46 protein-coding genes and 7 pseudogenes (1 of these 53 only partly in view) are annotated in these 55,980 nt (G+C 71.8%); 29 read left to right on the top strand and 24 right to left on the bottom strand.

Annotated elements, in window-relative coordinates; translation table 11 throughout:
* On the bottom strand, positions 1–796 hold the 5' portion of the coding sequence (locus ACFZDC_RS15960) for a substrate-binding domain-containing protein (protein ID WP_391324148.1). 251 nt of this gene lie to the left of the window's left edge; only the first 796 of its 1,047 coding nucleotides appear in the window; it begins with the start codon at positions 794–796; its stop codon lies beyond the left edge, outside the window.
* Positions 797–1,087: 291 nt separating this feature from the next.
* On the opposite strand from ACFZDC_RS15960, the gene ACFZDC_RS15955 reads away from it, so the two are divergent.
* Genes ACFZDC_RS15955 through ACFZDC_RS15945 form a run of 3 tightly spaced genes read left to right on the top strand, consistent with a single transcriptional unit; the run spans position 1,088 to position 4,220 of the window.
* Positions 1,088–2,239, top strand: coding sequence for a Gfo/Idh/MocA family oxidoreductase (locus ACFZDC_RS15955; protein ID WP_391324146.1), 1,152 nt, complete (start codon positions 1,088–1,090; stop codon positions 2,237–2,239).
* Entirely contained in the window at positions 2,236–3,387 is a 1,152-nt protein-coding gene (locus ACFZDC_RS15950) for a DUF993 family protein (RefSeq protein WP_391324144.1), read from the top strand. Before ACFZDC_RS15955 ends, ACFZDC_RS15950 begins: the two co-directional genes overlap by 4 nt.
* A complete protein-coding gene (locus ACFZDC_RS15945; protein WP_391324142.1) occupies positions 3,384–4,220 on the top strand; it encodes a TIM barrel protein in 837 nt (278 codons plus the stop codon). The genes ACFZDC_RS15950 and ACFZDC_RS15945 overlap by 4 nt, the downstream gene beginning before the upstream one ends.
* Positions 4,221–4,247: 27 nt before the next feature.
* Here ACFZDC_RS15945 and ACFZDC_RS15940 read toward each other — a convergent pair whose 3' ends face one another.
* The 6 genes and pseudogenes from ACFZDC_RS15940 to ACFZDC_RS15915 form a co-directional block, all read right to left on the bottom strand.
* Positions 4,248–7,757, bottom strand: coding sequence for an SAV_2336 N-terminal domain-related protein (locus tag ACFZDC_RS15940; RefSeq protein ID WP_391324140.1), 3,510 nt, complete (start codon positions 7,755–7,757; stop codon positions 4,248–4,250).
* Positions 7,758–7,760: 3 nt separating this feature from the next.
* Positions 7,761–8,711 (bottom strand): AAA family ATPase, encoded by a 951-nt coding sequence (locus ACFZDC_RS15935; RefSeq protein WP_391324138.1) that lies wholly within the window; start codon positions 8,709–8,711, stop codon positions 7,761–7,763.
* On the bottom strand, positions 8,708–10,885 hold the full coding sequence (locus ACFZDC_RS15930) for a trypsin-like peptidase domain-containing protein (RefSeq protein WP_391324136.1): 2,178 nt from the start codon (positions 10,883–10,885) through the stop codon (positions 8,708–8,710). Before ACFZDC_RS15930 ends, ACFZDC_RS15935 begins: the two co-directional genes overlap by 4 nt.
* Positions 10,886–10,888: 3 nt before the next feature.
* Positions 10,889–11,272 carry a CU044_2847 family protein gene (locus ACFZDC_RS15925; protein WP_391324134.1) on the bottom strand — a complete coding sequence of 128 codons (384 nt, stop codon included), beginning with the start codon at positions 11,270–11,272 and terminating at the stop codon, positions 10,889–10,891.
* 235 nt (positions 11,273–11,507) lie between these two features.
* Positions 11,508–11,883, bottom strand: a pseudogene (gene rbsD, locus ACFZDC_RS15920) (D-ribose pyranase); the annotation flags it as partial.
* On the bottom strand, positions 11,880–12,782 hold the full coding sequence (locus ACFZDC_RS15915; protein ID WP_391324133.1) for a PfkB family carbohydrate kinase: 903 nt from the start codon (positions 12,780–12,782) through the stop codon (positions 11,880–11,882). The gene ACFZDC_RS15915 and the pseudogene rbsD, both read right to left, overlap by 4 nt.
* Positions 12,783–13,077: 295 nt before the next feature.
* Between ACFZDC_RS15915 and ACFZDC_RS15910 the strand changes: the two genes are divergently transcribed.
* Positions 13,078–15,333, top strand: coding sequence for an ATP-dependent RecD-like DNA helicase (locus ACFZDC_RS15910; protein ID WP_391324131.1), 2,256 nt, complete (start codon positions 13,078–13,080; stop codon positions 15,331–15,333).
* Between the two features lie 240 nt (positions 15,334–15,573).
* The gene (locus ACFZDC_RS15905; protein WP_391324129.1) at positions 15,574–16,863 is read left to right on the top strand and encodes a citrate synthase; all 1,290 of its coding nucleotides are present in this window, start codon (positions 15,574–15,576) and stop codon (positions 16,861–16,863) included.
* Positions 16,864–17,567: 704 nt separating this feature from the next.
* Here ACFZDC_RS15905 and ACFZDC_RS15900 read toward each other — a convergent pair.
* The 5 genes and pseudogenes from ACFZDC_RS15900 to ACFZDC_RS15880 all read right to left on the bottom strand — a co-directional run bounded on the left by ACFZDC_RS15900 (position 17,568) and on the right by ACFZDC_RS15880 (position 21,616).
* The gene (locus tag ACFZDC_RS15900; protein ID WP_391324127.1) at positions 17,568–19,817 is read right to left on the bottom strand and encodes a heavy metal translocating P-type ATPase; all 2,250 of its coding nucleotides are present in this window, start codon (positions 19,815–19,817) and stop codon (positions 17,568–17,570) included.
* Positions 19,818–19,959: 142 nt separating this feature from the next.
* A complete protein-coding gene (locus ACFZDC_RS15895; RefSeq protein WP_391324125.1) occupies positions 19,960–20,199 on the bottom strand; it encodes a cation transporter in 240 nt (79 codons plus the stop codon).
* Positions 20,200–20,274: 75 nt separating this feature from the next.
* Positions 20,275–20,592 (bottom strand): hypothetical protein, encoded by a 318-nt coding sequence (locus tag ACFZDC_RS15890; RefSeq protein WP_391324571.1) that lies wholly within the window; start codon positions 20,590–20,592, stop codon positions 20,275–20,277.
* 52 nt (positions 20,593–20,644) lie between these two features.
* Positions 20,645–20,764 (bottom strand): annotated as a pseudogene (locus ACFZDC_RS15885) (PrsW family intramembrane metalloprotease); the annotation flags it as partial.
* A gap of 204 nt (positions 20,765–20,968) precedes the next feature.
* Positions 20,969–21,616 (bottom strand): TetR family transcriptional regulator, encoded by a 648-nt coding sequence (locus tag ACFZDC_RS15880; RefSeq protein ID WP_391324123.1) that lies wholly within the window; start codon positions 21,614–21,616, stop codon positions 20,969–20,971.
* 162 nt (positions 21,617–21,778) lie between these two features.
* Here ACFZDC_RS15880 and ACFZDC_RS15875 point away from each other — a divergent pair, with 162 nt between their 5' ends.
* Both ACFZDC_RS15875 and ACFZDC_RS15870 read left to right on the top strand, forming a co-directional pair.
* A complete protein-coding gene (locus tag ACFZDC_RS15875) occupies positions 21,779–24,016 on the top strand; it encodes an MMPL family transporter (protein ID WP_391324121.1) in 2,238 nt (745 codons plus the stop codon).
* A 46-nt stretch (positions 24,017–24,062) separates the two neighbouring features.
* Entirely contained in the window at positions 24,063–25,106 is a 1,044-nt protein-coding gene (locus tag ACFZDC_RS15870) for a zinc-binding dehydrogenase (protein WP_391324120.1), read from the top strand.
* Here ACFZDC_RS15870 and ACFZDC_RS15865 read toward each other — a convergent pair.
* The 4 genes and pseudogenes from ACFZDC_RS15865 to ACFZDC_RS15850 all read right to left on the bottom strand — a co-directional run bounded on the left by ACFZDC_RS15865 (position 25,087) and on the right by ACFZDC_RS15850 (position 27,903).
* Positions 25,087–25,649 (bottom strand): annotated as a pseudogene (locus ACFZDC_RS15865) (GNAT family N-acetyltransferase). The gene ACFZDC_RS15870 and the pseudogene ACFZDC_RS15865 sit on opposite strands and share 20 nt — an antisense overlap.
* A gap of 76 nt (positions 25,650–25,725) precedes the next feature.
* Entirely contained in the window at positions 25,726–25,926 is a 201-nt protein-coding gene (locus ACFZDC_RS15860; protein WP_391324118.1) for a MerR family transcriptional regulator, read from the bottom strand.
* A gap of 255 nt (positions 25,927–26,181) precedes the next feature.
* Positions 26,182–26,721 (bottom strand): hypothetical protein, encoded by a 540-nt coding sequence (locus tag ACFZDC_RS15855; protein ID WP_391324116.1) that lies wholly within the window; start codon positions 26,719–26,721, stop codon positions 26,182–26,184.
* Positions 26,722–26,988: 267 nt separating this feature from the next.
* The gene (locus tag ACFZDC_RS15850) at positions 26,989–27,903 is read right to left on the bottom strand and encodes a TIM barrel protein (RefSeq protein ID WP_391324114.1); all 915 of its coding nucleotides are present in this window, start codon (positions 27,901–27,903) and stop codon (positions 26,989–26,991) included.
* A gap of 125 nt (positions 27,904–28,028) precedes the next feature.
* Between ACFZDC_RS15850 and iolC the strand changes: the two genes are divergently transcribed.
* The 6 genes from iolC to ACFZDC_RS15820 all read left to right on the top strand — a co-directional run bounded on the left by iolC (position 28,029) and on the right by ACFZDC_RS15820 (position 36,023).
* Positions 28,029–28,979, top strand: a complete 951-nt coding sequence (gene iolC / locus ACFZDC_RS15845) for a 5-dehydro-2-deoxygluconokinase (RefSeq protein ID WP_391324112.1) — start codon at positions 28,029–28,031, stop codon at positions 28,977–28,979.
* Positions 28,980–29,050: 71 nt separating this feature from the next.
* Positions 29,051–29,923, top strand: a complete 873-nt coding sequence (locus ACFZDC_RS15840) for a deoxyribose-phosphate aldolase (protein ID WP_391324544.1) — start codon at positions 29,051–29,053, stop codon at positions 29,921–29,923.
* Positions 29,924–29,930: 7 nt separating this feature from the next.
* The gene (gene iolB, locus ACFZDC_RS15835; RefSeq protein ID WP_391324110.1) at positions 29,931–30,755 is read left to right on the top strand and encodes a 5-deoxy-glucuronate isomerase; all 825 of its coding nucleotides are present in this window, start codon (positions 29,931–29,933) and stop codon (positions 30,753–30,755) included.
* Complete coding sequence (gene iolD / locus ACFZDC_RS15830; RefSeq protein WP_391324108.1) at positions 30,752–32,638, top strand: 3D-(3,5/4)-trihydroxycyclohexane-1,2-dione acylhydrolase (decyclizing); 1,887 nt, start codon at positions 30,752–30,754, stop codon at positions 32,636–32,638. The genes iolB and iolD overlap by 4 nt, the downstream gene beginning before the upstream one ends.
* Before the next feature lie 15 nt (positions 32,639–32,653).
* Positions 32,654–34,156, top strand: coding sequence for a CoA-acylating methylmalonate-semialdehyde dehydrogenase (gene mmsA, locus ACFZDC_RS15825; RefSeq protein ID WP_391324106.1), 1,503 nt, complete (start codon positions 32,654–32,656; stop codon positions 34,154–34,156).
* A gap of 469 nt (positions 34,157–34,625) precedes the next feature.
* Positions 34,626–36,023, top strand: coding sequence for an amino acid permease (locus ACFZDC_RS15820; protein ID WP_391324104.1), 1,398 nt, complete (start codon positions 34,626–34,628; stop codon positions 36,021–36,023).
* A 19-nt stretch (positions 36,024–36,042) separates the two neighbouring features.
* On the opposite strand, the gene ACFZDC_RS15815 is transcribed toward ACFZDC_RS15820, so the two are convergent.
* A complete protein-coding gene (locus tag ACFZDC_RS15815) occupies positions 36,043–36,450 on the bottom strand; it encodes a GNAT family N-acetyltransferase (RefSeq protein WP_391324102.1) in 408 nt (135 codons plus the stop codon).
* Between the two features lie 115 nt (positions 36,451–36,565).
* Here ACFZDC_RS15815 and ACFZDC_RS15810 point away from each other — a divergent pair, with 115 nt between their 5' ends.
* The 4 genes from ACFZDC_RS15810 (at position 36,566) to ACFZDC_RS15795 (ending at position 42,167) form a co-directional block, all read left to right on the top strand.
* Positions 36,566–39,217 carry an alpha/beta fold hydrolase gene (locus ACFZDC_RS15810; RefSeq protein ID WP_391324100.1) on the top strand — a complete coding sequence of 884 codons (2,652 nt, stop codon included), beginning with the start codon at positions 36,566–36,568 and terminating at the stop codon, positions 39,215–39,217.
* Positions 39,214–40,077, top strand: coding sequence for an ABC transporter permease (locus tag ACFZDC_RS15805; protein WP_391324098.1), 864 nt, complete (start codon positions 39,214–39,216; stop codon positions 40,075–40,077). Before ACFZDC_RS15810 ends, ACFZDC_RS15805 begins: the two co-directional genes overlap by 4 nt.
* Positions 40,078–40,234: 157 nt before the next feature.
* Complete coding sequence (locus ACFZDC_RS15800; RefSeq protein ID WP_391324096.1) at positions 40,235–41,752, top strand: von Willebrand factor type A domain-containing protein; 1,518 nt, start codon at positions 40,235–40,237, stop codon at positions 41,750–41,752.
* 94 nt (positions 41,753–41,846) lie between these two features.
* Positions 41,847–42,167, top strand: a complete 321-nt coding sequence (locus tag ACFZDC_RS15795; RefSeq protein WP_391324094.1) for a hypothetical protein — start codon at positions 41,847–41,849, stop codon at positions 42,165–42,167.
* Positions 42,168–42,305: 138 nt separating this feature from the next.
* Here ACFZDC_RS15795 and ACFZDC_RS15790 read toward each other — a convergent pair whose 3' ends face one another.
* Both ACFZDC_RS15790 and ACFZDC_RS15785 read right to left on the bottom strand, forming a co-directional pair.
* Positions 42,306–42,701, bottom strand: a complete 396-nt coding sequence (locus ACFZDC_RS15790; protein ID WP_391324092.1) for a rodlin — start codon at positions 42,699–42,701, stop codon at positions 42,306–42,308.
* 237 nt (positions 42,702–42,938) lie between these two features.
* A complete protein-coding gene (locus tag ACFZDC_RS15785; protein WP_391324090.1) occupies positions 42,939–43,337 on the bottom strand; it encodes a rodlin in 399 nt (132 codons plus the stop codon).
* A gap of 651 nt (positions 43,338–43,988) precedes the next feature.
* Between ACFZDC_RS15785 and ACFZDC_RS15780 the strand changes: the two genes are divergently transcribed.
* Positions 43,989–44,216 (top strand): chaplin family protein, encoded by a 228-nt coding sequence (locus ACFZDC_RS15780; RefSeq protein ID WP_391324088.1) that lies wholly within the window; start codon positions 43,989–43,991, stop codon positions 44,214–44,216.
* Positions 44,217–44,360: 144 nt separating this feature from the next.
* Complete coding sequence (locus ACFZDC_RS15775) at positions 44,361–44,933, top strand: chaplin family protein (RefSeq protein WP_391324543.1); 573 nt, start codon at positions 44,361–44,363, stop codon at positions 44,931–44,933.
* 417 nt (positions 44,934–45,350) lie between these two features.
* Here ACFZDC_RS15775 and ACFZDC_RS15770 read toward each other — a convergent pair.
* Positions 45,351–45,712, bottom strand: a pseudogene (locus tag ACFZDC_RS15770) (glycosyltransferase family 4 protein); the annotation flags it as partial.
* A gap of 375 nt (positions 45,713–46,087) precedes the next feature.
* Between ACFZDC_RS15770 and ACFZDC_RS15765 the strand changes: the two are divergent.
* The 5 genes from ACFZDC_RS15765 (at position 46,088) to ACFZDC_RS15745 (ending at position 48,992) form a co-directional block, all read left to right on the top strand.
* Entirely contained in the window at positions 46,088–46,327 is a 240-nt protein-coding gene (locus ACFZDC_RS15765) for a chaplin family protein (RefSeq protein WP_391324086.1), read from the top strand.
* Between the two features lie 169 nt (positions 46,328–46,496).
* On the top strand, positions 46,497–47,273 hold the full coding sequence (locus ACFZDC_RS15760) for a hypothetical protein (protein WP_391324084.1): 777 nt from the start codon (positions 46,497–46,499) through the stop codon (positions 47,271–47,273).
* 178 nt (positions 47,274–47,451) lie between these two features.
* Entirely contained in the window at positions 47,452–47,742 is a 291-nt protein-coding gene (locus tag ACFZDC_RS15755; RefSeq protein ID WP_391324082.1) for a hypothetical protein, read from the top strand.
* A gap of 165 nt (positions 47,743–47,907) precedes the next feature.
* Positions 47,908–48,408 (top strand): DUF5949 family protein, encoded by a 501-nt coding sequence (locus ACFZDC_RS15750; protein ID WP_391324080.1) that lies wholly within the window; start codon positions 47,908–47,910, stop codon positions 48,406–48,408.
* A complete protein-coding gene (locus tag ACFZDC_RS15745; RefSeq protein ID WP_391324078.1) occupies positions 48,408–48,992 on the top strand; it encodes a vitamin K epoxide reductase family protein in 585 nt (194 codons plus the stop codon). The genes ACFZDC_RS15750 and ACFZDC_RS15745 overlap by 1 nt, the downstream gene beginning before the upstream one ends.
* A 412-nt stretch (positions 48,993–49,404) precedes the next feature.
* Here the strand turns inward: ACFZDC_RS15745 and ACFZDC_RS15740 are convergent.
* A pseudogene (locus ACFZDC_RS15740) lies at positions 49,405–50,364 on the bottom strand (D-2-hydroxyacid dehydrogenase family protein).
* A gap of 196 nt (positions 50,365–50,560) precedes the next feature.
* Here ACFZDC_RS15740 and ACFZDC_RS15735 point away from each other — a divergent pair.
* The 4 genes and pseudogenes from ACFZDC_RS15735 to ACFZDC_RS15720 all read left to right on the top strand — a co-directional run bounded on the left by ACFZDC_RS15735 (position 50,561) and on the right by ACFZDC_RS15720 (position 53,894).
* Entirely contained in the window at positions 50,561–52,570 is a 2,010-nt protein-coding gene (locus tag ACFZDC_RS15735) for a hypothetical protein (RefSeq protein WP_391324076.1), read from the top strand.
* Positions 52,571–52,659: 89 nt separating this feature from the next.
* Entirely contained in the window at positions 52,660–53,049 is a 390-nt protein-coding gene (locus ACFZDC_RS15730; protein WP_391324074.1) for a hypothetical protein, read from the top strand.
* Between the two features lie 160 nt (positions 53,050–53,209).
* Positions 53,210–53,299 (top strand): annotated as a pseudogene (locus ACFZDC_RS15725) (peptidase); the annotation flags it as partial.
* Positions 53,300–53,579: 280 nt separating this feature from the next.
* Positions 53,580–53,894 carry a hypothetical protein gene (locus ACFZDC_RS15720; RefSeq protein WP_391324072.1) on the top strand — a complete coding sequence of 105 codons (315 nt, stop codon included), beginning with the start codon at positions 53,580–53,582 and terminating at the stop codon, positions 53,892–53,894.
* Between the two features lie 250 nt (positions 53,895–54,144).
* Here ACFZDC_RS15720 and ACFZDC_RS15715 read toward each other — a convergent pair whose 3' ends face one another.
* Positions 54,145–54,288, bottom strand: a complete 144-nt coding sequence (locus ACFZDC_RS15715) for a hypothetical protein (RefSeq protein ID WP_391324071.1) — start codon at positions 54,286–54,288, stop codon at positions 54,145–54,147.
* Between the two features lie 104 nt (positions 54,289–54,392).
* Entirely contained in the window at positions 54,393–54,623 is a 231-nt protein-coding gene (locus ACFZDC_RS15710; protein ID WP_391324069.1) for a hypothetical protein, read from the bottom strand.
* A gap of 392 nt (positions 54,624–55,015) precedes the next feature.
* On the opposite strand from ACFZDC_RS15710, the gene ACFZDC_RS15705 reads away from it, so the two are divergent.
* The gene (locus tag ACFZDC_RS15705) at positions 55,016–55,474 is read left to right on the top strand and encodes a hypothetical protein (protein WP_391324067.1); all 459 of its coding nucleotides are present in this window, start codon (positions 55,016–55,018) and stop codon (positions 55,472–55,474) included.
* 89 nt (positions 55,475–55,563) lie between these two features.
* Here the strand turns inward: ACFZDC_RS15705 and ACFZDC_RS15700 are convergent.
* Positions 55,564–55,854 (bottom strand): annotated as a pseudogene (locus tag ACFZDC_RS15700) (transposase); the annotation flags it as partial.
* Positions 55,855–55,980 lie beyond the last annotated feature (126 nt).

Below are 55,980 nucleotides of genomic sequence, written 5' to 3'. Positions count from 1 at the left end.
CGGCGAGGGAGTCGTTCGCGGCCACGATCGCCGTCAGCGACGGGTCCCGGCGCAGCAGTTCCAGTGTGGCCTCGTAGCCGGACCGGCGGTCGTAGCGGCCGTACACCGTCCACTTCGGGTCCTCCTCGATGCCGGCCGCGGCCAGCGCGGCGCGGTGGCCCTCGAGGCGGTGCCGGGTGGTGGTGCGCTCCTCGGGGCCCGCGATGTAGCCGAGCCGGCGGTGGCCGAGGCCGATGAGGTGGTCCGTCAGTGCGCGAGCGCCGCCGCGGTTGTCGAAGGTCAGTGCGATGGCCTCGGTGTCCGGCGCCGGCGGCCGCCCGCACAGCACCACCCGGGTGCCCGCCTCCGCCAGCTTCCGCAGCTTCGCCGACACCGCCGCCGCGTGCGGCGCGTTCTCCACGGCCCCGCCGGTCAGCACCACGGCCGCGGCCCGTTGCCGCTGCAGCAGGGTGAGATACGTCAGCTCGCGCTCCGGCGAGCCGCCCGTGTTGCAGACGACCGCCAGACGCTCACCGCCCGCCCGGCCGCCCGGACCCCCGATCTCCGCCTGGATCGCGCTCGCCATGATCCCGAAGAAGGGGTCCGCGATGTCGTTGACGAGGATGCCGACGAGGTCGGAGGTGGCCGCGGCGAGCGCGCTGGCCGGGCCGTTGAGGACGTAGTCCAGTTCGTCGACCGCCCGCAGCACCCGCTCGCGTGTGGAGGCGGCCACCGGGTAGTTGCCGTTCAGCACGCGCGACACCGTCGCGGGGGAGACCTGTGCGCGGGCCGCCACATCCGCCAGGGTCACCGTCATCTCGTCGTCCTCCGGTCGCGCATCAGATCACGCGTTTGGTCGCGCATGGGTCCTCGTACGTCCTCGTAGACAGGCCGGGCACGGTCACGGTTCCGTGCGGCGTCGAGCAGACCTTAAGGCCAACCTCCCGAGTTGTTCGCCCCCTCGAACAACTCGAAGGGGACACGGTCTTGTACGGACCACCGTTAGGGGCTAGCTTCTCAGCGGTTAGAAAGCGCTTGCTGCACGTGCTGCCGCTGATGGCGACGCTGATGCTGATCGGGGCGCACGGCGCCCACGAGGGGGACCGACGTGACACGCAAGACGGCGCGTATCGCCATGAACGGCGTGACCGGGCGCATGGGCTACCGCCAGCACCTCGTCCGGTCGATCCTCGCCCTGCGCGAGCAGGGCGGCCTCGAGCTCGGCGACGGCACCGTGCTGTGGCCGGAGCCGATCCTGCTCGGCCGCCGCGAGCACGCCCTCAGGGAGATCGCCGGCCGGCACGGCCTGGAGCACGTCTCCACCGACGTGGACGCCGTCCTCGCCGACCCGAGCGTGGACCTCTACTTCGACTCCCAGGTCACCTCGGCCCGCGAGGAGTCGATCAAGAAGGCGATCGCGGCCGGCAAGCACGTCTACACCGAGAAGCCCACGGCCACGGGCCTGGAGGGGGCACTCGAACTCGCCCGGCTCGCGCACGACACGGGCATCAGGCACGGCGTCGTACAGGACAAGATCTTCCTCCCCGGCCTGCTCAAGCTGAAGCGCCTCACCGACGGTGGCTTCTTCGGCCGGATCCTGTCCGTCCGGGGCGAGTTCGGCTACTGGGTCTTCGAGGGCGACTGGCAGCCGGCCCAGCGCCCCTCCTGGAACTACCGCGCCGAGGACGGCGGAGGCATCGTCGTCGACATGTTCCCGCACTGGGAATACGTGCTCCACGAACTGTTCGGCCGGGTGACGTCCGTCCAGGCCCTGGCCACCACCCACATCCCGCAGCGCTGGGACGAACACGGCAAGCCCTACGACGCCACCGCCGACGACGCCGCCTACGGCATCTTCGAACTCGAGGGCGGTGCGATCGCCCAGATCAACTCCTCCTGGGCCGTCCGCGTCAACCGCGACGAACTGGTCGAGTTCCAGGTCGACGGCACCGAGGGCTCCGCCGTCGCGGGCCTGCGCACGTGCCGCGCCCAGCACCGCTCGGCCACCCCCAAGCCCGTCTGGAACCCGGACATCCCCGCCACCGAGGTCTTCCGCGACCAGTGGCAGGAGGTCCCGGACAACGCCGAGTTCGGCAACGGTTTCAAGGCCCAGTGGGAGCTGTTCCTCAAGCACGTCTACGCCGACGCGCCGTACCACTGGGACCTCCTGGCCGGCGCCCGTGGCGTCCAGCTCGCCGAGCTGGGCCTGAGGTCCTCGGCCGAGGGCCGCCGCATCGACGTACCGGAGATCGCGCCGTGACCCTCCAACTCCCGGACGCCGAGGGCGGCCTGCGGACGTACGAGCCCCGGACCGAACCGCGGGCCCTCACCCCCGGCACCCCCTTCACCTCCCGTACGGTCTTCTCGGCGGCGCACGTCGTGGCCGACCCGTTGGCGGACACGACCCCCGACTCGCCGGCCGCCGTCGACTGGGACGCCACGCTCGCCTTCCGCCGCCACCTGTGGTCCCACGGTCTCGGCGTCGCCGAGGCGATGGACACCGCTCAGCGCGGAATGGGCCTGGACTGGGCGGGTGCCGCCGAGCTGATCCGCCGGTCGGCCGCGGAGGCCCGGAGCGTGGGCGGCCGCATCGCCTGCGGTGTCGGCACCGACCAGATCACCGGCGGCACCCTGGCCGAGATCCGCGCGGCCTACGAGGAACAGCTCGCGCTCGTGGAGGACGCGGGCGCCCAGGCCGTCCTCATGGCCTCCCGGGCCCTGGCCGCCACGGCATCCGGCCCCGAGGACTACCTGGAGATCTACGGCCATCTCCTGCGCCAGGCCGCCGGGCCGGTGATCGTGCACTGGCTGGGCCCGATGTTCGACCCCGCGCTGAAGGGCTACTGGGGGTCGTCCGACCTCGATGCGGCGACGGGCACGGTCCTGCAGGTGATCTCCGCCCGCCCCGACAAGGTCGACGGCATCAAGGTCTCCCTGCTGGACGCCCGGCGCGAGGTCGATCTGCGCCGCCGGCTCCCCGGCGGCGTCCGCTGCTACACCGGCGACGACTTCCACTACCCCGAGCTGATCGCGGGCGACGACCAGGGCTTCAGCCACGCCCTGCTCGGCATCTTCGACCCGCTGGCCCCGCTGGCGGCGGAGGCCGTACGGGTGCTGGACACGGGCGACACGGCGGGCTTCCGCGCCCTGCTCGACCCCACCGTCGACCTCTCCCGCCACCTCTTCCGGGCACCGACCCGCTTCTACAAGACGGGAGTCGTCTTCCTGGCCTGGCTCGCGGGTCACCAGACCCACTTCACGATGGTCGGCGGCCTGCAGTCGGCCCGCTCCCTCCCCCATTTCGCCCGCGCCTACGAACTCGCGGACCGACTGGGCCTGTTCCCGGACCCGAAGCGGGCCGAAGAGCGGATGAAGAACCTGCTGTCCGTGTACGGGGTGAACCAATGAGCGCCGATCTCGCCCGCTTCTCCATCAACCAGATGACGGTCAAGCAGCTGTCGCCGCCCGAACTGGCCGAGACGTGCGTGCGGTTGGGTGTGCCCGGGGTGGGCCTGTGGCGCGAGCCGGTCCGGTCGTACGGCGTCGAGGCGACCGCCAAGCTGGTCCGTGACGCGGGTCTGACGGTGACGACCCTGTGCCGGGGCGGCTTCTTCACGGCGATCGCCCCCGAGGCGCGTGCGGCCGCCCTGGCCGACAACCGCCGCGCGATCGAGGAGGCGGCGACGCTCGGCACGGAGGTCCTGGTCCTGGTCTCGGGAGGCCTCCCGCCCGGCTCCAAGGACCTGCGGGCGGCCCGCGAGCGCATCGCGGACGCGCTCGCGGAACTGGCGCCGTACGCCGACGGACACGGCGTGCGCCTCGCCATCGAACCCCTGCACCCCATGTACGCGTCCGACCGCTGCGTGGTCTCCACCCTCGCCCAGGCCCTCGACCTCGCCGAGCGCTTCCCCGCGCACCAGGTGGGCGTGGCCGTGGACACCTACCACATCTGGTGGGACGACCGGGCCCCCGCCCAGATCGCCCGGGCGGGCGCGGCCGGCCGCATCCACACCTTCCAGCTCGCCGACTGGACCACCCCCCTGCCCGAGGGCGTCCTCAACGGGCGCGGCCAGCTCGGCGACGGCGCGATCGACCTGCGCGAGTGGAAGGGCTACGTGGAGGCGGCGGGCTACTTCGGGCCGATCGAGGTCGAGCTGTTCAACGAGGGGCTGTGGGCGCGGGACGGGCGGGAGGTGCTGGCGGAGACGGTGGAGCGGTTCAGGACGCACGTCACCGGCTGACCCCGTTCGACGGCCGGCGGCTCCGGCTCAGCCCCGGGCGTCCGGCGCGTCCGGGTCCGTCATCACGAGCGCGGCGAGATCCAGGAAGGCGTTGGCCGTACGGGGTTTGAGCCGGGACAGGTCCACCGGCCGCCGCGCCGACAGATGGGAGTCGTAGGGGACCACGATCAGGTCCCGGTGCCGGTCGGCCAGGGTGGACCGGGCGACGGCGGCGGGGGACTCGTTGACCACGGTGAGGGTCACGCTGACCACGGCGCCGTCGGCGAGCGCCCCCCATCCCCGGCCGCGCAGATCGTCGAGGAGTTCCTGGACGGGGGCGCCCCCGTGCTCCGGCGTGCAACACACCACCAGCTGATCGGTGTGCTCGAGCACGACGTCCGCCGACTCCCTGAAGTGGCGCGAGGCCCAGTCGATCAGCACGACCGGATAGTGCCGGGCCACCAGGGCCAGGATGTGGCGGTACTCGTCGGCGTAGGCGGGGCTCGGCGTGGCCCGCAGGGCGCGGTGGGCCAGCACCTCCAGGCCCGAGTACAGCCGGCCGGTGTGGCGGCGGACCTCCTCGTACGGGGCGTCCGGAGGGAGCCGGGTCAGCCGGCGGGGGGTCGAGGAGGCCCCGGGCGGCAGGTGGCTGTGCAGGTCGCCGATGTGGGGCGCCCCGTCCACGGCCAGCGCCGCCTGTTCGCGCAGCGCGACGAAGAGCGAGCCGAGGACGACGGTCGTCGTGGCCCGCCCGGAGTGGGGCTGCACACCGACCAGAGTGATACGGCGGCTGTGCCGCAGCGGGCGCCGGACCAGGGCGAGTCTGTGGGCGCGTTCGGCGCGGCCGAAGATACCGAAGGACGGCGGCCTGGGTGCCGTCGCGGGGGCGCCCGCCCGCCCCGAGGCGTCCGAGCCGGCCGGGGATCCGGCGGTGGACGGGGCTACGGCTCCGCGCGGGGAGGTGGCCCCGGCCGGGCCTCCGTCGGGCGGAAGCCCCGGCTGCACCGGTGTTCCGTCGGGCGGAGGCCCCGGCTGCACCGGACTCGGCATCAGGTCGGGGGCCTCGACGCGCTCGCGCGCCACGACGGGTGCGCCGGTTCCGCCCGCCGTCCGCCCGCCCCGCATGGCCGCCGCGATCGCCACGTACTGGGCCAGCTTGTCCGCCACCTCGCCCGCCGAGGGACGCACCCCCGGATCGGCGTCCAGGCAGCGCAGGACGAGGTCCCGCAGGGGCTGCCAGGTGTCGCCCGACCAGCGGTGCATGCCCTCCGGCAGTCCCGGCAGCGGGGCCCGGGGGCGGCTGCTGACGAGCCGCAGGAGCTCGCCGAGCTCCCTGATGTTGCCGGCCTTGGTGGGCGGGGCGCCGGCTCCCTGGAACTCGCCGTCGATCGCGCAGTCCGACAGACCGGTGAGCAGCACCGTCCGCTCCAGCACCACCACGGAGTCCGCCGACAGGTCGGCGGGCACCAGCTCGTTGAGATGGCAGATGCTCAGCGCGCTGGCCAGGTGGAATCCGAGCTGCAGACTGGTGAGCAGGTCGAAGGCGCCCATCTGGTCGGGGCCCACGTAGGCCAGCAGGTCGCTCAGCCGGGGCGGCTGGGCGTTCGAGCCGGCGGCCGACGGGAAGAGCCGTACGGCGATCCACCGGGTCCGGCCCTCCTGGCCGGTGCCCAGCAGCTCGGGAGCGTACCGGCCGTCCATCCGGCGCAGGGCTTCCGCCTCGGTGTCCAGCAAGCGGGCGGTGGACGGCGGGAGTTCGGGCCGAACGGTGCGCAGCGCGGCCTCACCGTCGACCGGGGCGTAGCCGAGGTAGACGATGGTGCGGCGCCCGGGACGGCGGCCGCGCAGCGCATAGGGGCCGAGCGTGGTCGGATCCTGCGGGGTCAGCGCGTTCCACACCGCGGGCCGTACCACCCGTGGCGGGGGTTCGGGGGCCGCCGGAGCGGGGGCGCTCACCCCGAATCGGGCCATCAGCCGCCGCTCCACGGCGGTGAAGGACGCGGAGCCGGCGGGCAGCCGGTCCACGCCCTCGGGATGGGCGAGCCAGGCCGGGAAGTCGGGTGAGCGGCCCGCGAGTTGCTCAAGGCGCCGCCCGATGCGACGGCTGGTGCGCAGGAGTTCACCGCTCGGTACGGCGTCCAGCAGCGCGGTCTTGCAGTCCTCGGTGAAGTCGAAGACGCGGTGCTTGGCGGGGAGCGGGCCGGGCACCGGCGCCGGGTAGGGATGGACCAGGCCGCCCAGGAAGACCTCCGCCAGATGGGTCGTACGGGCCTGCCAGGGCACCGCTGACTGCACCAGCCGCATCACCGGCACGGTCAGCGGGGAGACCGCGGCCAGATGGGCGGCGAGCCGGTAGGCCTCGGGGGAGGCCGCGTCCCGGAAGTACTGCAGGCTGCCCACCTGGCGGGAGGCGACCGGGGCGTGCCGGCGGGGGCGGGCCAGCAGCGGGAGTTCGACCGTGGTGCCCGGCGACGTCAGCAGCTCGGTCCAGGTGCGCAGGGACTCGGCCGTGGGCTGCAGCACCGGGACGGGCAGGCCGGTGAAGTCGATCGGCAGGACGCGGTCGCTGACCCGCCAGGACGTGTTGGCGCCGCCGGGCCGGCGGGTCGTGGCCTGCCAGCGGTCGGCCTGGATGCCGGAGCCGTCCCACAGGGCGGCCGGCAGGGTGTGCAGGATCGCCACCGGGCCGTTCGCCGCCCAGTCCAGCAGGACGTCGTGCACCGCGCCGCTGCGCCACCCCGAGCCCATGCCGTCGCTGACGACGAAGACCAGCGTCTGCCCGGAGGGGTCGACGAGCATCGACGGGGACAGCACGGAGCTGTTTGGGTCGAACGGATGCCCGCGCAGGACGGGTCCGCCCGGCGCGCGGGTGTCGATACCGCGTACGTGGATCGACCGGAAGGCGCCGACCCGCTGCAGGGTCGTCAGCAGTTCGGCCGTGAGCCGGTGCCAGAGCAGCATCGACAGACCGTCGTCCACCACCAGGGCCAGGTTCAGCCAGCGCTCCCGCCGAGGGCGCAGCACCACGTCCGGCAGCCGGGTCTCGGCGAGCTGGGCGGCCGTCGCCGCCTCGTCCACCTCGCGCAGCCGGGGGCTCGGCCGCTTCCGTTTCAGCGGGCGCAACGCCCGTCCGATGACCAGCTCGTCACGCAGTGCCTTCTCCTCCGGCACGAGCAGCGGCAGCGCCGGCCGGCCCTGGTCCGGTCGCGGGAGCGCCGTCGGCAGGTCCGGCAGGTCCGGCAGCGTCGGCGGCAGCGGGGCCGCGTGCAGCTCCGGCATGGTCAGCGGAGGGAGATCGGGTTCGGACGGCGGCGCCTCCGGCTCCTCCTCGGGTTCCGCCTCCGGCGCCGGCCGGCCCGGTGGTGGAGGCTGGGCGGGCACTGCCGTCCGGCGCAGCATCCGCGGCAGCGGCTGCTCCTGTCCGTCCCGCGGCAGCCGGCCGGCCAGCCACAGCACGTCCAGCACCTCCTGCGGATCGAGGTCGTACCCGATGCCCTTGAGCACACCCAGCAGCGCGCCCAGGCGATCGGCACCACCGTCCCGCCACGCCCCCGGCACCGCTCAGACCGTTCCCGTGAGCTGGTGCAGGACCGCGTCCAGGAGGCCGTCGGCGTCGAGGTCCACCCCGTTGGTGCGCAGGAACACGGCGTTCAGCAGCTGGTCGGTGGCCAGTTCACCGGGTGCGCGACGGCGCAGGAAGGCCTGCAGCAGGTCGTCCACCTCCGGCAGGATCTCCGGTCCCAGGTGGGCGGCGACGATGGCCCGCAGCCGTTCCTCGTCCGGCATCGGCAGGGCGAGCCGGATGCAGCGGCGCAGGAAGGCGGGCGGGAAGTCGCGCTCACCATTGCTGGTGATCACGACGACCGGGAACTCCGTGCACTCCACCCGGCCCTGACGCACCGTCACCGAGGCCCGGTGGTCGGCGGTCAGGACCTCGACATCGGCCATCTCCTCGGGCAGCCGGGCCAGTTCGGGGATCTCGAAGACCCCCTCCTCGAACACGGTCAGGAGGTCGTTGGGCAGGTCGACGTCCCCCTTGTCCATCTCGTCGACCAGCAGCGCGCGCGGAGTGTCCTGCGGGGCGAGCGCCGTGCCGAGCGGACCGAGCCGGATGAACGTGCCGATCGCGGGCTCCGCCTCGCCCCGGTCCCGGCTCAGCGTGGTCTCCCGCAGCCTGCCGATCGCGTCGTACTGGTAGAGCGCGTCCTGCACGCTGGAACGGCTGTTGACCGGCCAGCGCAGCAGCTCGCCCAGGCTCAGCTCGTGCGCCACCGCCCGGGCCAGCGACGACTTGCCCGTGCCCGCCGGGCCGGTCACCAGCAGCGGCCGGCGCAGGTGCAGCGCCGCGTTGACCACGTCCGCGTGCTCGGGAGCGACCAGGTAGGGCAGCGGCCCGGACATGCGGCCGCCGGTGCGGAAGCGCCGCCAGGGCGGCGCGGGAGGCATGGTGACCGGGCGGGCCACGCCGTCCCCGCGGAAGATCCGCCAACTGCCGTGTGCCGACGTGCTCATGCGTTCTCCCGAGGTTCAGCCAGCTGCAGCCGGGGCACCGAGCGGTCCGCGTCCGACCAGGCGAGGACGGGACGGCCGGGGTATTGCGGAGGACTGCCCAGACTCATCGCCCGGTACGCCCGCGTCCCTTCCGGCAGCGCGCGCACGGGCACCGTCGACAGCCGGGCCAGCGCATGGGAACGATCCGGCCGGCCGCGATCCCACATCACCACGGGCACCCCCATCATCAGACAGGTCTGCACGATCTCGTCACGCGAGCGAGGGGGGACGTCCACGGCGACCCGGACGGCGTCCTTGTCGGCCAGCACGGCGCCATAGACCTCACTGCGGCCCTGGGCGGGGTCGTCGAACGTCAGGAGGGCGTCCGAGTCGAGAAGTCTCCAGCGGTGGCGCCAGTCGGGATGGAAACGCTCGTGCCGGTGCAGAAGTTCCGGGCAGGTGACGACCACCGGGAACTCGGCGCCGAGCACCCCGGGCAACTCGTCCGGGTCGAACACGCAGGGCCCCGCGTCGGCGCCGGACCCGCCCCACTCGTCCACCGGCAGATCCAGATCGTCCCGGTCGACGACGAGTTCCAGCACCGGCCGGCCCCGGTCGGGCGCGGCCCGGTACAGCGACTCGAGGACCTTGAGCAGATCGCGAGCGGCATCCGCGCCCGAGCGTGGTGTCTCCGCGTCCACCGACGTCTGCCGGGGCCCGTCGCCCTCGTCGCACCACACCCGCAGCCGGTAGCGGTCCGAGCCCGCCCGCTCCACCTGGGCCGTCACCCGCGCGGGCGCGGTCCGCTCCCGCTGCGCGCGCGCCCACTCCTCGGCGTCCGTACGGCGCTCGACGAGCGAGGTGGCCGGGATGCCCAGCCGGTCCACGACCGACATCGTCCACAGCCGCAGCGAGCCCTGCAGCGCGGGCGGCGCGAGGGCGGCCACGTACTCCACGACCCGCAGCAGCCCCGGCACGCGCAGCCCGTCCGCGTCCGTCCGGCTGTCCCCCGGCAGGCACTCCAGGTGGTCCAGGACCGCCTTGACCGTCTCGCCGGGGATCGCGGCGGCCAGCGGCAGCGCCGCCCGCACCACCTCGGGCAGCCGGGCCCGGAGCGCGGCGGGCAGGGCGTCCAGCTGCCGCATCAGCTTGCGGTGCTCGCGGGGTGACAGCAGTCGCGGCACGGGGGAAAGCCGGCCGGCCGCGAGCAGATGGGGCACGGCCGTCGGCTCACGGCGGCGCAGCAGTTCCACCAGCGCGGCCAGCGCCCGCGGCTCGGTCAGCAGCAGACCCGCGAACTCCTCCGGGCTGGGCGCGGACCGGTCGTCGGGGTAGCCGTATCCGCACTGTTCCGCGACGGCCTGCGCGTACTCGATGCGCCGGACCGACATCGGCAGGTGCTGGTCCACCAGGTCCGCCATCAGGTCGTAGACCGGGTCGTCCGGGTCGGGCTCCGGTGCCTCGAACAGCTCGGCCCCGCCGGCCGCCCGCAGCTCGGCCTCGATGCGCTGCCAGGGAATGCCCCAGCTGCGCCGCGCGATGTGCTGGGAGCTGTAGGGCAACGGCCGGCCGCTGAGCGGGTCGCGGGGCGGCATGACGTGCCCGGCCACGATGCCCACCACCGCGTTGTCGCCGACCGACCACAGCGGGCCGCCGCTGTAGGAGGGGCCGATGGCCATGCCGGTGGCGTCGCCGTCGACGTATCCGACGGCCTCGTCACAGGTCTTGACGCGTACGTCGGCGAAGGAATGACTCAGACCCGTGCTGTGCCAGGCGCGCAGCGACTGGCCGACCGTCATCGGCAGCCACTGCGGCAGCGTCACGTTCCGGCTCGGTGCCGTCTCCAGCCGCAGGACGGCGAGGTCACCGAGCCACTCGTGGTCCTCGTTCCCCGGGACACCCGGTGTGCCGTCCCGGCGGCGCGGTGGCACCCAGTGGGCGATCCGGGCGTTGCAGCGGACCGTGGTGGCGGGGCCGTGCACGGCGACCGGCACGGTGCGGTCGGCAGGCCGGCGCGGGTCGAACGGCCCCCGGCCCAGTGCGTCGTTGACGACGTGGGCGCAGGTCAGCAGGTGGTCCCGGGTGAGCAGGACGCCCGCGCCCACGCTGGTCGAGCCGGAGGACTCCAGCACCGAGACCACGCAGTGCCGTGGGTCGGCCGCGGCCGACCGGTCCGCCTTGGAGAACCAGCCCATGGGTCAGTCCGTGCCGGCGGGTGCGGGCCGCCAAGTGGCCGAGACGGTCAGGTGCGCCTGCCCGTTGCCCCCGACGATGCCGAGTTTGAGATCCTGCCCGACCTGGACGCCGAAGGTCACGCTGATCTCCTGCGGAGGTCTCTCGGACCCCGAAACCGCGTCGTGGACCTCCTGCAGGAACGGTCCGAGCGGCCGCAGCGTACTGCGCAGCGTCTCGACGGCGTAGGAGGCGACGGCCCGGCCGCCCCGGGACACCGGCACGGTGGCCCCCATGCCGTCCGGGAGGCCGGTGGTCGGCTCGGCGGAGGCGGTCGAACCGTCCCTCGGGCCGAGCTCGAACCGCACCAACGTCCCGTCGGCCAACTGGAGTTCGCTGAAGTCCGACACCCTTGCCATTGTGCCGATCACCGGACCGCCGAGAAGCCGAAAGAAAAAACTCCGGATCCCGTACAACCCTCTTCCCGGTCGGCCGGTCGTACCGTGCGTCAGGACTTCCGGGGGGGACCCGGGGGGGATCTCGGGGTTCTGATACGGAGGGGAAGAGCGAGGGGGCGTGCCAGGTCGACGGACCGGACACGCCCCCTCGAAACATCGGGGACCTCGAGGCCGACTCGGGGCGCTGGAAGAACACCCCGCACCGCAACAGCACGTTCGCGTACGGCCGGGCCTCCCCGGTCCGCACCACCAGCCGTGCCCCCGCCGACAGCGCCTTCAGCCGCTCGTGCGGTACGTGCGCCAGGTCGGGGAAGTGCTCCTCCAGCGGCCGGCCGCCTCCGGATCGGCCCGACGGACCTCGTCGGCCGCCGTGGCGCCCTCCACCCCACGTTCCTCCGGCAGCCCGTCCAGGACCTCCGCGAAGGACGGGACCCCGCCGCGGAACGCCGGGTCGGCCACACGTGCGCCGTCCGCTGTCGGCATGCCCGGGTCGCAGACCGGCCGCGACCCGGCTCGGCCGGCGCACCGGACAGGTGGCGGTTGAGGATGCCCGCCTTCTTCACAGGGCCTCGACCTCCGCGACCGTCGGGTACGACTCCTGCGCGCCCCGCTTCGTCACCGCCGCCGCGCCGACCCGGGCCGCGTAGGCCGCCGCGTCGGCCAGAGCGGAACCCGACCCCAGCTTCCAGGCCAGCGCGGCCGTGAACGCGTCGCCGGCGCCGGTGGTGTCCACCGCGTCCACCTTCGGCGAGGGCACCCGGGTCACCCCCGAGTCGTCGCACACCAGTGCGCCCTCCGCCCCCAGCGTCACCACCACCGAGCGCGGGCCCTTGGCCAGCAGCAGCCGTGCCCGGTCCGCCGGCTCCTCGCTCACGCACGCCTCGCCGAGGATGACCCGGGCCTCGTGCTCATTGACGATGAGCGGGTCGCAGGCCGCCAGGATCTCCGTGGGCAGCGGGCGCGGCGGTGAGGGGTTGAGGACGAAGCGGCTGTCCGGGGACAGGTTCCGTACGACCTCCACCACCGTTTCCAGCGGGATCTCCAGCTGCGTCGACACCACCCGGGAGGCGAGGAAGAGGCTGACGGCGGCCCGGATGTCCCCCGGGGCGAGCCGGGCGTTGGCGCCGGGCGACACCACGATGCTGTTGTCACCGCAGGGGTCGACGGTGATGAGCGCGACGCCCGTCGGCGCCCCGCCCACCAGCACGCCCACCGTGTCCACCCCGGCCGCGTGCTGCGAGTCCAGCAACAGCCGGCCGTTCGCGTCGTCGCCGACCCGGGCCAGCAGCGCCGTACGGGCCCCGAGGCGGGCGGCCGCGACCGCCTGGTTGGCGCCCTTGCCGCCGGGGTGGACGGCCAGGTCGCCGCCGAGCACTGTCTCGCCGGCGGCCGGCCGCCGCTCGACGCGGATCACCAGGTCGGCGTTGGCCGAACCCACGACCAGGAGGTCGTAGTCGTACATCGGATTGACTCCCCTGAGAGATGCCCCGGGGCGGACGGCCGTCACCAGGTGTGCGACCGCCCGCCCGTTCGCCGTTGTCAGCCGCTGAAGCCTGTCACGTTGTGCCACTGGGGGGTGTCGACGTCCACGGTCAGGTCGAAACCCCCTGCCGTCCGGCACAGCCAATACGGAGTGTCCGTGGTGGCAGCCGCGATGCGGGCGTGGAACTCCCCGCAGACCCTGTGCCGTTGGGATCCGTCACGGGCACGCACAGTAACAGTGCACCGCTGTCACACCCCACCGGTACCGTCGGATCATGGCTCAACAGGCGGAGACCCCCACGGGTGAACGGCGGCTCGCCCAGCTCGAAGGTGTGCTGGAGCGGATCACGTACGCCAACGAGGAGAACGGCTACACGGTCGCCCGGGTCGACACCGGCAGAGGGGGCGGGGACCTCCTCACGGTGGTCGGCGCGCTGCTCGGCGCCCAGGTGGGGGAGTCGCTGCGCATGGAGGGCCGCTGGGGCTCGCACCCCCAGTACGGCAAGCAGTTCCTGGTGGAGAACTACACGACCGTCCTGCCGGCCACCGTCCAGGGCATCCGCCGCTACCTCGGCTCCGGCCTGGTCAAGGGCATCGGTCCGGTCTTCGCCGACCGGATCACCCAGCACTTCGGCCTGGACACCCTCAAGATCATCGAAGAGGAACCGAAGCGGCTGGTCGAGGTGCCGGGCCTCGGTCCGAAGCGGACGAAGAAGATCGCCGACGCCTGGGAGGAGCAGAAGGCGATCAAGGAGGTCATGCTCTTCCTCCAGACCGTCGAGGTGTCGACGTCCATCGCGGTGCGGATCTACAAGAAGTACGGCGACGCGTCCATCTCCGTCGTGAAGAACCAGCCGTACCGGCTGGCCGCCGACGTCTGGGGCATCGGCTTCCTCACCGCCGACAAGATCGCCCATTCGGTCGGCATCCCGCACGACAGCCCGGAGCGCGTGAAGGCGGGCCTGCAGTACGCCCTGTCCCAGTCGGCCGACCAGGGGAACTGCTTCCTGCCCGAGGAGCGGCTGATCGCCGACGCCGTCAAACTGCTCCAGGTCGACACCGGGCTGGTCATCGAGTGCCTCGCCGAGCTGGCCGGGCCGGGGGAGGAGGGCGCAGAACCCGGGGTCGTACGCGAGAAGGTGCCCGGCCCCGAAGGTGACTCCGAGCCCGTCACCGCCGTCTACCTGGTGCCCTTCCACCGCGCCGAACTCTCCCTTGCCGCCCAGTTGCTGCGCCTGCTGCGGACCCAGCAGGACCGGATGCCGGCCTTCGGGGAGGTGAACTGGGACAAGGCGCTCGGCTGGCTGAAGGGCCGCACGGGAACCGACCTCGCGCCCGAGCAGCAGGCCGCCGTGAGGCTCGCGCTGACCGAGAAGGTCGCCGTGCTCACCGGCGGACCGGGCTGCGGCAAGTCCTTCACGGTCCGCTCGATCGTGGAGCTGGCCCGCGCCAAGCAGGCCAAGGTGCTGCTCGCCGCCCCCACCGGCCGGGCCGCCAAACGCCTCGCCGAGCTGACCGGCGCCGAGGCCTCCACGGTCCACCGGCTGCTGGAGCTGAAGCCCGGCGGTGACGCGGCCTACGACCGGGACCGCCCGCTGGACGCCGACCTGGTGGTCGTGGACGAGGCCTCCATGCTGGACCTGCTGCTCGCCAACAAGCTGGTCAAGGCCGTACCGCCGGGGGCGCATCTGCTGTTCGTCGGGGACGTGGACCAGCTGCCGAGTGTCGGCGCGGGGGAGGTGCTGCGGGATCTGCTCGCCGACGGCAGCCCGATCCCGGCCGTCCGGCTCACGCGGGTCTTCCGGCAGGCCCAGCAGTCCGGTGTGGTCACCAACGCGCACCGCATCAACGCCGGGCAGCATCCGCTCACCGAGGGCATGAAGGACTTCTTCCTCTTCGTGGAGGACGACACCGAGGAGGCCGGTCGGCTCACCGTGGACGTGGCCGCCCGGCGCGTTCCGGCCAGGTTCGGGCTGGACCCGCGTCGGGACGTGCAGGTGCTCGCGCCCATGCACCGCGGGCCGGCCGGCGCCGGCACCCTCAACGGGCTGCTGCAGCAGGCCATCACGCCCGGCCGGCCCGATCTGCCGGAGAAGCGGTTCGGCGGCCGGGTCTTCCGTGTCGGCGACAAGGTCACCCAGATCCGCAACAATTACGACAAGGGGAGGAACGGCGTCTTCAATGGCACCGTGGGCGTGGTCACCTCGCTCGATCCGGTCGACCAGCGTCTGACGGTGCTGACGGACGAGGACGAGGAGGTTCCGTACGAGTTCGACGAACTGGACGAGCTGGCCCACGCGTACGCGGTCACCATCCACCGTTCGCAGGGGAGTGAATATCCCGCCGTGGTGATCCCCGTCACCACCGGCGCATGGATGATGCTCCAGCGGAACCTGCTGTACACGGCGGTGACACGGGCGAAACGGCTGGTCGTCCTCGTCGGTTCACGCAAGGCGATCGGGCAGGCGGTGCGCACGGTGTCCGCCGGACGGCGCTGCACGGCACTGGACTTCAGGCTGGGCGGCCCCTGACCGGCCCTGACCAGGGAGCGACGACCCGTATCACAAGAAATGATCGATCAAACGAGTCGCAAAGGTCACAGAGCACTTCCAGATGCCGGTCCGAGGGGGCAGGATGAGCAGGTTGGCGGCACTGAGTGCCGCCAATAGGCCCAATGGTCGACCCCGAGTGCACTCTCCTGAGCCAAATGGGGGATGGTAGAGACAGTCAGGGCACCTCGAAGATGAGGCACTACGTCGGTGAGGGAAGACGTGAGCGACAACTCTGTAGTACTGCGGTTCGGCGACGGCGAGTACACCTACCCGGTGGTCGACAGCACCGTCGGTGACAAGGGCTTCGACATCGGGAAGCTCCGCGCCCAGACCGGTCTGGTGACTCTGGACAGCGGTTACGGCAACACGGCCGCCTATAAATCCGCTGTCACCTACCTCGACGGCGAGGCGGGCATCCTCCGCTACCGCGGCTACCCCATCGAGCAGCTGGCCGAGCGCTCCACCTTCCTGGAGGTGGCGTACCTGCTGATCAACGGTGAGCTGCCGACCATCGACGAGCTGACGACGTTCAAGAACGACATCACGCGGCACACCCTGCTGCACGAGGACGTCAAGAACTTCTACAAGGGCTTCCCGCGCGACGCCCACCCGATGGCCATGCTCTCCTCGGTCGTCTCGGCGCTGTCCACCTTCTACCAGGACAGCCACAACCCGTTCGACGAGAAGCAGCGCAACCTTTCCACCATCCGCCTGCTCGCCAAGCTTCCGACGATCGCGGCCTACGCGTACAAGAAGTCGATCGGTCACCCGTTCGTCTACCCGCGCAACGACCTCGGCTACGTCGAGAACTTCCTGCGCATGACCTTCTCGGTGCCGGCGGACGAGTACGAGCTGGACCCGGTCGTGGTGGCCGCGCTCGACAAGCTGCTCATCCTGCACGCCGACCACGAGCAGAACTGTTCGACCTCCACGGTCCGTCTGGTCGGCTCCTCGCAGGCCAACATGTTCGCCTCGATCTCGGCCGGCATCAGCGCCCTGTGGGGCCCGCTGCACGGCGGTGCCAACCAGTCCGTGCTGGAGATGCTCGAGGGCATCCGCGACTCGGGCTCCGACGTCGACACCTTCATCCGCAAGGTGAAGAACAAGGAGGACGGCGTCCGCCTGATGGGCTTCGGCCACCGGGTCTACAAGAACTTCGACCCGCGCGCCAAGATCATCAAGGCCGCCGCGCACGACGTCCTCTCCGCGCTGGGCAAGGAGGACGAGCTCCTCGACATCGCCCTGAAGCTGGAGGAGCACGCGCTCTCCGACGACTACTTCGTCGAGCGCAAGCTCTACCCGAACGTCGACTTCTACACCGGCCTCATCTACCGCGCCATGGGCTTCCCGACCGAGATGTTCACGGTCCTGTTCGCCCTCGGCCGGCTGCCGGGCTGGATCGCCCAGTGGACCGAGATGATCAAGGAGCCGGGGTCCCGCATCGGTCGCCCGCGCCAGATCTACACGGGTGTCGTCCTGCGCGACTTCGTGCCGGTCGAGGAGCGCTGAGCCCTCGGCGTCCGTCGCTGAGCCGCGTTCCCCGCGGCGGCGACTGAGCCGAGGGGGCGCGTCGGTGTCGAGGATGCGAGCGCGCGGGGCCGAAGGGCTTGAGCGTGAACGCGGTCTCGACACCGGCTGAAGGTGCCCCGGAGGCGAGCCGGGCCGGAAAGAAAGCGCAAGCGGAAGGCGCCCTGAGACGCCGGTCCCCCCACGGGCCGACGACCAGGGCGCCTTCCCATGTCCCGGTGCGGATTCCCCCCACGGGATCCGGCCGGGCGCTCGGAGAGGACAGCGCCTGAATCGCTGTCTGAGCACCACGGGCACAACCCGTCGCGCTCCAGTGATGCGGTGCGATCTGCCGGGACAACGCACGCTGGGAGGGCCGCTCAAAGCTTCCCGGTGTACGTGCCCCGGCAACGCATCTCTGAGGAAGTCCCCCAAGACATCCCCAGATGCCAGTCAGCGCCCCCCAAGACGCTGGTCTGACATCGCCAACTTAGACCTTCGAACCCCTTCGATGGTTACGTTCGCATCACTGTGATCTGCGTCTCTTGCATATGTCCCTTAGGTGCGCAAGAGCCCCGATACGGCGATCGGGGCCCAAGCGTAAGGATGATGCGCGAGCCTTGTGAAGAGCTTATGTGAGGCTCGCGCCGGACTCTAGGGGGTCTCTTACTTCCCCTGCACCTACCCCCCGGTAATCTTTGACGGCTTCAGCGGAAGCCGCGCAGCCGCAGGCTGTTGGTCACCACGAACACCGAGGAGAAGGCCATCGCCGCGCCCGCGATCATCGGGTTCAGCAGGCCCGCGGCGGCCAGCGGCAGCGCGGCCACGTTGTAGCCGAAGGCCCACACCAGGTTGCCCTTGATGGTGGCCAGGGTGCGCCGGGAGAGCCGGATGGCGTCCGCGGCCACCCTGAGGTCCCCGCGCACCAGCGTGAGATCCCCGGCCTCGATCGCCGCGTCCGTGCCGGTCCCCATCGCCAGTCCAAGATCGGCGGTGGCCAGCGCGGCCGCGTCGTTGACGCCGTCGCCGACCATGGCCACGGCGCGTCCCTCGCCCCGCAGCCGTCGTACGACCTCCACCTTGTCCTCGGGGAGCACCTCGGCGATCACCTCGTCGATGCCGACGGCCCGTGCGACGGCCTCGGCGACCGTCCGGTTGTCCCCGGTGAGCAGCACCGGCGTGAGCCCGAGCGCGCGCAGCTCGCGCACGGCCTCGGCGCTGGTCTCCTTGACCGCGTCCGCGACGGCGAGGACACCGCGGGCCTGCCCGTCCCAGCCGACCGTGACGGCGGTGCGGCCCTCCCGCTCGGCCTGCCGCGCGGCCCGGGCCAGCTCCTCGGGCAGCGCCTCGAACAGCCGCCCCACGGCCACCTCGCGGCCTTCCACGCGCCCGCGCACGCCCCGCCCGGGGACGTTCTCGAAGTGCTCGACCCCGGGGAGGGTCCCGGTCCGCTCCTCGGCGCCGGCGGCGATCGCCCGGGCGACGGGGTGCTCGGAGGCGTGCTCGAGCGCGCCCGCGAGCCGCAGCACCTGCTTCGCGTCCTCGCCGTCGGCGGCGTACACCTCCTGGAGGGTCATCCGGCCGGTGGTGACGGTGCCGGTCTTGTCCAGGACGACGGTGTCGACGCGACGCGTGGACTCCAGCACCTCGGGGCCCTTGATGAGGATGCCCAGCTGGGCGCCGCGGCCGGTCCCGACCATCAGTGCTGTGGGCGTGGCGAGGCCGAGCGCGCAGGGGCAGGCGATGATCAGGACGGCGACGGCGGCCGTGAACGCGGCGACCGCGTCCCCGGTGACGCCCAGCCAGACGCCGAAGGTGGCGAGCCCGATGAGGATGACGACGGGGACGAAGACGGCGGAGATCCGGTCGGCGAGCCGCTGTACCTCGGCCTTGCCGTTCTGCGCGTCCTCCACGAGCTTCGCCATCCGGGCGAGCTGGGTGTCCGCGCCGACCCGGGTCGCCTCGACCACCAGCCGGCCGCCCGCGTTGACCGTGGCGCCGGTGACCCGGTCGCCGGGGCCGACGTCCACCGGCACCGACTCGCCGGTCAGCATGGAGGCATCCACCGCGGAGACGCCCTCGACGACCGTGCCGTCGGTGGCGATCTTCTCCCCGGGCCGTACGACGAACCGGTCGCCCACGGCCAGGGAGGCCACCGGCACGCGCACCTCGCGCCCGCCTCGCAGCACGGCCACGTCCTTGGCGCCCAGCTCCATCAGGGCCCTCAGGGCCGCGCCCGCGCGCCGCTTGGAGCGGGCCTCCAGATAGCGGCCGAGGAGGATCAGCGCGACCACCCCGGCGGCGACCTCGAGGTAGAGGGTGGAGGCGCCGTCCATCCGCGAGACGGTGAACCGGAACTCGTCGTGCATGCCGGGCCTGCCCGCGTCGCCGAAGAACAGCGCCCACAGCGACCAGCCGAAGGCGGCCAGCGTGCCGACCGAGACCAGTGTGTCCATGGTGGCGGCACCGTGCCGGGCGTTGCTCCAGGCGGCCCGGTGGAAGGGCCATCCACCCCAGGCGACGACCGGTGCGGCGAGCGTGAGCGAGAGCCACTGCCAGTTGTCGAACTGCAGCGCGGGGACCATGGCGAGCAGTACGACGGGGGCGGCGAGCAGCGCGGAGACGAGCAGGCGATGGCGGAGGGCGGCGAGTTCGGGATCCTGTTCGGCGGTCTCCTCGACCCCGGCTTCGGGCTCCGGCGGCGGGGGCTCCTCGGCGGTGTATCCGGTCTTCACCACGGTCGCGATCAGGTCGGCGACCTGGACACCCTCGGCGTAGCTGACCTTCGCCTTCTCCGTCGCGAAGTTCACCGTGGCGCTGACGCCGTCCATGCGGTTGAGCTTCTTCTCCACCCGGGCGGCGCAGGAGGCACAGGTCATCCCGCCGATGAGCAGCTCGACCTCGGACGTGCCGCCTATCGCGCTCGCCGTCTCGGTCTGTGTGGTGGTGCTGGGCATGTCCGGACTCCAGACATCGGACCGGGCCGTACGGATCCAGTATCAGCTGGTCGGCACGGCACGGCCCGGTCGGGGAAAGGTTTCGGGGCCCGCGCACGTGCGGCGGGCCCGGTCACTCGGGTGCTGTTGTGGGGCCCTGCCCTCAGGCCCTGCCGGCCAGCTCGAAGCCCGCCTCGTCCACGGCGGCGCGGACGGCCTCGTCGTCGAGCGGGGCCTCGGAGACGACGGTCACCTCACCGGTCGACGCCACGGCCTTGACGGAGCTGACGCCGGGGATCTGGGAGATCTCGCCGGAGACGGAGCCCTCGCAGTGGCCACAGCTCATGCCGGTCACCTGGTAGACGGTGGTGACGGAGCCCGAAGTGTCGGTCTGGGCGCTCATGTGGTTCTCCTCGTCGAGGCGTGTGGGGCCGGTGGGGCTCGGGGTGGAGCCCCCACACTTCCTCACGGTATACCCCTAGGGGGTATTTTCCCAAGAGGGTCCCGGCGTGCCGGTGACCGCACCCCAGGCGATCCCGGGCAACGTGACGAGTATCCGCCGCCGCCCGGGAGCGACGTGAACAGATGTTCCCCTTCGGCGCCGGGTCGTGGGCTGTACCCCTGCGGGCAACAGCTCAGGTTCCGGGCCGGTGCCCGACAGCCGGGCCACCAGCCGGATCGCGATGCCGTGCGTGGCGTCCCACAGAGCGTGCAGCATCGAGACGCCGAGGCAGGCGTCGGCGACCGGCGCGGCGAGGCGGAAGTGCCCGTTCGGGCGGCGCTGGGAGAGCAGCACGCCCCGCGATCGCCGTCCACGGACCGTGCCCGAAAGGAGCGAGCGCCCCGCGAGGGATCTCCGTCTCCAGCAGAGCTCTGAGGTCGATGTCCTCGGCGGAGACGGCCGCGTTGAAGGCGTACCCGGAGCTCTCCCGGGCCGCGATGCCGAGGCCGACGGCCGCGCCGAGCACCAGCCCGGCCCGCGTCCCGCGGATGCCAAGGCCCGCGCCGATGCGGGGGTGCGGCGCCGGAGGCTGCTGGGGCCCGGAAGGCGGCCCCGGGGCATGCCGGGCGGCGGAGAGCGGGTCACGGGGGCCCCCCGGACTCCTGCTGGACGAGCTATCCGCACTTCAGGCAGATGCGCCCCGTGTCGCAGTCCGGGCACCTCCGTGGGATCACGTACGGCCGAGCCGGCCGCCCACCAGGGGGCCGAGGTAGCGGACGAGGACGTCCTTGACCTCCTGGACGTAGGCCGCCCGCTCGGCGCCCTCGTGGGCGAGGACCAGCTCCAGACCGGCCTTGTAGATGCCGAGGCAGACGTGGGCCGTGCGGGTGACGTCGGTCGGGGAGGTCTCGGGCAGCAGCGAGGCGAGCAGGGCCTCGATACGGGCGATCAGGGTGGCGTGCAGCTGGTCGTGCGCCTCGGTGATCCCGCCCGGGATGTCGGGGCCGTGCATCAGTGCGAAGAACACCGGGTGCTCGGTGTTGAAGGCGATGAACCGGTCGACCGCCGCGCCGATGGCCTCCTGCAGTGGCGTGGCGGGGTCGACGGGGGCCAGCGCCTCGCCGTAGGTCTCCCGCATCTCGTGCATGAGCCGGTCGCCCAGTTCGATCGCGATCGCTTCCTTGTTCGGGAAGAACTGGTAGAGCGTGCCCGGTGAGACGCCCGCCTCCCGGGCGATGGCGTTGGTGCTGGCGGCCGTGTAACCGGTGGTGCAGAAGACCTGGGCGGCGGCGGCGAGGAGCTGCGCGATACGGCGTTCACCGCGTGCCTGGCGGCGGCGCGGCTGCGCGTTGTCCGAGGTCTCCGAGGTGTCGGACACGCGATCTCCCCAGCCCTTCGAAGGCGATTGACAAACACGAGCGGTCGCTCGCATTCTTGGGGAACGCGAGCGATCTCTCGTGTTTGCCAGTTTAGTGGGCAATGACCGACCCATGCTGCCTGCCTGCACAGACATGGGTCACGGTGAAGGGGACACCGCACGATGACCGAAGCCAACAAGGCACCGCGCACCGGGGACGGACCACCCCGCCCCGGCGGCTGGACCCCCACCGTCATCGCCCGCCCGCGCCTGTCGCTGCTGGTGGCCCTCGTGCTCACCGCGCTCGCCGTGCTGGCCGGCAGCGGGGTCGCGGACCATCTGGGCAGCGGCGGCTGGGAGGACCCGGCCGCCGAGTCGACCTACGCGACCAAGGCGTTGGAGCGCGCCTTCCCCGACTCCCAGCCCAACCTGCTGCTCCTGGTGGACTCCGGCCGCGCCTCGGTCGACGACCCGGCGGTCGCCGCCGCGGCCCGCGCCCTGGCCGAGCGGCTGACCACGGAGAAGGGCGTGACCGGTGTCGGCTCCTACTGGCAGGCCGATCCCTCGGCGGCTCCCGCCCTGCGCGCCAGGGACGGCCACGAAGCACTGATCGCCGCCCGCATCACCGGCGACGAGAACGCGATGGCCCAGACCCTGGACCGCATAGCGCCCCACTACCGGGGCGCGCACGGCCCGGTCCGGGTGAAGGTCGGCGGCATCGTCGCGGTACGGCACGAGATGCAGACGGTCATCAAGGAGGACCTCACCCGTGCCGAGATGATCGCCCTGCCGATCACGCTGGTCCTGCTGGTGATGGTCTTCGGCAGCGCCGTCGCCGCCCTGCTGCCGCTGGGCATCGGCGTCGTCGCGATCCTCGGCACGAACGCGGTGCTGCGCGGCCTGACGTCCTTCACCGACGTCTCGGTCTTCGCGTTGAACCTCACCACCGCCCTCGGTCTCGGCCTCGCCATCGACTACGCCCTCTTCATCGTCCGTCGCTACCGCGAGGAACTGTCCACCGGAGCCGACCCGTCGACCGCCATCGGTACGACACTGCGCACGGCCGGCCGCACGGTGCTGTTCTCCGCCCTCACCGTCGCGGTCTCCCTGGCCGCCATGATGGTCTTCCCCCAGTACTTCCTGCGGTCCTTCGCCTACGCCGGCGTCGCCGTGGTCCTGCTCGCCGCGGCGGCCGCCCTGATCCTGCTCCCGGCGGCCCTGATCCTGCTCGGCCACCGGGTCAATTCCCTCGACCTGCGCCGCCTGCTGAGAAGGGGCCGCGAACCGAGGCCCGCGGGCGCCGAGGGCACGGCCTGGGCCCGGGCCGCCACGCTGGTGATGCGTCGCGCACCGCTCTTCGCGCTCGGCACCACCGCCCTGCTGGTGATCCTCGGACTGCCTTTCATGGGCGTGAAGTTCGGCACCGCGGACGACCGCCAGCTGCCGTCGGGTGCCGAGTCGCACGTGGTGCAGCAGCACATCCGGGACGGCTTCCCGGGCAGTCCCGGTGGCGGCCTCGAGGTCCTCGCCGAGGGCAGGGCCACCAAGACGCAGTACGCCGCCTACAAGGAGCGGGTGGCCGCCCTGCACGAAGTGGCCCGGGTCGACGGCCCCCTGGTCAAGGGCGACGCGGCCTACTTCACGGTGCAGCCCAGGGGCGAGGCCGTCGACGGCGGCGCCCAGCGCCTGGTCGGTGACCTGCGCGCGCTGAAAGCCCCTTTCGGCACCAAGGTGACCGGCACGGCCGCCGTCCTGGTCGACTCCAAGCACGCGATAGGCGAACGCCTGCCCTGGGCAGGGGCCTTCATCGCGGTCGTCACCCTGCTGCTCGTCTTCCTGCTCACCGGCAGCGTGCTGATACCCCTGCAGGCGGTGGTGCTCAACGCGCTCAGCCTGACGGCGATGTTCGGCGCGGTGGTCTGGGTGTTCCAGGACGGCCACCTCTCGGACGCGCTCGGCTTCACCAGCTCCGGCTCGATAGAGACCACCCTGCCCGTCCTCATGTTCTGCGTGGCCTTCGGCCTCTCCATGGACTACGGCGTCTTCCTGCTCTCCCGCATCAAGGAGGAGTACGACCGCACCGGTGACCACAACGAGGCGGTCCGGCACGGGCTGCAGCGCACCGGCGGGCTGATCACCGCGGCCGCGGTCATCCTCGCGGTGGTGATGGTGGCCATCGGCACCTCCCGAGTGACCAACACCAAGATGCTGGGCCTCGGCATCGCGCTCGCGGTGCTGATGGACGCGATGGTCGTGCGCAGCCTCCTGGTCCCGGCGATCATGCGGCTCACGGGCCAAGCCACCTGGTGGGCCCCGGCCCCCCTGCGCCGTTTCCACCAGCGGTTCGGACTCAGCGAGGGCGAACCGGCCGCGCCCGCGGAGGCGAAGGAGTCGGCGGGGGCGGGAACCGCTGCCCGCTGACCACGAACGGTGTGAGGCCGGCGGCTTCCATGGAAGGGTGGGGCCCATGAGAGCCGTGGTGTTCGAGCAGTACGGGGAGCCTGCCGGGGTGCGGGAGGTGCCGGACCCGGAGCCCGTCGAGCACGGGGTCGTGGTCCGGGTCGAGGCGACCGGGCTGTGCCGCAGTGACTGGCACGGCTGGATGGGGCATGACCCGGACATCACCCTGCCGCATGTGCCGGGGCACGAACTCGCCGGGGTGGTCGAGGCGGTGGGCGCCCGGGTGAGCGGCTGGCGGCCCGGCGACCGGGTCACCGTGCCCTTCGTCTGCGCCTGTGGCAGCTGCCCGTCCTGCGCGGCCGGCGACCAGCAGGTGTGCGAGCGCCAGACGCAGCCGGGCTTCCACCAGTGGGGCTCCTTCGCCCAGTACGTGGCCCTCGACCATGCCGATGTGAACCTGGTCGCCATCCCGGACGAGATGGCCTACGGCACGGCCGCGGCCCTCGGCTGCCGCTTCGCCACCGCCTTCCGCGCGGTGGTGCAGCAGGGCCGGGTGGCGGCGGGGGAGTGGGTCGCGGTGCACGGCTGCGGCGGGGTCGGGCTGTCGGCCGTGATGATCGCGGCCGCCTCGGGGGCACGGGTGGTCGCCGTCGACGTAGCGCCCCAGGCCCTTGACCTGGCGCGGAAGTTCGGGGCGGCGGAGTGCGTGGACGCGACCGGGGTGTCCGACACGGCGGCGGCCGTCCGGGAGCTGACCGGCGGCGGCGCCCACCTCTCCCTCGACGCCCTCGGCTCGCCCGCCACCTGCGCGGCCTCCGTCGGCTCCCTGCGCCGCCGCGGCCGGCACGTCCAGGTGGGCCTGCTGCCCTCGCCGGACGGCACCACCCCCGTCCCGCTGGCCCGCGCCATCGCCCTGGAACTCGAACTCCTCGGCAGCCATGGCATGGCCGCCCACGCCTATCCGGGGATGCTGGAGCTGGTCAGGGCCGGAGCGCTGCGCCCCGACCTGCTGGTGACTCGGACGATCACACTCGACGCGGTCCCGCAGGCCCTCGCCGCCATGGGTACGGCGCCGGGGGCGGGGGTCACGGTCATCGAGCCGTGGCGCTGAGCGCGGCCCACTCACGGTCGAGGATCGCCATGATCACCTCGTCGGCCCACTCGCCGTCCCGCCGCTGCACCTCCCGCCGTACACCCTCGACCACGAAGCCGGCCTTCTCGTAGAGGCGCAGGGCCCGGTGGTTGTGCGCGTAGGCCGCCAACTCGATCCGGTGCACCCGAGGTCCCCGAAACCGTGGGCGACGATCAGCCGGGTCGCCTCGGTGCCGACACCGCGGCCGCGGCCCCGGGGGCCGATGAGCGTGCGGAAGGTGCAGCTGCGGGCCGCCGGGTCGTACTCGTACAAGACGACCTCGCCCAGGACCTCACCGGTCGTGGGGTCGGTGACGGCCAGGTCGAGGCGGTCGGGGGCGTCGGCCCGGGAGCCGTACCAGGACCGCAGTCGTTCCGGGGTCGGGCCGGTCGACGGCTCGAAGGTGAAACGGACGACCTCGGGGTCGGTGACGATCTCCCACATGACATCGGCGTCGGCCTCGGTGAAGGGCCGCAGGACGGTCTTGCGGCCGGTCAGGACCGGTTTGACGGAGAAGCTCATGGGACGACTGTGCCCCACGCCCAAGGTGGGGCACAGGTCCTTTTTCCGGGACGGTACAGAGCTCGTGTCCGCCGGGTCAGTCCACTCTTCGGCCCCGGTTGCCCGGTCGGGAGGCGACCCAGGCCCGGACGGTGTCGGCGTACCAGTAGGGCTTGCCGCTCTCCACATGGTCGGGCGGAGGCAGCAGGCCGTGCTTGCGGTAGGACCGTACGGTGTCCGGCTGCACCCGGATGTGCGCCGCGATCTCCTTGTAGGACCAGAGCTTTCGGTCGGTCATGAGTTGCACCTCCCCGCGCACGCCGCGGCGGCGGCCGGGGGCGGCCGTCGGGGGAGCCGGGCGCTGCGCTGGCGATCACCATGCCTGTGCCCGGTGAACGACACAGAGTGACCGTGGGACAGCGGCTGTTGACCGGACGTGACCGAGAGGCCGCGTAGGTGCGACATCTGTGACAGAAAGGAGGTGTTTGTGACGCACCCGCAGCAATGGTGGGCGCCGGCACACGGGCGGGGCGTGTTGACGGGAGCGCCGGAATCAGCCCGTCGTGGCCCTCTCGCCCACCAGTTCCTCGAGTTCCCGGCCGGACTCCGGCGCCAGGCGGTACACGCCCTGCAGGCTCACCGCACTGCGCAGCTCGCCGTCCTCCACGTACTTGACCTGCCGTTCACCGCGTCGCGACCGGTAGGTGAGCCGGCCGAGCAGGTCGGCGGGCACCGGGCGGTCGAAGGCGAGCGGGGCGCCGGGCCGGCCGACGACGAGCTCGCTCGCACAGCTGACCTCCAGCAGCGCCCAGTGGGCCAACCGCGCGCGCTCCTCGGCGCCCAGCCGCTCCTCGACCGTGCCGTCGTACTCCAGGACCCCGGTGACATGCAGGGATCCGAGCACCCACAGCCGCTTGCGGAAGACCCGTACCGGCAGGACGCGGTCGCCCGGCTGCACGCCCGCCCGCCGGTAGCTGGGCATCGACTGGTGCGGGCCGGCGAACAGCACGCCCAGCGGATCGCCCGTGCGGCCACGGGAGACGAGCGCCTTGCAGAGGTCGTTGGTCCACAGGGCGGTGTACACGTCAGGCATGGAGCGAACGGTATCGGCCCCCGCTGAACACCGTGAGGGTGCGCACCGTCCGTCCAGCCGACGACGGGCGGGCCGGCGCCTGTCGCGTCGGGGCCGGCCCGCCGGCCTCCCCGTATCACCCCGGGCGGCTTCCCGGCTCCCTCGCGGCGGCGACCAGGCGCGCACCGCCCGCGCGGAGCCGGGGGCACCGCCCGCGACCAGCGCAGCAACACCTCGTCCAGAGGGCGAACCGCTCGGTTCGGGCGGTGCGGCGCGGACGGGTGGTGGTCATGCCCCGCAGGACCTCAGGAACGCCCGGGTCCGCTGCGCGATCGGCAGCGGCTTGTCCGGCTCGCAGGGGTACATGTCCTGCTCGACGATCGCGAACAGGTCGACGTCCAGCCGCTGCGCCGCCTCAAGCACCAGCCCCAGTTCCGGCACCCCGGACGGCGGCTCGCACATCACGCCCTGGGCGACCGCCGGGCCGAACGGTGTGCCCTTCGCGCGCACGTCGGCCAGGATCTCCGGGTCCACCTGCTTCAGGTGCAGATAGCCGATCCGCTCGCCGTAGGTCTCGATCAGCTTGACGCTGTCCCCGCCGCAGTACGCGTAGTGCCCGGTGTCCAGGCACAGCGACACCAGATCGGAGTCCGTGCCGTCGAGGAAGCGGGTGACGTTCTCCTCGCTGTCGATGTGGGTGTCGGCGTGCGGGTGGACCACGATCGCCAGGCCGTAGCGCTCCCGCACCTCGCGGCCGAGGCGCTCGGTCAAAGACGTGAGGTTCCGCCACTGCCCGGGGGTCAACGTGTCGGGCTCCAGCACCTCGCCCGTCTTGTCGTCCCGCCAGAAGGACGGGATGACCACCAGGTGGCGGGCGCCCATCGCCTGCGTCAGCGCGGCGATGTCGCAGACGTGCGCCCAGGTCCTGTCCCACACGGCGGCGCCGTGGTGCAGACCCGTGAAGACGGTGCCGGCCGACACCCGCAGACCGCGCCGGGCGGTCTCCTCGGCGAGTACCTCCGGGTCGGTGGGGAGATAGCCGTAGGGGCCCAGCTCGATCCACTCGTAGCCGGAGTCGGCGACCTCGTCGAGGAAGCGCTGCCAGGAGACCTGCCGCGGATCGTCCGGGAACCACACGCCCCAGGAGTCGGGCGCCGATCCGATCCGGATACGGGACAGTGAGGAGGGTGACAAGGACGTCATGGCCGTCAGCGTGCGGGCGCGCGGAAAGCGGTGTCAAGGCCTGGTCCGAATGTCTGGACAAAACATTGACAGGGCTCGGCGTGGAGGGCTAGAAAGCCGGGGAGAGCCGTGACGAAGGGAAGCCGATGGCGTACGACCTGATCACCATGGGGCGGATCGGAGTGGACCTCTACCCGCTGCAAACCGGCGTCCCGCTCGCCCAGGTGTCGTCCTTCGGCAAGTTCCTCGGCGGGTCGGCGACGAACGTCGCGGTGGCCGCGGCCCGGCTCGGCCGGCACACCGCCGTGATCACCCGCACCGGAGACGACCCGTTCGGCGCCTATCTGCACGAGGCCCTGCGCGGCTTCGGCGTCGACGACCGCTGGGTCACTACGGTGGCCGGACTGCCCACGCCGGTCACCTTCTGCGAGGTCTTCCCGCCGGACGACTTCCCGCTGTACTTCTACCGGCAGCCCAAGGCGCCGGACCTGGAGATCGACGGCCACGAGCTGGACCTGGACGCCATCCGGGACACCCGGGTCTTCTGGGTCACCGGCACCGGCCTGAGTGAGGAGCCGAGCCGTACGGCGACTCTCGCGGCCCTCGCCCACCGCGCCAAGACCGGTACGACGGTCTTCGACCTCGACTGGCGGCCCATGTTCTGGCGGGACCCCGAGTCCGCCCGCCCCTTCTACGCCGAGGCCCTGCGCCACACCACCGTCGCCGTCGGCAATCTCGACGAGGTGGAGGTCGCCACCGGGGTGCGCGAACCCCATGCGGCGGCCCGCGCGCTGCTGGCCGCCGGGGTCGAGATCGCCGTGGTCAAGCAGGGACCCAAGGGTGTCCTCGCGGTCAGCGCTTTTGGAGATTCGGCCGAGGTCCCGCCCCTCCCCGTCACCGTCCTCAACGGACTGGGCGCCGGTGACGCCTTCGGCGGCTCCCTGTGCCACGGACTGCTGGAGGGCTGGGACCTGGAGACGATCATGCGGCACGCCAATGCGGCCGGCGCCATCGTCGCCTCCCGCCTGGAGTGCTCCTCCGCGATGCCCACCCCGGACGAGGTGGCCGCCGCGCTCGAGGCCGGAGCGGTGCTGTGAGGGCCGGCCGCGTGACGGGCACCCGCACCGAGGGCGGGGACGGGGCCCGGCAGCCCCGCGTGGAGGTCTCGATGCTGGTCCACACCCGCACCCACCACCCCGAGGCGATCGCCGAGGCCGCCGCCCGCCGGACCCGCCGCCCGCTGCTGAACACGAGCGGCCGTCTGATGATCGTCGCCGCCGACCACCCGGCACGCGGCGCGCTCGGCGTCGGTGACCGCAGGCTCGCCATGGCCAACCGCACCGACCTGCTGGAACGCCTGTGCCTCGCGCTGTCCCGCCCCGGCGTCGACGGCGTCCTCGCCACCGCCGACATCCTCGACGACCTGCTGCTGCTCGGCGCCCTCGACAACAAGGTCGTCATGGGCTCCATGAACCGCGGCGGCCTGCAGGGCGCCAGCTTCGAGCTGGACGACCGCTTCACCGGCCACCGCCCCGAGGACATCCAGCGCCTCGGCTTCGACGCCGGCAAGCTGCTGCTGCGCATCGACTACGACGACCCGGGCTCCCTGACCACCCTGGAGTCCACCGCCCGCGCCATCGACGACATGGCCGCCCGCCGGCTGCCCGTCTTCGTCGAGCCGTTCATCAGCCGCCGCACCCCGGAAGGGAAGCTGAAGAACGACCTGTCCGCCGACGCGGTCACCAGGTCCATCGCCATCGCCTCCGGCCTGGGCGGCTCCTCCGCCTACACCTGGCTGAAGGTGCCGGTGACCGAGAACCCCGACGACATGGCCCGGGTCATGGAGACCTCCACCCTGCCGGCCGTGCTGCTCGGCGGTGACATCGGCGACTCACCCGAGGAGCAGGTCGCCGCGTACGAGAAGTGGCGCGGCGCGCTCCAACTGCCCACCGTGCGCGGCCTGGTGGTCGGCCGCTCGCTGCTGTACCCGGCGGACGGCGATGTGGCCGCCGCCGTGGACACCGCCGTAGGACTGCTGTGAGGGCCGCATGACCAGCACCGACCTGCACCTGCCCCGGGGCGCCACCGCGAACGCCCAGTACACCGTCGACATCGACCCCAAGCGGGCCGGCTGGACGCACAGCAGCCTGCGCGTCGTGGAGCTGACACCGGGCGGCACGCATACGTTCACCACCGGGGACAGTGAGTGGATCGTGCTTCCGCTACAAGGCGGATGTACCGTACAAATCGAGGGCAACGAGTTCCAACTCCTGGGCCGGGACAGCGTGTTCGCGGACGTCTCCGACTTCGCGTACGCCCCCCGGGACGCCCGGGTCCAGATCGCCTCCGGCGCGGGAGGCCGCTTCGCCCTGGCAGGAGCGAAGTGCGAGCGACGACTCCCCGCCCGCTACGGCCCCGCGCCGGAGGTCCCCGTCGAGGAGCGCGGCAGCGGCAGCTGCGCCCGCCACGTGCGCAACTTCGCCTCCGCTGACGCCTTCCACTGCGACAAGCTGATCGCCGTCGAGGTGATCACCCCTGGCGGCAACTGGTCCTCGTACCCGCCGCACAAGCACGACGAGCACCGGCCGGGCGAGGAGTCCGAGCTGGAGGAGATCTACTACTTCGAGATCGACGGCCCGAACGGTCTCGGCTATCAGCGCGTATTCCCCTCGCGTGAGGGCGGATCCGACGTCCTCGCCGAGGTCCGCTCCGGCGACGCCGTCCTCGTCCCCGACGGCTGGCACGGCCCGTCGATCGCCCAGCCGGGCCACGCCATGTACTACCTGAACGTCATGGCAGGGCCCGGCGGGACCCGGGAGTGGCGGATCTGCTTCCACCCGGACCACGTAGAGAGCACAAGGGGGTACCGATGACGACCTCGACGACGAGGCTCACGGTCGCGCAGGCACTCGTACGCTTCCTCGCCGCCCAGTACACGGAACGCGACGGGCGGCGGCAGCGGCTGATCGGCGCCACCTGGGGCATCTTCGGGCACGGCAACGTGGCCGGCCTCGGCCAGGCACTGATCGAGTACGCCGACGTCATGCCGTATCACCAGGGCCGCAACGAGCAGTCCATGGTGCACGCGGCGGTCGGCTACGCCCGCCAGTCGAACCGGCTGTCCACCCACGCCGTGACCACCTCCATCGGCCCGGGCGCGACCAACCTGGTCACCGGCGCCGCCCTCGCGACCATCAACCACCTCCCGGTCCTGCTGCTGCCCGGCGACGTCTTCGCCACCCGCCCCGCCGACCCGGTCCTGCAGCAGCTGGAGCTGCCCTACGCGGGCGATGTGTCGGTCAACGACACCCTGCGCCCGGTGTCGAGGTACTTCGACCGGATCACCCGGCCCGAGGCCCTGATCCCCAGTGCCCTGCAGGCGATGCGGGTCCTCACCGACCCGGTGGAGACCGGCGCGGTCACCCTCGCGCTGCCGCAGGACGTGCAGGCCGAGGCGTACGACTGGCCGGAGGAGTTCTTCGCCGAGCGCGTGTGGACCGTACGGCGTCCCGGTGCGGACCCGACCGAGCTGGCGGAGGCGGTCCGGGCGATCCGTTCCGCCCGCAGGCCACTGGTCATCGCGGGGGGCGGAGTCCACCACAGCCGCGCCGAGGAGACCCTCGCCGAGTTCGCGGAGTCCACCCGCATACCGGTCGCCTCCACCCAGGCCGGCAAGGGCTCCCTGCGCCACGACCACCCCCAGGACGTCGGCGGTGTCGGCCACACCGGCACCGCCACCGCCGACGAGCTGGCCCGCACCGCGGACCTGGTGATCGGCGTGGGCACCCGGTACACGGACTTCACGACCGCCTCCGGAACCCTCTTCGAGAACCCGGACGTCCGCTTCCTGAACCTCAACATCGCACCCTTCGACGGTCACAAGCTGGCCGGACTGCCGCTGATCGCCGACGCCCGCAGCGGTCTGGGCGAGCTGACCGAGGCGCTGGGGATGCACGGACACCGGGCCGCCGACTCCTACGTCACCGAGTACACCGAGGACAAGGAGCGCTGGGAGCAGCGTGTGGACGCCTGCTTCGAGGCGGACGAGCCGGACATCAGGCCGACCCAGCCGCAGGTCATCGGCGCCCTCGACGCCCTGGTGGACGAGTCCGACATCATCATCAGCGCGGCCGGCTCGCTCCCCGGCGACCTGCACAAGCTGTGGCGGGCGCGGTCCTGCGACCAGTACCACCTGGAGTACGGCTACTCCTGCATGGGCTACGAGATCCCCGCCGCGATCGGCGTGAAGCTCGCCGCTCCCGAGCGGAACGTGTGGGCGCTGGTCGGCGACGGGACGTACCTGATGATGCCGACGGAGATCGTGACCGCCGTACAGGAAGGCATCGCGATCAAGATCCTGCTGGTGCAGAACCACGGATACGCCTCCATCGGCGGTCTCTCGGAGTCCGTGGGCGGCGAGCGGTTCGGCACGGCCTACCGCTTCACCTCGGACGACGGCACCTTCACCGGCGCCCCGCTGCCCGTCGACCTCGCCGCCAACGCGGCCAGCCTGGGCATGCGGGTGCTGCGCGCGAAGACCGTACGCGACCTGCGCGCGGCGCTCGCCGAGGCGCGGGCCGCCGACACTCCCACATGTGTCTACGTGGAGACCAAAACGGCCGACACTGTGTCGGGCGCGCCTCCGGCGCAGGCCTGGTGGGATGTTCCTGTGGCCGAGACCGCGACCCGATCGTCCGCGGTCAAGGCCCGAGAGCTGTACGAACGGCACGTCTCGACCCGACGCCGCCATCTGTAAAAGGAGTTTCTGGGCATGACGAAGATCGTCAACCACTGGATCGGCGGCAAGACCGTCGAAGGCGCGTCGGGTACGTACGGGCCGGTCACGGACCCGGCGACCGGCGAGGTCACCACGAAGGTCGCGTTCGCGTCGGTCGAGGAGGTGGACGCGGCCGTCGCCGCGGCCAAGGACGCCTTCGCGACCTGGGGCCAGTCCTCGCTGGCCCAGCGCACCTCGATCCTCTTCACGTTCCGTGCGCTGCTGGACGCCCACCGGGACGAGATCGCGGAGCTGATCACCGCCGAGCACGGCAAGGTGCACTCCGACGCGCTCGGCGAGGTGGCGCGCGGCCTGGAGATCGTCGACCTGGCCTGCGGCATCAGCGTCCAGCTGAAGGGCGAGCTGTCCACGCAGGTCGCCAACCGGGTCGACGTGGCCTCGATCCGCCAGCCGCTCGGCGTCGTCGCCGGCATCACGCCGTTCAACTTCCCGGCGATGGTCCCGATGTGGATGTTCCCGATCGCCATCGCGACCGGCAACACCTTCGTGCTCAAGCCGTCCGAGAAGGACCCGTCGGCCTCCGTCAGGATCGCCGAGCTGCTGGCCGAGGCCGGTCTGCCCGACGGTGTCTTCAACGTCGTGCACGGCGACAAGGTGGCCGTCGACCGCCTCCTGGAGCACCCGGACGTCAAGGCCGTCTCCTTCGTCGGCTCCACCCCGATCGCCCGCTACATCCACACCACGGCCTCCGCCCACGGCAAGCGCGTCCAGGCCCTCGGCGGCGCCAAGAACCACATGCTGGTGCTGCCGGACGCCGACCTGGACGCGGCGGCGGACGCGGCGGTCTCGGCGGCGTACGGCTCGGCGGGCGAGCGCTGCATGGCCATCTCCGCGGTCGTCGCGGTCGGCGCCATCGGTGACGAACTGGTCGACAAGATCCGTGAGCGGGCCGAGAAGATCAAGATCGGCCCCGGCAACGACCCGGCCTCCGAGATGGGCCCGCTCATCACGAAGGTCCACCGCGACAAGGTGGCCTCCTACGTCGAGGGCGCCGCCGCCGAGGGCGCCGAGGTCGTCCTGGACGGCACCGGCTACACGGTCGACGGCTTCGAGGACGGCCACTGGATCGGCATCTCACTGCTGGACAAGGTGCCGACCAGCGCGAAGGCGTACCGGGACGAGATCTTCGGTCCGGTGCTGTGCGTGCTGCGCGTGGACACCTACGAGGAGGGCGTGGCCCTCATCAACGCCTCGCCGTTCGGTAACGGCACCGCGATCTTCACCCGGGACGGCGGCGCGGCCCGCCGCTTCCAGCTGGAGATCGAGGCCGGCATGGTCGGCGTGAACGTCCCGATCCCGGTCCCGGTGGGCTACCACAGCTTCGGCGGCTGGAAGGACTCGCTCTTCGGTGACCACCACATCTACGGCAACGACGGCACGCACTTCTACACCCGCGGCAAGGTCGTCACCACCCGCTGGCCCGACCCGGCCGACGCGCCGGCCGGCGTGGACCTCGGCTTCCCGCGCAACCACTGAGACACGTTCGGTGCCCCGTCCTCCCCGTCGGAGAGGGCGGGGCACCGGTGTGTTCGGCCCCGCTGCCTCCTGAATTCACTTCGGCCCGACGGACCTGCACGCGACTGGTCTGCCTGTCCGGATTCCGGACGACCTGACATTTTTTTGACGCGTCGGCTGCGGTTCTCGTTACGGTGGGATGAAACGGGTGGCGAAGGGATGTCGGGCGGATGACCTTTAAAAACAAGGTCACAAGTGACTGGGGCTTGATGGATGCACCTATAGGGCGTCATGGCCTGCGAAAGTGATGCCGCGTAACTCTTGGTAGAAGTGCGGATTCCGAAGGTAAACGGCCATTGACGTGACGGTTTTCGTCGGGGTTCTCTATGCAACGCCGGGAGCGGACGAGATGAACGTACGACGAGCCGCCGGAGGCGATAGCGCTCCCGTCCCCCACCCTCAGTCGCACGAGTCGATCGGAACCCGCCGCATGACCGACACGCTCCGCCCTGTCGAGACAGCCCTCCTTGAGGACTCGAACAGCCCTCAGAAGCTCAAGCGTTCCATCGGCGTCGTCGGCGGCACCCTGCTGACGCTCTCCTGCGTCACGCCCGCCTCCACGCTCTTCGTCATCGTGCCCGACCTGTTCTCCAGCCTCGGCACCGCGACCGCCCTCTGCATCGCCATCGGGGCGCTGCTCTGTATCCCCGTGGCCTTCTGCTACTCGGAACTGGGCACCCTCATTCCCAGCGCCGGCGGCGAGTACGCCATGGTCTCCACCCTGGCCGGACGGCTCGCCGGCTGGCTGGCCTTCGTGATGTCGCTCCTCGTCGTGGTGATCGTCCCGCCGGTCATCGCGATGGGCACCGCCGACTACCTCGCCCCGATCGTCCACCTCGACCCGTCCTGGACCGGCGCAGCAGTGATGATCGCGGCCACCCTCGCCGGCCTGCTGGACCTGCGCGCCAACGCCTGGATCACCGGCATCTTCCTGGTCCTCGAGGTCGTCGCGGCCGGTGTGGTCGCCCTCCTCGGCTTCGTGCACACCCACCGCGGCGTGGGCAGCCTCACCTCCCTGCAGGTGGCCGGCGGCCACCCCCACGTGGATCCCGTCACGGCCATGATGGTCGTCTCCGGACTCGCCATCGCGCTCTTCGTCACCCAGGGCTTCTCCACCGCCGTCTACCTCTCCGAGGAACTGGAGGACCCGCGCCGCAATGTCGCCCGCACCGTCCTCGCGACGCTGGCCATCTCCAGCGTGGTCATCCTGGTGCCGGTCGCCGCGATCACCCTGGGCGCCGGTGACCTGAAGGCCCTGACCGGCGGCGACATCAGCAGCATGGTCATCGCCTGGAGCAACTCGGCCGTCGGTACCTTCGTCAGCCTGTGCGTCGCCCTCGCGATCATCAACGCGGGCATCGTCATGGTCATCCAGAACTCCCGCGTCCTGTTCGCCTCCGCCCGCGACAAGGCCTGGCCCGCGCCCGTCAACAACGCCCTGTCCAAGCTCGGCCGGTTCGGCTCCCCCTGGGTCGCCACCCTCGTCGTCGGCGTCCCCGGAGCGGTCCTCTGCTTCGTCAACCTGGACACCTTGTACGGCGTCACCGGCGTTGCCGTCACCGGCCTGTACCTGCTGGTCGCGATCGCCACGCTGCTCGGCCGGCGCGGTGCGCACGGCACCAGGAAGGCGTGGCGGATGCCGCTGTGGCCCGCGATGCCGGTGCTGCTGATCGCTGTCCTCGTCTACATCCTCGTGGAGCAGGACCCCTCGTACCTGCTGTGGACCGGCGGCATCACCGCGGTCGCCACGCTCTACTGGGCCTTCTACCTCCGCCCGCGCCGGGACACCCGCTGGCTGGTGTCCATCCCGGAGGACGCGCAGGCGTAACCCGTCGGCACCCGGAGTCTCAGAACTCCCACGTCACGACCGCGCACGTCCCGTCGCCCCTGCCGCCCGCACTCCGATAGGCGGCAAGGGCGACGTCGTTCCCGGTGTCGACCCCGACCCACATGCCGTAGCAGCCCCGCTCCCGTGCCAGCTCCGCGAGCCGCAGCACCAGCGCCCGCCCGATCCCGCGACGGCGGTACGGCTCCGCCACCGCCAGCTCGTACAGGAACATCTCGGCGCCCTTGTCGGGGTGGACGGTCTCCACACCGCTGACGAAGCCGGCGACGGTCCCGTCCGCGTAGGCCAGCAGCAGATGGTGGCCCGGGGTGGTGAGGAAACGCTCCACCCACTCGGGGCGGGCGGGGTTATCGAACAGGTGCTCGGCGGCGACGACTTCGGCGACGGTGGCCGCCCTCCTGATCCGCATGGCCCTTCGTACCACGCCCGAAGTACACCGGGGCAGACCTGTACTCCCCAAGGAGGGCCCCGGGTTCAGCCCGGGGGCTCCGTCGGATGTCAGCGGCGGCCCGTACCGTTGAGGCATGGATCTTCGAGGGCCCGCGCTGCGAGGGCTGCTGAAGGGGCCGCGCCGGCTGATGGCCGCCGCGGCCGCCGTCGTGGTGCTCGCCGGCGCCGGCACCTGGACGGCCGTCGCCTCCGACGCCGCGCCGCCGGTGCACCGCAGCGACCGCGTCATGGCCATGGCCGACGGGACGCGCATCGACACCTCGTACTTCACCGGCGGCTCCACCGGCCGCCGCCCCGCCGTCCTGCTGGGGCACGGCTTCGGCGGCAGCAAGGACGACGTACGCCGGCAGGCCGAGGACCTCGCCCGCGACGGATACGCGGTGCTGACCTGGTCGGCACGCGGCTTCGGCCACTCGAGAGGGAAGATCGGGCTGAACGACCCCAAGCACGAGGTGGCCGACGTCTCCCGGCTCATCGACTGGCTGGCGAAGCAGCCGCAGGTGCGCCTCGACAAGCCGGGCGACCCGCGCGTGGGCGTGGCCGGAGGCTCCTACGGCGGGGCGATCTCCCTGCTCGCCGCCGGCTACGACCGCCGCGTCGACGCCATCGCCCCGGCCGTCACCTACTGGAACCTCGCCGACGCCCTGTTCCCGGACGGCGTGTTCAAGAAGCTGTGGGCCGGCGTCTTCTTCAACACCGGGGGCGGCTGCGCCAGGTTCGAGCCCGCCCTGTGCCGGATGTACGACCGGGTCGCCGAGTCCGGCACCCCGGATGCCGCCGCCCGCAAGCTGCTGGAGGAGCGCTCGCCGTCCGCGGTCGCCGACCGCATCAAGGTGCCCACGCTGCTGGTGCAGGGCCAGACCGACTCCCTGTTCACCCTCGCCCAGGCCGACGCGGCCGAAAAGGCGATCCGCGCCAACGGCGCCCCGGTGGACGTCGACTGGATCGCGGGCGGGCACGACGGCGGCGACATGGAGAGCAGCCGGGTGCAGGGCCGGGTGACGGCCTGGTTCGACCGCTACCTCAAGGGCGAGAAGTCCGCCGACACCGGCCCCGCCTTCCGGATCACCCGCACCGGAGGCGTCGACTCCACCGACGGCGCCGCCCAGCTGCGCGGCGCGAGCACCGACGCCTACCCCGGCCTGCGCGACCACCGGCGCACCATCGCCCTCACCGGCGGCCGGCAGCACGTCGTCAACCCGGCCGGGGCCAGTCCCCCCGGCGTCTCCGCCCTGCCCGGACTCGGCGGCTCCGGCGGCCTCGCCCAGCTGTCCGCGCTCGGCGTCGGGGTCTCCCTCGACTTCCCCGGCCAGTACGCGAAGTTCGACTCGGCACCGCTGCCCCGCGACCTGCGGATCACCGGCTCGCCCACCGTGACCGCCCACGTCACCTCCACCAGCGAGGACGCCGTCCTGTTCGGCAAGGTCTACGACGTCGGCCCCGACGGCACCCGGCAGGTGCTGCCCTCCCAGCTCGTCGCCCCCCTCAGGGTCACCGGCGCCAAGAACGGCAAGGACGTCACGATCGCCCTCCCGGCGATCGACCACGAGGTCCAGAAGGGCCACCGGCTCCGCCTGGTCCTCGCCTCCACCGACCTCGGCTACGCCTCACCGGCCGCCCCGGCGACCTACACCGTCACCGTCCAGGGACGGCTGAGCGTGCCGACGGCCCCCGCCGTCACCACCGCCGCGGCCCCCCTGCCCGCCTGGGTGTGGTGGCTGCCCCTGGCCGGAGCCGTCGCCGCGCTCGCCCTGCTGCTCACCGGCCGCCGCCGTACGACCGCCCCCGCGCCCGCCCCGGAACTCGCCGACGTCCCGCTGCAGATAACGGACCTGAGCAAGCGGTACGCCCGGTCCGCCGACCGGTACGCGGTGCGCGAGCTGTCCTTCCGCGTGGAGAAGGGCCAGGTGCTCGGGCTGCTCGGGCCCAACGGCGCGGGCAAGACCACCACCCTGCGCATGCTGATGGGCCTGATCACACCGGACGGCGGCGAGATCCGTGTCTTCGGCCACGCCATCCGGCCCGGCGCGCCCGTGCTGTCGAGGGTCGGCGCCTTCGTGGAGGGCGCGGGCTTCCTGCCGCACCTGTCCGGCCGGGAGAACCTGGAGCTGTACTGGCGGGCCACCGGCCGGCCGGCCGGGGACGCCCACCTGGACGAGGCCCTGCAGATCGCCGGCCTCGGCGACGCCCTCGCCCGCGCGGTGCGCACCTACTCCCAGGGCATGCGCCAGCGCCTCGCCATCGCCCAGGCCATGCTCGGCCTGCCCGACCTGCTCATCCTGGACGAGCCCACCAACGGCCTCGACCCGCCCCAGATCCGCGAGATGCGCGAGGTGATGATCCGCTACGCGGCCGGCGGCCGCACGGTGATCGTCTCCAGCCATCTCCTCGCCGAGGTCGAGCAGTCCTGCACCCACCTGGTGGTGATGGACCACGGCCGGCTGGTCCAGGCCGGGCCGGTGCGGGAGATCGTGGGCTCCGGCGACACCCTGCTGGTCGGCACCGGCACGGCCGTGGCGGAGCCGATCGTGGAGAAGGTGGCCGCACTGCCCGGCGTCGACTCCGCCGTACGCACCGAGGACGGGCTGCTGGTCCGCCTCGAACCCGGCGGCACGGCCGAGCGGCTGGTCGTGGAACTGGTGCGCCTGGAGGTACCCGTTGCCTCGGTCGGCCCTCACCGCCGCCTGGAAGACGCCTTCCTCACCCTGATCGGAGGTGCCCCGTGAGTACGCTCACCGAGCCCGTCGAGGTCGCCTCCGGCTACCGCGCGGGCCGCACCCTGCCGCTGCGGGTGGAGCTGATCCGCCAGCTCAAGCGGCGCCGCACGCTGATCATGGGCGGGATCCTCGCCGTCCTGCCGTTCGTGCTGCTCATCGCCTTCGCGATCGGCGGCAGCCCGTCGGGCCGCAACGGCCAGGTCACGCTGATGGACACGGCCACCGCGTCCGGTGCCAACTTCGCCGCGGTGAACCTGTTCGTCTCGGCGGGCTTCCTGCTGGTGATCCCGGTCGCCCTGTTCTGCGGGGACACGGTCGCCTCGGAGGCCGGCTGGTCCTCCCTGCGCTATCTGCTCGCCGCGCCCGTGCCCCGGGCCCGCCTGCTGTGGTCCAAGCTCGCCGTGGGGCTCGGGCTGAGCCTCGCCGCGATGGTGCTGCTGCCCCTCGTGGCCCTCGCGGTCGGCACGGCCGCGTACGGCTGGGGCCCGCTGCAGATCCCCACCGGTGGAGCGCTGGACCCGGGCACGGCGGCGCAGCGTCTGCTGGTCGTGGTGGCGTACATCTTCGTGTCCCAACTGGTCACAGCGGGACTGGCGTTCTGGCTGTCGACCCGGACGGACGCCCCGCTCGGCGCGGTCGGCGGCGCGGTCGGCCTGACCATCGTCGGCAACGTCCTGGACGCCGTCACCGCCCTCGGCCACTGGCGCGACTTCCTGCCCGCGCACTGGCAGTTCGCCTGGGCGGACGCCGTCCAGCCGCACCCCGAGTGGTCCGGCATGATCCAGGGCACCGCGATTTCCATCACGTACGCCCTCGTGCTGTTCGCCCTGGCCTTCCGGGGTTTCGCCCACAAGGACGTGGTCTCGTAGGTCACCGGAGGATCACCCACCGGTCTCGAAGGGCCGTTGCCGTGGCCGGTTCGAGATCCATCCGCAATGCCCCGGGTCGCACGTTCCGGCCCCCTGCGCCGTCACAGTCGGCAGAGGTCGCACACGTCGACGTCAACGAGCGCAGGGGGAAAGCGAGATGGAGCGGAACCGGGCACGGCGATCACGGCGGACACGCGGCACACTGCTCGCCCTCACGGCGGCGGGCACCCTGGTGCTGACGGCCTGCGGCGCGGGCGGCGCCGAGAACCAGTCCAACGGCCCCGACAACCGCGGCCTGCCCGCACCCGCACCCGCCCACGGGGACCAGGGCTTCGAGTCGGCCCCGTCCGACGGTCATCTGTCCACCTTCGCCCTCGACGTCGACACCGCCTCCTACACCTACGCCCGCCGCACCCTCGCCGACGGCCGCACACCCGACCCGTCGACCGTCCGCCCCGAGGAGTTCGTCAACAGCTTCCGCCAGGACTACCGCAGGCCCGACGGCAACGGCTTCTCCGTCACCGTCGACGGCGCCCGCACCGCCGAACCGAACTGGTCCCTGGTCCGCGTGGGTCTCGCCACCCGGACCGCCGAACCGACCGGGCACCGCCCGCCCGCCGCACTCACCTTCGTCATCGACGTCTCCGGCTCCATGGACGAACCCGGCCGCCTCGATCTCGCCCGGCAGTCCCTGAGCACCATGACGGACCGGCTGCGCGACGACGACTCGGTGGCCGTCGTCACCTTCAGCGAACACGCCCGAACCGTCCTGCCGATGACCCGGCTCGGCGGCCACCGCGGCGAGGTCCACGACGCCATCGACGGCCTCGAGGCACTGTCCTCCACCAACCTCGGCGCGGGCGTCGAGATCGGATACGCCACCGCCGTCGAGGGCCTGCGCAAGGGCGCCACCAACCGCGTCGTCCTGGTCTCCGACGCCCTCGCCAACGACGGCGAGACCAGCCCCGACGCCATCCTGCGCCGCATCGACTCCGCCCGCCGCGAGCACGGCATCACCCTCTTCGGGGTCGGCGTCGGCAGCGACTACGGCGACGCCCTCATGGAACGCCTCGCGGACAAGGGCGACGGCCACACCGCCTACGTCTCCGACGCCGACGAGGCACGCAAGGTCTTCTGCGGACAACTCCCGCAGAACATCGAGCTGACCGCCCGTGATGCCAAGGCCCAGGTCGCCTTCGACCCGCACACCGTCGCCGCGTTCCGCCTCGTCGGCTACGACGACCGCAAGGTCGCCGACGACGACTTCCGCAACGACCGCGTGGACGGGGGCGAGGTCGGCCCCGGCCACACGGTGACCGCTCTGTACGCGGTGCGCACCCGGCCGGGTGCCGACGGCCACCTCGCCACCGCCACCGTCCGCTGGCTCGACCCCTCGACCCGCGCCCCGCAGGAGGAGTCCGGCGCCCTGGAGACCGGTGCCCTGAAGGACTCCGTCCGGGAGGCGAGCCCCCGCTTCCAGGTCACGGCCGTGGCCGCCTACTTCGCCGACGCGCTGCGCGCCGGCACCGACCATGGCCCCGCTCTCCCCGGCGCCCCGAGCCTCACCCGGCTCGCCGCCCGGGCGGCCACGCTGGCCGGCACCACCGAGGACAGGGACGTACAGGCCCTCGCCGACGCGATCCGTGAGGCGGACCGCACGGACACCGCGGACTGAGACCCCGCACGCCCCATCGACCTTTCCTTACCTCCGAGCAAATCGACTCACCGGTACGTACGTTGGCCGGCACCAGCCGCGACCGGGAGCCGCCATGGCCGTACGCAGGGATCTCAAGCGGGCACGGCAGCGCACCGACCTGGTGGTCCGTGGCTCCCTGGAGATCGTCAGGGACGCGACGGGCGCCGTGCGCGAGGTGCGCACGGCGCCCCTGGCGTCACCGCTCACCGGCGGTTCCCTGGCCGACCTCCCGTTCGCCCACGCCGCCGAGGCCCCGCACGCGGCGCTGCTGCGCCGCCGTACCGAGGGAACCTTGCGCCCGGTCACGGCAGCCGCCTTCGCCGCCGAAGTGGCTGCCACCGCCAGGAAGTTGATTGCCCCGGCCTTGAACAACCGGGCGGCCGGGGCGCCGTGATTCGCGCACGCGCTACGGCGAAGCGGCAGGCGGTGGCGGCGGCCTGCGCGGAACGGATCGAGGCGTGGTACCGCGGGCAGCACGCAGAGCGGCGGGTCACCGGAAGAACCGGTGACCCGCCGCTCGCGGAGTGCTTGTTCAGCTGTTGCCGGACAGCGCCGAGATGTCGTCCACGACGTGCGAGAGCGGCTCGTCGCCCTTGGCCTGGGTGGAGTTCTCGACACACTGCTGGTTCTGCGGGGCGGACAGCACCGGGATGTCCTGCACGCCGACGTTGGCCAGAGCCACGAGCGACTGCGCGTCGACCTTCGCGGGCAGACCCACGCAGGGCTTGTTGAGCGAACCCTGGACCAACGAGAGCTGCGGGCTCTGGTCGCCTACCGTGCTCGAGTTGCCGAAGGACTGCTGCGCTTCGTTGCCGCTCAACGAGGTGGTGCCGTGGTCGTCACCGATGGCGAGGGCCTGCGGGGCAGCGATGCCCGCCAGGCCGGCGACGGAGGCGGCGACAGCCGCGCTTGCCCACAGCTTCTTCATGTTCATTCCCTTTCGAAAGGCGGACTCCGGGGAGGAGTTGCGTGATCATCAACGGCACGCACCTGGCGCTGGTTGCGGCCCTTGCCCCGATCGGAGCAGCGCAGTCCGATCAATGCACAAACCACCCTTACGGCCCGGTGTGTCGTCCTGTGAGGGGGTCCGGAAAAGGCCGACGGGCTGCCGGGAACTCGGCAGCCCGTCGACACGGGCCCGTCAGGAGGCCCGCAGAGCGTCGGATCAGCTGTTGCCGGACAGCGCGGAGATGTCGTCCAGGATGTGCGAGAGCGGCTCGTCGCCCTTGGCCTGGGTGGAGTTCTCGACACACTGCTGGTTCTGCGGGGCGGACAGCACCGGGATGTCCTGCACGCCGACGTTGGCCAGAGCCAGGAGCGACTGCGCGTTGGCCTTCGCGGGCAGGCCGATGCAGGGCTTGTTGAACGAGCCCTGGACGAGCGCGAACTGCGGGCTCATGTTGCCGTACGTGGCCGAGTTGCCGTACGACTGCACGGCGTTGTTGCCGCTCAGCGAGGTGGTGCCGGTGTCGTCGCCGATGGCCAGGGCCGGCGACGCGGCGGCGGCGGAGACGCCGACCACGGAAGCGGCGACCGCGGCGGAGGCCAGAACCTTCTTGATCACTTGATGATTCCCTTCTGGAGAAACCCCGTCCACCGGAGCGCCCTGAATCAACTTCCCACCGTGTCAGGGGTTGCTCTCGTTCACTCCGATGGCCCACGCGGTTTTGGCGGGAGGGACTTTCGGGAGGCGCTGGGGGAAGTCCCTCGATTCCACCGCGCCGAGCGACCCGATCGGGTGACACCCAGCAGCCAATCCGTCCGTGTCCGCTTGACGCGGGGCAGGAACTTGCCTCTTGGTGAGGAGTCAGGAAGTGTCGGTCCCGCAGAAGCAGCAGTGCGCCGAGGGCTCCAGGCAGGCCAAGGACGACCAGCCGCTCCCGCACGCTCGACGACATGTCCGTCCTGGCCGGCAGCGGCTGAGGCAGCCGTTGTTCCCTGCCGACGGAACACCGTCCGGGTGGCGTGCCGCTGCATCCACCGCTGCCCGGGCGGTCTCTTCCGGTCTTTCGCCGGAGAAGCGTTTCTCCGCCTATCCGCCAACGTGTCAAATCTTTGGCGGCGTTCGAGTGAATTCAAGGACGACGCGCGTTCCGTAGTTTCTTCGGCTGTCTATCCCTCGTTTTAGAACCTGCCGGTCATGGTGCGAGCCGTTCAAGTTGTGCTCGCGCGGTTTCGGCCGTCACAGGGCATGACCGCAGAGAAGGGAAATTTCATGAAGAAGAGCGCTGCTGTCGTCGCCGGCGCGATCCTGGCGCTGGGCGGAGCCGCCCCCGCCTTCGCCGACTCCGGTGCCACCGGTACGGCGTCCGACTCCCCCGGTGTCCTCTCCGGCAACGTGATCCAGGTCCCGATCCACGTTCCGGTCAACGCCTGCGGCGACACGGTGAACGTCATCGGGCTGCTGAACCCGGCGTTCGGCAACTCCTGCGTCAACGGCTGAGCGCCGTAACGCAACGCACCAGCCCACCAGCTGGGTCCTGGCCGGCCTCGGACCGTCGATCCTTCGATACTTCGTCCCGAGGCCGGCTTTCCCACTTCTTCGAGCGGGAAGACAACGAGATTGCGCCACACCCTCAGCAAGGGCATGGTGGTCGTGACCGCCGCCGCTACGGGCATGCTGTCCTTGTGCGGCAGTCAGGCGTTCGCCGACTCGGGCACGCACGGCACCGCCCAGGGTTCACCCGGCCTGCTGTCCGGCAACACCGGCCACGTCCCGGTGGACATCCCGGTCAACGTCTGCGGCAACTCCTCGGATGTGTCCGCCGCGCTGACCCCCGTGTTCGACAACTCCTGTGCTCACGAGTCCGGTTCGAAGAGTGACGGCGGCGTAGGTAACGGCGGCTCCCACGGTGACTCCGACACCTCGGGCCACCGCTCCGGCGGCCGCCCCGGCCTTCCGGGCGGCCCGAGCGGCGACCACACGATGCCGCCCGCGTACGGGGGTGGCGGCCACAGGTCACCCCCTTCGTACGGCGGTGAGTACACGCCGTCGCCCCAGCCCCCCGGCGGAGGCGACCGCCGCCCGGGACAGCCGCCCGCCCTCGCACACACCGGTGGTGACGCCCGGGCCATGCTCGCGATCGTGGCCGTCAGTGCGGCGCTGATCGCGGGCGGGGCGGTCCTGTACCGACGAGGCCGGGCGGGCTCCGGCCGGTAGCGCACGGGTGCCGGACCCCAGTGCCCGGCACCCCGCGTCCCGCACAGGCGCCCTCCGCAGGGGCGCCGTACCGCATCCTTCAGTGCCGTATCGCCTGCGGCACCTCGCCACGCCGTCCGGCCGGTACCCGCCGGCCCCGCGCATGCACGGTGCGATCTTCACGGCGGGCACGCTGGTCCGGGGGGACGGCGACGGCCGGCACCCCCCGCAGGACGTGCTCTCAGGCCCGCAGCAGCACGTCCTGGCCCTTTTGCCGGCACGGCCGCCCGACACAGACGACGAGCGGCGCCGCCTGGTCGCCTGGGCCAGGCCCGGCAGGACGGCGGCGCGGGCGGGGCCGCCGGGTGCGGGGGAGAAGCGTTCGAGGTCGATGCCGTGGGGGATGACGGCGTACGAGCCGTGCACCCCGGCGCGTAATCCAGTCGTGCGCTCGGCGTGGCTGACGCACACCAACCGGTCGGCCCACCGCGCCGCCCACCGCTCCCAGCGCGGCGCGAGCCGATGGTGCGCCTGCCGGCGGCCTCGAACGACCAGGCATGCGGCTGGAACACGGTCGGGATGCGCCCGCGCAAGGCGGGCCGGGCAGCGCCCCGCGCCTTGGCGCTGTGCGCGTGCGCCGGTTCGAGCCGTACCCCGTCGATCAGCCGCGCGAGCCGCCGTACCTCACCGGCCGGCCGCGGCCCCGACGACCGCCCGGCCCGCCACTCGCGTACGTCGACGCACAACTCTCGCAGGCTCGAGCCCGGTTCGCCGCCGGGACGGCCGGCCGTGACGTGCACACCGGCCGTCGGCGGGGTCTGTGCGAGGTCCCTGACGACTCGGGTGACACCGGCGTCGAGGGGGTGCGTGAGGTGCAGGACCCGCGGCCAGGAGCGGGGGCCGACTGGAGCATTCGCGGATTACCTCGCTCACGCGGGGCGCTCGGGGCTGGGGGTGGGTACGCGCCTCACGCCCGCGCGTCCACGACGACGAAGAGCGCGCCGGCCCACCGCGCGTCCTGTGGGAAACGAGCCGGAAGCCCGACTGGTCAGCCCGACTGGTCACCACCACGTACATCACTCCACTGGCGGCACAACCCGGCGGAGCGCCGCGCGTTGACACAGCGCCGGGCATCCCGCCCGGATGTTTGTGTCGATCCCAAGGAGCACCTCTCCATGTCGCGTATCGCGAAGGGTCTGGTTCTGACCTCCGCCGCCGTCGCGGCCATCGCCGGCGGTGCCGGTATGGCCTCCGCCGACTCCGGCGCCTCTGGCGAGGCCGCCAACTCGCCGGGCGTGGTGTCGGGCAACGTCGTCCAGGCCCCGATCCACGTGCCGGTCAACGTCAGCGGCGACACCGTCAACGTCATCGGGCTGCTGAACCCCGCGTTCGGCAACGGCGCCGCCAACGGCTGACGTCGGGGCGCAACCCTTTGACCGGCCGGCCGCCCGCGCATCGTCAGCGGGCGGCCGGCCGGTTCATGTGTTCCCCCGGATGGTTCATGCACAGTGCGTGAGCGGTTGCGGTGCGTCACGGAGGGTTCAACGGTGGGCTCAGGCCCCTGCCCTACCGAAAGGAACCCCCATGCGTCTGCTGCCCATGCGGCGTCTGGCGTCCACCACTCTCTGCGCTGCCCTCGTGATCGGCATCGCCGGCCCGGCCGCCGTCGCCGCCGACTCGGCTCGGGAGCGCACCCGGGCGAGCTCCCACTCGCCCGTCCCCGGCGCGGACGCGCTGCTCGCCAAGGTCAATTCCCTGAGCGACACCGCCTCCGTCCTCGCCCCCGTCGTCGACCTGCTCGACCGGTCGCTCGAGAAGGGCCGGCTGAGCTCCGACGAGGCCCGGAAGCTCGGCGACGCGGCTAAGGCGGCCATCGCCAAGGCCGCCGCTGCGGCTCCGAGCACCGTTGCCACGCCCAGCACCGCGGCTACCCCGACTGCTCCGGCCACGCCGAGCACCGCCGCCACGCCCTCGACGGCGGCGAGCGCGTCGGCCTCCCCGAGCGCGTCCGCCGTCCCAAGCGCGTCCGCCGTCCCGAGCGCGTCCGCCGTCCCGAGCGCGTCCGCCGTCCCGAGCGGGTCCGCCTCCGCGTCCGCCCCGGCGTCGCTCATGACGAGCGACGTCGTCGGCAAAACGCCCCCGGCCCGCGACGCCACCGACGACCTGATCGCCGCGCTGCAGGCCTCGATCGACAACCTGCTCAAGGCCGTCACCTCCGACCCCGACGGCGTACTGTCGGCCGCCACCGGCGTCGTAAACGACCTGGTCAACCTGCTCAACTCGGCCCTCGGCGGCATCCTGTCCACCCCCGGCGTGGACCTGCCCAGCCTGCCGTCGGCCCCTGCGCTGCCCACCGGGTGACGCGCGACGCCCCCGCCTCAGCCGTCGTGCCGCATGGGCGCGACGGCTGAGCGCCGTTTGTCGGGGTCGGGGATTTCATATGTCTTCTCGGTCCGGGGTTTCCGGCCACTGCCGGAACTCGTTAGGCACGGCGTCAGAATTCCCTGAGGTGACGTGAGTTGCCGAAGAAAGGAACACGATGAAGTCCCTGAAGGCTGTCGCCGTCGTTGCCGGTTCCGTGGCTCTCGCCGGCGTCTCCGCGCCCGCGTTCGCCCACCCCACCGCCGAACTGACGCCCACCAGCCTCAACGGCGCCGTGGACACGCTCACCAAGGGCGGCCTCACCGTCAAGGACGTCATGCCGCTGCGGCACCAGTCGGACGCGCTCAACACCGAGAACAAGGACTCCGTCCTCAACACGGTCAAGGGCACCACCGCTGCCCTGAACCAGCACAACTCGCTGCTCGGCGGCCTGCCCCTGCAGGGCTGACACCCCGACTCCGGGCCCGGAACCGGGCCGGTACCGCACACCGCGGAACCGGCCCTCGGCCTGTTCGAGACCGCTTCCCTCGATCGTGTGGAGCGGCTCCGGGCACTGGTCCGGAAGGGTGAGAAGCCGTCGGGCCGCGCCGCGCCCCGCCGATAAGGTCGCGCGGTGACCTCAACCTCAAGCGAAGCCCGCCCCTTCCGCACCACCGACCTCGGCACGCTCGTCGTCCTGGCCTGGAGCGGCGAGGCCCCCGACGGGACCGACATGCCCTACCTGCTGGCCTACTCCCTCGGGGACGCGGAGGGCGGACCGGAGGCCACCGCCGCCGCGGTCGAGCACCTGCTGACGAGCAACGGTCTGCCGGTCGGCGGCCAGGTGGTCGACGGCACCAGGAAGCCCAGCCTGCCCGTCACCCTGCTCGTCGAGGCCGGCCAGGCCGTCGTCAACATGCCGAAGATGGTCGCCCAGGCCGACGCGCCGCCGGAGTGGCTCGCCGCCGTCGCCGTACGCGGCTACGCCTACCTCGTCTTCACCACCCGTGCCTGGGCCGAGGGCCGTCCGGGTCAGGCCGTCGAGCCGGCCGCGCTGGCCGCCTTCGCCGGTGCCGAGGAGACCCTGAACGCCGCCGCGCACGTCATCCTGCCGGCCCGCAGCCTGCGCGGCTGATGCCCAGAACCCTGGCCGGCGGCAGGGGGTTCGGGCTGCTGCTGGTGATCAGCGGCGCGGCCGGGCTGCTCGCCTCCTGGGTCATCACCCTCGACGAGTTCAAGCTGCTGCAGAACCCTGGCTTCGTGCCCGGGTGCAGTCTGAACCCGGTCGTGTCCTGCGGCAGCGTGATGAAGAGCGAGCAGGCCTCGGTCTTCGGGTTCCCCAACCCGATGCTGGGCCTGGTCGCCTACGGCATCGCCGTCTGCGTCGGCATGAGCCTGCTGGCCGATGCCCGCTTCCCCGGCTGGTACTGGCTGCTGTTCGAGGCCGGATGCCTGTTCGGCGTCGGGTTCGTGTCCTGGCTGCAGTTCCAGTCGCTGTACCGGATCAACGCGCTGTGCCTGTGGTGCTGTCTGGCGTGGGTCGCCACGATCCTGATGTTCTGGTACGCCACCTCGCTCGTCGTCGGAAACGGATTCCTGCCCGCGCCCGGCCGGCTGAAGAACTTCTTCGCGGAATTCACCTGGGTCCTGCCGCTCCTGCACATCGGTGTCGTCGGAATGCTCGTGCTGACGCGCTGGTGGGACTTCTGGACGAGCTGATGAGTGACGAGCCGGCAATTGCTGCAGTCGGCCGAATGGTGAACTGATGTATTTTTCCGGCTTGTTGTGCGGTGCGGACGGTCGAACCCCTCGCATCCTGAAGGGACCGTACCTGACTTGAAGTCGACCACCAGAAGAGCTCTTGCCGTCGTCGTCAGGGGCGTCGTGGCCGCCGTGGGAGCCGCCGCCCCCGCCGCGGTCCCCGTCCCGGTGCCACTGAACGGCGTCTCCAAGCCCCTCAACCGGAGGCGCCCAAACCAGGCCTCGAGGTGCCGCTACTGAAGCCGGGCACCCCCGAAAGGCCGCGCTACGTGACGGGCGGGATCCCGCCCGAGCGGGCGCTGCCCCGGGGTGCCGGTGACCGGCGCCCTGCCCGGCGCGGACCTGCGTCCGGACCTCGCCCGACGGGGCCTCAGGGCAGCAGCCGTACCGGAGCACCCGCCAGGTAGGCCTGGATGTCCTCCACCGCCTGGCCTTAGTACGTCGCGTAGTTGGCCCGCGAGACATAGCCGAGGTGGGGCGTGGCGAGGAGGCGGGGCGCGGTGCGCATCGGGTGGCCGGAGGGCAGCGGCTCGATGTCGAAGACGTCGACGCCGGCACCCGCGATCCGGCCCTCGCGCAGCGCGGCCAGCAGGGCGTCCTGATCCACGATCGCCGCGCGGGAGGTGTTGACCAGGTAGGCGGTCGGCTTCATCAGGGCGAGTTCAGCGGCGCCGACCAGCCCCCGGGTGCGCTCCGACAGGGCCAGGTGGACCGAGACGAAGTCGCTGGTGGTCAGCAGGTCCTCGAGGGAAGCGGCGAGGTCCACGCCCACCTCCTCGGCTCGCTCCTTGGTGAGGTTCCGGCTCCAGGCGCTGACCCGCATGCCGAAGGCGAGTCCGACCTGCGCCACCCGGCTGCCGATCTTCCCGAGTCCGAGCAGGCCGAGCCGGCGGCCGTGCAGGTCGGCGCCGACGGTGGACTGCCAGGGGCCGCCGGAGCGCAGCGCGTTGGTCTCCTCGACGATCCCGCGGGCCAGGCCCAGCAACAGCGCCCAGGTCAGCTCCACGGGAGGCGTCGACGAACTCGCCGTGCCGCACACGGTGACACCGTGCGCCTCGGCTGCCGCGTAGTCGATGACGCTGTTGCGCATCCCGGAGGCGATGAGCAGCCTCAGCCGCGGGAGGCGTTCGATCAGCGAGCCGGGAAAGGGGACGCGTTCGCGCAGGGTGACGACGATGTCGTAGTCGGCGAGGGCGGTGGCCAAGGCGTCCTCGTCGTCGAGGTGCTCGCGCAGTGCGACGACCTCCACCTGCTCCTCGATCACCGACCAGTCGGCCGACTCGGTGGCCACACCCTGGAAGTCGTCCAGCACCGCACAGCGAAGTCGCACGTCGTCTCTCTCCCTTCCCGACGGCGACTGTACCGGCAGGTCGGCGACCGCGAGCCGGGAGAGTACCCGCACTAAACGGAACGTGAATCCCTTCTTTCTGAATGCTGTACAACTCTTAGCCCTCTTCTTACGTCGAACTGGTGAACAGCGGCGTTTGCCCCAGCGTGCACGCCATCCCGGAAGAGGAATCCCGCCCATGACGATCCGTCGGTTGTGTGGTGCCCTGCGCGTGCGCGGGGCGACCGACCTGCTCCTCGTGCTCCTGCTCGGTGCAGGTTTCGCCGCGCTGCCCGTCTTTGCACTGCTGCCCTCCCTGTGGGGTTTCGCCGCGGCGTCGGCCGTGACGTATCTCGCCGACGAGGTGCTGCACCGCCGGGCCCCGGGCTTCGTGCGCAGGTTGGCGACACTGCAGCTCACCCGCCCGCTGCGGTTCGCGGTCCGTACCGTGATGCTGCTCGCGCTGGCCACCAGGATGGACGCGCCGGACGCGGTCCTCGTCGCCGCGCTCGCCGTCTTCAGCGCCCACTTCGCGATGCTGATGCTGTACACCGCGGTGCACCACGCCGTCCGCCGGCGCCGGGTGCTGCCGCTGGTCGTGCGCAACCTCGACCTGAGCGGGCTGCCCGTACCCAAGCAGCCGCCCGCCATCCTCTACAGACGTTTCCTGCGCAAGCTCCTCCACCTGGACCTGCCGGCCCACGCCGGCCTCCTCGCCGCGCCGGCCGCCGGGACCTGGGGCATGGCGTACCCCGGCTTCGCCCTCACCGCCGGGGTGCCCGTGGCTGCCGTCCTCGCGCTGCTGGGCCAATACCGCAGGGTCCGCCGCATGCCCGTCCGCGACGAGGTGTTCGCCGAGGTCAACCGCCAACTGGCCGGATACCGCCCCGAGGTGGCGCTCTACTTCAGCTTCGCCGCGGTCTCCCGTGACTTCATGTACCAGGTGAACATGTGGATCGAGACGCTGGAGCAGCTCGACCTGCGCCCGGTGATCATCCTGCGGGAGCGGGCCTCGTTCCGTTACCTCAGCCGCACCTGGATCCCGGTGGTCTGCGTCCCGAAGGCCGACGACCTGGCCGAACTGGAGCTGTCCGGCGTCCGGGTCGTCCTCTACCCGGGCAACGCGGGCAAGAACGTGCACATGCTGCGGGTGGCCGAGGCCAAGCACGTCTTCATCGGCCACGGTGACAGCGACAAGCTCGCCAGTAGCAACCGGGTCAGCAAGGTGTACGACGAGATATGGGTGGCCGGCCGCGCAGGCCGCGACCGGTATCAGCGCGTACGGCACGCCATCAGCGACAGCGCCATCGTCGAGGTGGGCCGCCCGCAGCTGTCCCCGATCCGCCTGCACGCCGAGCACACCCCCGGCCCGCTCCCCGTCGTGCTGTACGCGCCCACCTGGGAGGGCTGGAGCGACGACGACTGCCACACCTCGCTGATCCCGATGGGCGTGCCCCTGATCGAGAAGCTCCTCGCGGAGAACGTCCGGGTCATCTACAAGCCGCACCCGCTCACCGGCAAGCGCTCGGCCGAGGCGGCCGCGGCCGACAAGGCGATCCGCGAGCTGCTGCGGGCCGACAACGAGCAGAGGGGCGCCGCGGAGGCGGAGGCCGCGGTCGCCGCCGCGAAGCCCCGGCTGATGGAGATCCAGGCCCGCCTCGACGAGCTGGCCGGCCGCCTCGGCGGCGACGACGCCGAGCAGCTGCGCGAGGCCCGGGTGCCCGATCGCGACGGGGCGGCGGAGTGGCAGGAGCTGCGCGCCGAGTGGCACCGGATCTTCTGGGAGAGCCGGGGCCCGGTCCGCCACAACGTGATCCTCAAGAGCCTCCCCACCCTCTACGACTGCTTCAACGAGGCCGACATCCTCATCAGCGACGTCTCCTCGGTCGTCGCCGACTTCGTGGCGAGCCTCAAGCCGTACGTCCTCACCAACGCCCGCGACCTGCCCGACGACGAGTTCCGGGCCGCCTACACCACCGCCGGCGGCGCCTACCTCCTGGACCGCGAGTGCGGCCGCCTCCCGGACATCCTGGACTCGGTCCGCGCCCCGCACACCGATCCGATGGCCCTCGCCCGCCGCACCCTCAAGGAGTACGTCCTGGGCCCGGACCACCCCACCTCCATGGAGCGCTTCAACGCGGCCGCCAACGCCCTGGCGGCGAAGAGCGAGGTGGAGCGCGCGGAGGCGGCGACGGAACTGGCGGCCTGAGCGACGGCGAAGACGGGCGCTCAGGTACTCGGGTCATGCTGAGTACGTGCGCTCTGGCCGGTGACCCGGCGGGCCGGAACGCTCGGGCCATGAGCCAAGGACTACCGAAACCCGTTCTCCAGCTGCTGTCGATCCTCGTGCCGGCCGCGGCAGCGTTGGTCCTGTGGGCCGCCTGGCTGGGCTGGGACCAGCACCGTGACGTGCACCCCGACGGTTCGACGACCGGCCCGTACGAGGCGTGGCAGGTGATCGGGCTGGTGCTGACTCTGCTGGCACCGGTGTACTGGGCGGCATCCCGGCGCTACTGCGCGGGCGCCGTGCTCGGCACCACGCTCGGCCTGACCGTCGCTGCCTATGCCGACTGGTCGGACGACTCCAGCGGCCTCTTCGTGATCGGCGTGGGGCTGGTCATGTTGGGGAGCCTCGCCGCGACCACCATCGTGTCCGCCGTCATCGCCTCGGCGAAACGGGACGCATGACGGATCGGCTGCTGCCGGCATATTGGGCTCCCCGGCGCATCGGGCTGCTGCCAGCGCACCGGGCTCCCCGGCGCATCGGTCTCCTGTCGGCGCATCGGGCTGCCCCGGCCTCACGCCCAGGTCCAGGGCCTGGTGGATGACGGAGACGGAGGTGCCGTACAGCCCCACGTTCGCCCCCGTCACCCAGCCAACCCTGGACACCGGCGTCAGCGCCCTGACCGTCGCAGCCCTCGCCCGGCTCGGCACGTGACAGCGTCACCGGCTCATGAGTGACGGGTCCGTTGCCGTCAGCTTTGCCGTCAGCTTTGCCGTCAGTGTTCCCGTCACTGCCGTCGGCGCCGCTGGCGAGTGACCACCGCATCAGGAGTTCGATCACTCCTCGGCACCATGGGGGAGCGGCACCATGGGGGAGCCACCCGGCCACGCTGGCCGTGCCGGACTGTCCAGGAATGCCGGCGTCCGGCGCCGTCGAGGTCACTCGTGGACGTCAGAACGGAGCAACCGCGCGTGCTCGCTGGCACGATGGTCCCGTGGTTGACCTGGAGCGCATCGAAGCAGAAACCGTGGCGTACTTCCGAGCACTCGATGAGGCCGCCACCCTGCGGCTCCACTTCCGCCACGCTGACGAGGAGGGCGGCCTCTGGTACATCGAAGCCGTACCCGACCGCGGCGAGCTGATCGTCATCAAGCAAGCTGAGCTGACTTCGGCCGGCCAACTCCATCGGTACAGCTGGGAGCACTTGGAGGACGAGCACGGCTTCCTGACAGATCAGGCGATCGATCCTGAAGAGGATCCGCTGGAGGCCATCCCGGCCGAAGAGTTCCAGCGGGTGTGGACTCGGTGAGCGTGCCGGACAACCACTTCAGGAGAGAGGCTGGGGCGCCTTGCCCATGACCACCAGCGCACCGGATGCGGCGGGGAACCACGGTCAAGTCGACCGGCTCGGGCGAGGCCGCAGACCGAGCGTCCGACCAGGTCAGATGCCTCCGGCGGGGGATCGGCCGGCACCGGGATGAAGGGGGCGCCGTCGCCGACCGCGGGCCCGTAGAGGGCGTGGATGGGAGCTGGGGAAGGTGGTGGGTTAATCCGGTTGGTCAGTTCACGCAGCCAGGCACCGGGACTGCGCTGCCAGCGCAGTTGGTGGGCATGTTGTGCTTCACCTTGCTGTCGTTCAGGGCCACCGTGCCGGACTTGTTGTTGATTCCGCCGGGAGGGGCGCTGCTGGTGTTGTGCTCCACCTGGCTGCTGGTGAGCGTGGCGGTCCCACCGTTGTTGGTCAGACCACCGCCCTGGGCACCCGTGCCGGTGGAGGTGTTGTGTTCGATCTCCAGCCGCTTGGTGCTCAGCGTGCCCTCGTTGTAGACGCCACCACCCTGGGCGTTGGTCCCCAGTTGTGGGCCAGCACCAGCGTGTCCCCGGAGTTGGCGCTAGTGATCGCGTTCTTCAGCGCGGTCGGGTCACAGGGCACGTTGGTTGTCGCGGCCTGGGCCCTCGCGGGCATGGCCACCAAACTCACCACCATGCCGGCCACAGCGATCGCACCGCGCAGAAAGGCGCCTCGAAACGCTGCCATGGGGCCTCCTTCATCTCGGGCGGTAGCCCCGGTCCAGAGCTACACGTCAATCACGTCTGCTATCGCTCACAGTGACGACAGGCCGGATGTCAGCCCCTGCACGGCACGCCGATCTCCACCGAACAGACCACAAGAGAGGCGAGCGCAGCGGCTGCCCCTGACATCACCGGTCGACATCAACGACGACGGACCGGAGCGCACAGGGGCGGCCACGACCCGGAAACTAGTGCAGCCCCACGAGCGCGTTGCCGGACGTCGTATGGGTCGGTGATCGAACTCCTAATGCGGTGCTCACGCACGAGCGCCCTCCCGGGCCGTCTTCGGGCCGTGGAAGGGCGCTCAATGGTGACCAACGTCGACAGGTGCCGACAGCTCGGTAGCAGGTCAGAACGTTGATCGGTCTGCTGAAGGCCCGGGAGAAGAAGGTCCGGGAAGAGGTTGCGCGGCTGCAGGAGGAGGCCGAGCGGGTGCGGGCCGCGCTCGTCGAGGCGGAGAGCAGGCTGGCGCGGCTGGCGGATGCCCGGGTCACGGTGGCCGAGGTACTGGCCGAGCCGCCTGCGGTGGTCGCGGAGCCGGTGGCGAGCGCGGTGACGGGGTCGGTGGTGCCGCGTTGGGCCGAGGGCATGACAGCGTCGGTCCTGCCTCCGGATTACCAGCGGATCATGTCCGTGCTGGAGTCGGAGGCGGACCGGGGCATGCGCTGTCAGCAGTTGGCCACAGCCCTGGGTCTTCAGGCGGTCCCGGCGAAGGTCGAGGGGCTGCGGTCGAAGGCGAAGCGCCTGGTGGAACGGGGGTGGGCGCTCGAGGTGCGGCCGGGGATGTTCACCCCGTCCGGGACGCCGGCCGGCTGAAGGCGCCCGGTCGACGCCCGGCCAGGCGGCCGCTCATGAGCATGGTCATCGACCACAGCACCATGGCCTCGTGCATGGCGGGCCCGGTCGACCAAGCTGCCGGCATAGCCGCCGTCCGCCCACACCAGACGGATGGAGAAGTACATCGCGCGCAGCCTTTCGAGCAGGGGGACAGCGGCGTCGCGGTCCTGCACGCTCGCCGCGGTCACCACGACGGCCAGGACCAGGCCGAGGCAGTCCACCACCAGGTGCCTCTTGCGTCCGCCCACCTTCTTCCCGCCGTCCCACCCGGACGTCGAACGCGGGATGTTCGCCGCCGCCCGCAGCGACTGCGAGTCCACGATCGCCGCGCTCGGATCCGGTGAGCGTCCTTCCCTCACACGCACGCGGTCGCGCAGCCGGTCGTGGAGTTCGGTGAGCAGGCCCTGGACCTGCCAGCGGCGGGCGAAGGCGTGCACCCGCTTGAACGGCGGGAAGTCGCTCGGCAGGTTCGCCCACTTCACACC

The sequence above is a fragment of the Streptomyces sp. NPDC007905 genome, assembly GCF_042959345.1.
GTDB lineage: Bacteria > Actinomycetota > Actinomycetes > Streptomycetales > Streptomycetaceae > Streptomyces.
The sequence above is the reverse complement of the archived record's forward strand: the minus strand, read 5'-3'. Positions and strand labels throughout refer to the sequence as shown.

Excerpts from the sequence above, each read along its gene's own strand:
- ACFZDC_RS15945 (WP_391324142.1), top strand. The coding sequence starts at position 3,384 with ATGAGCGCCGATCTCGCCCGCTTCTCCATCAACCAGATGACGGTCAAG.
- ACFZDC_RS15935 (WP_391324138.1), bottom strand. The coding sequence starts at position 8,711 with ATGAGCACGTCGGCACACGGCAGTTGGCGGATCTTCCGCGGGGACGGC.
- ACFZDC_RS15930 (WP_391324136.1), bottom strand. The coding sequence starts at position 10,885 with ATGGGCTGGTTCTCCAAGGCGGACCGGTCGGCCGCGGCCGACCCACGG.
- ACFZDC_RS15915 (WP_391324133.1), bottom strand. The coding sequence starts at position 12,782 with ATGTACGACTACGACCTCCTGGTCGTGGGTTCGGCCAACGCCGACCTG.
- ACFZDC_RS15910 (WP_391324131.1), top strand. The coding sequence starts at position 13,078 with ATGGCTCAACAGGCGGAGACCCCCACGGGTGAACGGCGGCTCGCCCAG.
- ACFZDC_RS15900 (WP_391324127.1), bottom strand. The coding sequence starts at position 19,817 with ATGCCCAGCACCACCACACAGACCGAGACGGCGAGCGCGATAGGCGGC.
- ACFZDC_RS15895 (WP_391324125.1), bottom strand. The coding sequence starts at position 20,199 with ATGAGCGCCCAGACCGACACTTCGGGCTCCGTCACCACCGTCTACCAG.
- ACFZDC_RS15875 (WP_391324121.1), top strand. The coding sequence starts at position 21,779 with ATGACCGAAGCCAACAAGGCACCGCGCACCGGGGACGGACCACCCCGC.
- ACFZDC_RS15870 (WP_391324120.1), top strand. The coding sequence starts at position 24,063 with ATGAGAGCCGTGGTGTTCGAGCAGTACGGGGAGCCTGCCGGGGTGCGG.
- ACFZDC_RS15860 (WP_391324118.1), bottom strand. The coding sequence starts at position 25,926 with ATGACCGACCGAAAGCTCTGGTCCTACAAGGAGATCGCGGCGCACATC.
- ACFZDC_RS15855 (WP_391324116.1), bottom strand. The coding sequence starts at position 26,721 with ATGCCTGACGTGTACACCGCCCTGTGGACCAACGACCTCTGCAAGGCG.
- ACFZDC_RS15850 (WP_391324114.1), bottom strand. The coding sequence starts at position 27,903 with ATGACGTCCTTGTCACCCTCCTCACTGTCCCGTATCCGGATCGGATCG.
- iolC (WP_391324112.1), top strand. The coding sequence starts at position 28,029 with ATGGCGTACGACCTGATCACCATGGGGCGGATCGGAGTGGACCTCTAC.
- ACFZDC_RS15840 (WP_391324544.1), top strand. The coding sequence starts at position 29,051 with ATGCTGGTCCACACCCGCACCCACCACCCCGAGGCGATCGCCGAGGCC.
- iolB (WP_391324110.1), top strand. The coding sequence starts at position 29,931 with ATGACCAGCACCGACCTGCACCTGCCCCGGGGCGCCACCGCGAACGCC.
- iolD (WP_391324108.1), top strand. The coding sequence starts at position 30,752 with ATGACGACCTCGACGACGAGGCTCACGGTCGCGCAGGCACTCGTACGC.
- mmsA (WP_391324106.1), top strand. The coding sequence starts at position 32,654 with ATGACGAAGATCGTCAACCACTGGATCGGCGGCAAGACCGTCGAAGGC.
- ACFZDC_RS15820 (WP_391324104.1), top strand. The coding sequence starts at position 34,626 with ATGACCGACACGCTCCGCCCTGTCGAGACAGCCCTCCTTGAGGACTCG.
- ACFZDC_RS15815 (WP_391324102.1), bottom strand. The coding sequence starts at position 36,450 with ATGCGGATCAGGAGGGCGGCCACCGTCGCCGAAGTCGTCGCCGCCGAG.
- ACFZDC_RS15810 (WP_391324100.1), top strand. The coding sequence starts at position 36,566 with ATGGATCTTCGAGGGCCCGCGCTGCGAGGGCTGCTGAAGGGGCCGCGC.
- ACFZDC_RS15800 (WP_391324096.1), top strand. The coding sequence starts at position 40,235 with ATGGAGCGGAACCGGGCACGGCGATCACGGCGGACACGCGGCACACTG.
- ACFZDC_RS15795 (WP_391324094.1), top strand. The coding sequence starts at position 41,847 with ATGGCCGTACGCAGGGATCTCAAGCGGGCACGGCAGCGCACCGACCTG.
- ACFZDC_RS15790 (WP_391324092.1), bottom strand. The coding sequence starts at position 42,701 with ATGAAGAAGCTGTGGGCAAGCGCGGCTGTCGCCGCCTCCGTCGCCGGC.
- ACFZDC_RS15780 (WP_391324088.1), top strand. The coding sequence starts at position 43,989 with ATGAAGAAGAGCGCTGCTGTCGTCGCCGGCGCGATCCTGGCGCTGGGC.
- ACFZDC_RS15775 (WP_391324543.1), top strand. The coding sequence starts at position 44,361 with ATGGTGGTCGTGACCGCCGCCGCTACGGGCATGCTGTCCTTGTGCGGC.
- ACFZDC_RS15765 (WP_391324086.1), top strand. The coding sequence starts at position 46,088 with ATGTCGCGTATCGCGAAGGGTCTGGTTCTGACCTCCGCCGCCGTCGCG.
- ACFZDC_RS15760 (WP_391324084.1), top strand. The coding sequence starts at position 46,497 with ATGCGTCTGCTGCCCATGCGGCGTCTGGCGTCCACCACTCTCTGCGCT.
- ACFZDC_RS15755 (WP_391324082.1), top strand. The coding sequence starts at position 47,452 with ATGAAGTCCCTGAAGGCTGTCGCCGTCGTTGCCGGTTCCGTGGCTCTC.
- ACFZDC_RS15745 (WP_391324078.1), top strand. The coding sequence starts at position 48,408 with ATGCCCAGAACCCTGGCCGGCGGCAGGGGGTTCGGGCTGCTGCTGGTG.
- ACFZDC_RS15735 (WP_391324076.1), top strand. The coding sequence starts at position 50,561 with ATGACGATCCGTCGGTTGTGTGGTGCCCTGCGCGTGCGCGGGGCGACC.
- ACFZDC_RS15730 (WP_391324074.1), top strand. The coding sequence starts at position 52,660 with ATGAGCCAAGGACTACCGAAACCCGTTCTCCAGCTGCTGTCGATCCTC.
- ACFZDC_RS15710 (WP_391324069.1), bottom strand. The coding sequence starts at position 54,623 with ATGGCAGCGTTTCGAGGCGCCTTTCTGCGCGGTGCGATCGCTGTGGCC.